Raw genomic sequence first — 57,671 nt, forward strand, 5'->3', positions numbered from 1 at the left:
CTTGATAAGCTTGCAACGAAAAGGAACAACCAATGACCGAGGCTGGGAATTAGCATTCACCCTTCTTGATAAGCTTGTTTACGTACCGCGCATCACAAACCCCTCGCTGGGAATTAGCATTCACCCTTCTTGATAAGCTTGGATGACACCCGTTGCCATTCGTGACGCTGCTGGGAATTAGCATTCACCCTTCTTGATAAGCTTGTTGCGCGAACGCCACCAATCTACAAGCGAGCTGGGAATTAGCATTCACCCTTCTTGATAAGCTTGACTGCATAAGCACGTGTGCAATGGAGGTGCTGGGAATTAGCATTCACCCTTCTTGATAAGCTTGATACGCACCCCATATGGCAGCGACACTGGCTGGGAATTAGCATTCACCCTTCTTGATAAGCTTGGGAGCGAAAAGCCGCGCAAGCCTCATTGGCTGGGAATTAGCATTCACCCTTCTTGATAAGCTTGTTGCGCGAACGCCACCAATCTACAAGCGAGCTGGGAATTAGCATTCACCCTTCTTGATAAGCTTGACTGCATAAGCACGTGTGCAATGGAGGTGCTGGGAATTAGCATTCACCCTTCTTGATAAGCTTGATACGCACCCCATATGGCAGCGACACTGGCTGGGAATTAGCATTCACCCTTCTTGATAAGCTTGGGAGCGAAAAGCCGCGCAAGCCTCATTGGCTGGGAATTAGCATTCACCCTTCTTGATAAGCTTGGGTTTGAATGCAGCAGCAGCCGGACGGCGCTGGGAATTAGCATTCACCCTTCTTGATAAGCTTGTGGCAAGTGCCAGCGTGTCGTCATTTGCGCTGGGAATTAGCATTCACCCTTCTTGATAAGCTTGTAAACGTGGCTGAGCAGGTATTGCCTGAGCTGGGAATTAGCATTCACCCTTCTTGATAAGCTTGCCTCGACGACTACCAGTTCGAACGGGTGGCTGGGAATTAGCATTCACCCTTCTTGATAAGCTTGATATATTATCAAGAAGGGCTATTTTTCAACGTTTTCTTGGTTTTCTACAATCAAAAAAGCGTTAGGAAATCCGGCGTTTCCTCGCTTGTTTCGCGTTTTCCAGAAGAAAAACGCGCTGCAGTCGACCATTGGTGATCACTAATATGCAGAATTCTTACCAATCCGTTGGCAGGTAAATTGTCTTTAATCATTTTGACCGTAGACCTATTACCTGCTTGCGTAGGCGTGTACCGCACATACACGGAATATTGCACCATGCCGTAGCCCATATCAAGCAACATATTTCTGAACACAGTCGCTGCATACCGTTGCCGTTTTGTTTTCACCGGCAGGTCAAACATCACCAAGCACCACATACCGCCACTGTCCTCATCACGCTTCATGATTCACCCACATATTCAGGCACTGGCAAACGATCTATCTTGCCCTCGCAATACAAGCCGAACTGCTGAGCAAAGTCGTTCAAAGAACTTGGTATCGTAAGACCAGAACCATTGAATTGCTGATTCACTGCATCAACCAGATACTTCTTTACCGGTTTCTCTTGCAATGAATTCTCTTCGCTCAGCAATGAGACCCTGTAATCGATTGCGGGCCGATACACTTCCAGCAAATCATCGGCAAGACAGAAGTAATTGCCCCGCCCATGATGGTTCACGCCAAGCGAAGGTATCAATCCAGCGGACACCACTGCTTTAATTGCGAATCCTCTCAGAACCATGTACGCATAATCCAACTGGGCATTTCTGCCATAGCCTTGCCCGGGAACCCTTCTGAACTCCTCGTCCGATGGAAACATGCGCTTCCAGTACTCACGTGCCGCATGCCCCTCACTATTAGAAGGATCCCCGGAACGCACCGAAGCTGCTATGCCTCGCAACAATCCCCCACCGTCAAGACCAACAGCATCAAGACAAGCTGCCTGACCGCGTATTTTCATCTGCACAATGCGCGCCCATGCGCTTTTCTTGCGAGGAAGCGACATACTCGATTGCGCCAACTGCCGAGCAGTGACCGTGGTCGGCAAATCGGTCCATGCATGCAACGCCGCATCCGGCACGCCTCGCCAATCGCATAACATGACTGATACACCATACCGAGCCATCTCATGCAACACGGCAGCTGAGCATCGCACATGTAAGCCGAGCAGTACTACCGCAATTTGTGCCAGCGGCACATTTACACACTCTCCTGTATCGCTCTTGACGACTCTCATTCTCCCACGCTCGTAGGAAACGGAGCCGTCAAGATCGGTGCAGTCGATTACGCGCCACTGGTTCTGCATGATTACTCATGCTTCCATCGCCACGAGCAAGGCATGTGGCTCTTCGCGGAGAATCTAAGCTCGCCGAAAGCATTTCGTCGTACAGTGCGAATTGCAGTTTCAGCAACAACATTCACTGAAGGAAGCCATCCCTGTCCAGCCACGATTTTTTGTACACCATCTGGAACTGACAAATCAGCAAAAGATTTGCTCATTCCTTCAGATGCTATATACCGTGGATGCAGTCTTAATCTGGAATTAGAGAAGAATCCATCTACCACCCAATGAGTTCCGGCAATATCCCCACCATTTAATTGTGAGAAGAACTGAAGATACTCGCCGATTTGACCGCCGGCATCTGATTCAGAAAAATCCATCTCAATCTCATCGCCAACAACCAGAGAACCCAAGTACTGTGCGTTGCCGCTTTGCACCGCTTGCACAACCCTAGCCTCACCATAGCGCATCGAAATGGACTGCGGCAGCAACGGAACAGTAAACAAATCCTCGGTCCGGGCATGGAGTAAATCAGCCTGGAATACACGAATCATGCCGTAGAAGTACTTGCGCACACCCTTGGCACCGGTCTTCCAGCATCGGTACACCCGTGCGTGATGAATCGCAGAACCAATTTCAGCGGACCCTTGCTGCACAGCGATTTGCGCTGCAGTCGAGGCAAAGAACCCAACCTCATCATCTGCGCCATAGTGGAGACCATTCACACAAATACTACGGTTCGCATCTTCTGGAAGCCCTGTCTTTTCATCAAAACCAGGCAGCCTTGTCAACGCACACCATAGTGCAGGTATCGAAGCACGCTTGATAAGCTCTACCTCCATAGCCGAGCCCAATGTCACCTTTTCCAGTGGATGGATGGTCGCATCATGAGCAATAGAATTGCCTAATGTATAACGCTGCGGTTGCATCACGACAATGCGATCACCGTCCAGCGCATCATTCAACAAATCCAATAGTCCATTCATGCCATCCAGCCATCGATGGAACGAACCATATCGTGTAGTTCCCTCGTACGGATATTCCTTCCACGAGCGTTCTCCCGGCATCAGACGGCCCACTAAACGTTGTGATTCCCGCAAAGATTCACGTTCCATCAACGTTTGAGCAGCTCCAACATTCATCAGCGCAATCACCGAAGCATCAACCGCATGGTGTCTGCGATCCAAACGAGTCTTCGCCTGTTGACCGATGAAGTGAATCTTTCCTTCAATACCGGCTGCACGCCTAGCCGCAGCAGTGACGCGTCCTTGGAATACCGATACCGCGGTTTCGCCCTTGTTGCCGTCCAAATCATCAGCCGCCGAAACTGAATTCAAGTACTTCCGAGAGTTGAAATACCAATCAATACGACGATGCAGCTCATCAGCCATCCACGCCACAGATTCAATAGAACGATTATCGATTGCAGCATCGTCCTCGGTTTGCGTGAGGCGTGCGATTACCGCCTGTTTGAACGCTTTCACCTCCCGAGGAGCATACGACTTGGGATTAAACGTAAACATCACCACACGTTTTTTGGCCTCGGCAAGGCTTACGCCACGCTGCCGGGCATCCTCGGTACGAGCCCAGACTGCGAATGGAATATTCGTTTTCATACGGTTGCATTCAGCGCACACCGCCGCCAAGTTCGTTCTCGTATTGGTGGAGCCAACGCCTTTCCTTGGCACGATATGATCCATTTCACAAGTGCTGAAAGTGATAGTCCTTCCGCAATACAGGCACTGCCCATTTTGCCGTTGGATGGCTTCCAACCTGCGCAAATCCGACTCACGGACTGTTTCTCTTTTTTCATCCGTACGAAGCTGCTCCGCCAGTGAGTCACGGAACACGGATCTACGCTCATTGTTCTTCTCATACTCGCGCTTATCCTTACGGGCAAAAGCAACTGATGAGAATGACGAACGAACATGCTCAATATTCACTGAGACAGGATTGCCCCAACGGCGTTGACAATTGACAAGGTACCGATTCACTATTTTCAGCACACGATCAACCGCTGGGTTACCTAGAGGTTCTCCAATCGGGGCTGCCGGTGGACGCCATGTATCTGTAACATGGAACAGCGTCTTGCGCGCCTCATGCAAATCATCACCAGTCGTCAACATCTGATGGGTCAACTTCTGCAAAGTGTCCACGCTATATGCCGCTCGTCCAGAGGGAAGATCAATGGAATCGAGCTTGGTCAACGCCTCATCGTCAAGGCCGTTGATAAAGTCAATTGCCGCTGCATATGCTACGTCTTCACGAACGTTATCAATGTCTACCGTGTTAGACAACAGTCTAATCATCGCCTCTTGTTCGTCTTCCGAAGCGTTTTTCCACCAAGCAACCAACGGCTTGCGGATCTTTTTATCAGCACTGTAGATCCGTTGCGGAGAAGTCATTCGCGGAGGCCGGCTGGAGATACGTTCGTCTCCATCCTCAGTAAGCGTCCCCACACCCTTAAGCTGGCTACGCTTTATCTCCATAAAATCGCATAAATCCGACCAAGTTATATCCTCCGAAGACAGCGAAATCAGCTGGTCAAAAATGCTTTGTTTTTCTTCAACAGTCAGCTTACGTGGGTCAGCGGAACCATCCTTGATTCTCAAGTTAGTAATAACGTTGGCAATACGGTATTGCTGGAATGCCAATGAAGCTTTCAACGCTCGCGGCTGGCTCGGAGCCAAAGGATCCTTACCGACCCGTTGTTCCGCTGAACCCTTGGGCGATACCGCATAAAACACGCTGCGGAATAAAGGAACCCATTCATCTCGCGGAATCCTCTGTACTGTAAAAATCTGTTTCAGCTCATTGGCATTATCTTCCTGCATCAATCGCACCGGCAGATAGCCCTCTGCATCAGGCTTCTTCGAGCCGGTCCGCCAGCGTAGTCGAGGTGCTTCAGCATACCCAGCATCCAACATGGCAACTACGAGTTGCGCGGGAGTCAGGCTGCCGCCATCTACCGCACCGACATAGAGCTGAGCTTTCTCCCTCAACTCTGCATACTGCTTTGAATACGGATTATCATTCAGCAGGGAATCCACCTGGCGGTAAGGATTACGCCAGCCACGATGACGTGCAATATGCCTCACAGCAATGGAAATGTTTTCACGTCGCAGCGCATCATCTTCGATATACCGTGAAGCCAGTTCAGATCTCACATGCCATTCCTCAAACGGCTTATCCAAAGTATCCGGTTCGATAATGGGATACTTCAGCTTGTTCAGCAACATATCAAGCCGATGAAGGCGTTCACGCCTCCTGCGACGCATACGCCTAGTACGCCGAGCGACACCTGAAATACTCTTGCGAGTAATTGCTTCTTTGTTTTTCTGCGGATCAACACCTCCGTCATGAATAACGCTCTGCGCATTCAGTACACGCATCGGCATATCCTCATCGGATACTTCTATAGCGGCAAGGCCCACCGAATTCAGGCCCACATCCATTCCAATCCTGTACCGTTTATGCGACACCTAGAACCCTTTCGCACCATAGCTACTTGCACAACATCGTTGTATGCATTGTAACTATATGAAACAGGGCGAGCTTATTAAGCTCGCCCCTAGCAGTTACCTGCTGAGCATTCAAGGTGGCTATCGAGTCCACCCTTACTGAGAATTAGCGTCATTAGTATACCTCGAATATCCGTATTCTCATAATGCACGCGTTAATCAGAACAACGCCTCTTGAGCAAAATCATCGTCGGTATTGTCCAGTGCGGTGGCGGACGGCTTGAAGGCGGCAGCACCGTCAGCGCTAAGTTGATCGCTGGCGGCGTCTGATGCTTCACGCAGGTCACCGTCGAGCATCACCGCATCCGGCGAGACCAAGAACATGCGCTCGTTGCCACCGGCCAGGTATAGTCCGTCCAACGATTCCACGCGGGACAACGCCACGTACCCCATGCCAGGCGCGAAGGTCCGACACAGATCCATGACCGCACGGTCAAGCGTCATGCCCTGCGACTTGTGAATGGTGATGGCCCACGCGCATCGAAGCGGCACCTGAGAGACGGAGGCAAGCACCGTATCGCCGTCCATCATCTCCCATGTGGCTGGTTTCATCGTAACGATATTGCCGTTCTCGAACTCCACGATCGGCCAGCCGCCTTTGGCTTCCGGAGCAAAACCACGCACAGTGCCAAGCGAACCGTTGACGAACTGATGGTCCGAATCGTTGCGAAGCGCCATCACTGCCGCTCCAGTTTTCAGCACTAACCGTTGCGGAGCGAGCATGTTTTTCTTCAGCCGATCCACCAGATCGACCGGCCCCGCGGTTTCAGCGTGGAACTCATGCTCTTCAAGGGCAATCTGGCTCAGACGCAAATCGTTAAGGCCATCAGCCTGCCGATTCACGGGGAACAGATGTACGGCGACCTGATCAACTGCAGGAGTCTTGCCCAAACGAGTCAGTAGTACTTCGCGGTCACGCTGGGTCACGCCACCGGCTCGAATATCGGTAAGCACAGTCAGCAGATCACCAGTATCCTGACGGTGCTGTTCAGTCAGGTAGCACACGGCGGGATTGAGCTCGTCCCACACCAACGATTCAGTGACAAATCCTTCGGGATTGCGTCCTGCCTTGGCGTAGCGTTCACGGGCGACAACAAATTCCGGAGTCGGTGCGATCAGATCATTGTTGCGTCCTGACACGGAGACGGGAGGCAGCTGGAAGAAATCGCCGGAGAGCACCACTTGGATTCCCCCGAACGGGCGAGGATCATGACGCACTAGGCGGCAGACCTGATCCACCATATCGAACAGCCAAGCGTGCAACATGGAGACCTCGTCGATCACCAGTATGTCAGTAGCTTGAATCTTGCGCCGACGGCGAGTTTTGATGAGCTTCAACAGATTGGCGGTCAAACTGGTGGCGACTCCCACACCACTCCATGAATGTATGGTTTGGCCGTTGATATGCGTGGAAGCGATGCCCGTAGACGCGGTGACAGCCACCTCGGCACCGTCGGCGCGAGCTTGATGAATGAACTCGTTGAGCGTATATGTCTTGCCCGCGCCGGGAGCACCGGTCAGGAAGACGTTGGCTCCGGCGTTCAAAATAGCTAGGGCTTCGCTTTGACGCATAATTGTCAAGTCTTTCTACCGCAGCGAATGATTCTCATTAAGAGAAGCGTGCATGGGATTCACGCAATGACGATCCCAATGTTCGTTTTCTACACAGCATTCCTCGCACACTTCTCAGTAAGACTCAATAAGTCTTAGTAAGTCTTATTGAGAATGACTCGCTGCGGAGCATTTACTTATTCAGCAAACTGCTGGCCACGATTTGCGCGGAGATGGCTTTGGCTTCAGCCTCGCTCGGACCAGGCACCGGTGCCATGAACGCCTTGCGATAATACCGCAGCTCATCCAGCGACTCGATGATGTCCGCGAGCGCACGATGGCCGCCGTTCTTAGGCGGACGGTTCTCGTACACGGCCGGATACCAGCGGCGGGCAAGTTCCTTGAACGTACTGACATCCACGCTGCGGTAGTGCAAATGGCTCATCAGATTCGGCATGTAGTGGTCGAGGAACTTCTTGTCAGAGCCGATGGTATTACCGGCAAGCAACGGCTTGACGCCTTCCGGAGTGAAGCGAAGCACATATTCGGTGACCTTCTGTTCAGCTTCCTCAAGGCTCAGGCCGTGCTCCCATTCGTTGATCAGGCCGGAGCGGGTGTGCATGTTGCGCACGAAGTCGTTCATGTGATCCACGGCCTTCTGGCTCGGCTTGATGATGAAGTCCACGCCCTCATCCAGCACGTTCAGGTCAAAGTCGGTGGGAACCACGGACACCTCGACCAGCTCGTCGCCGCCGAAGATATCCAGTCCAGTCATTTCACAGTCGATCCAGATCAGCCGTGAATCCTTGGCGCTGTAGGTTTCTGCATCATGGCTATCTACCATGCCCATGCCTCTTTTCGTATTTCTCCCATGAGATAAGAACAGTTCAGACTATACCGCGGCACATACATACTGCTTTTACTGCTTTCCCGGTCTTCCGTCCGCACACTTTTCGCGCGAAAAGTCTCGAAAAGCCCCCTTCAAGCCCCAATTTGCGCACTATTCGCGCGAAAAGTGCTAGAGAGGCTCTATACACGCAAAAAAGGGCCCGCATAAGCGGATCCTCTCGAAGGTAATCGAGGCGAATCAGCCCTGACACGTTCCGCAAAAAACAATTGGCGAACTTGTTGTGGCCTATTTCGCGCGATGCCGGATTGGCATGACTTGATTGCGACGGCGGACGATAGCAGTGCCGATGATTGCGGTGCTGCATGCACCCGTAAGACTCCAAAGCATGATGGTGCGTGGATCATGTTGACCGTGCGCGGGTTCCGGAATCTGTCCGGGAATGGCAGCGCGAATACCGGAGACAAGGAGCCGATGCGTGTTAACGCCATAGGGTGTGCAAGTCATAAGGGTTACACGGTCTTCACCAGGTTTGATCGTGAATTGGCTCAGATCATTGGGTTCGATGACGCTGATCCGGTCGATTTTGTAGCCGAGTTGTTCACCCATGACTTTGATGTAGAACGTATCGCCGATCTTGAGCTCGTCAAGTCGGGTGAACATCATGGCCTGCACCAGTCCACGGTGCCCGGTGAGCACACTGTGGGTGGACGGTCCGCCAACAGGAAGGCTTGTTCCGTATAAGTGCCCCGACCCGGCCGCAAGGGCAGCGTCGCTGGTGCCGTGATAAATAGGGAGGTTGACGCTGATTTTGGGAATGAGGATGGATCCCATGATGTTGTCGCCGGCATCGAGCAGGCTCATGTATTCATCATCACGAGCGGAGGCGTTGTTGCCGTTGTTCGTTGAAGTGATACCGGGTGCGCTGGAGAACGGGTCAGTCGCTTCCCCAAGGGTACGATTATGGTCGCCGGCAAGTCGCTGATTGTAGAGCTGTGCGGCTTTGATCTCGTCTTCGGCTTGAGGATAGGGCCAGTCGTTAACGGTACGTTCAGTACGGGCGACGACCTGATCGTCGCGAACGCTGGATTGAACCCGCAAAATGATTGGATATCCGATTGCTCCTAAACCTGCGAGGATAACGGTCAACCCGAACGCCAATAGGAGTGTCGACCGACGGCGTGCGTTTCGATACGCGGTCTTGAGCCGCATGGTTTCATTGTCCAGCCCGAGGATGAGCTCGTGGAACGTGGGCATTGAGCCCGTTGCAACGATGGCGGTCGTCATGATGATCCTTGAAACAGTATGTGGCGGAACGAAATGGATATGGGGATTCCGGTGGACAGGCTTATCACCAATCCACCGGAATCCCTCACGCAATGAAGAAGTCCTCATCCTTTCGGACTCCTCATCGGGGTAATATCAGGCGATGCGAGCGATGCTCTTGCGCGACTTGATCACGATGGCCGTACCACCGCCGATCAGGAGCGCACCGAGAGCAATGAACATTGCGATGCCAGCAGCACCGGTGTTAGGCAGCTGATCCTTGCGCTGAATGTTGGTAACCGTCCAGGTGCCGTTGTTGTCCTTGGCCAGACCGTAGTCGGCGAGGTCGTTGTCCTTGGCGAACTGGGCGGTAAAGATCACGTTGGCGTTCTTGTCTGCCTGGGTGGCGGTGAGGGTCACCTTGAAACCGGGCTGGTAGGCAGCAAGATAACCGTTGGGGGTACCGGTTTCCTTGACATAGTAGGTACCGGCAGCAAGGCCATCGAACTTCACAGTGCCCTGATCATTCGAAGTGGCGGCGGCGATAACGTTCTGGCCCTTGCCATTGTTGGCGTTCGCGTCGGCGGCGGAGGCATACAGGCTGAAGGTCGCGCCGATGAGTCCGTTCTTATCGGCTTCGGCGATGCCGACCTTCTTGAAGGTGAAAGCTCCTTCCTGAACCTTGACGGTGTCGCCTTCGGAGGTAGCACCGTTATCGGTGACGGTGACGGTGTTGCTGATCGGGTCGGTAACGACTGTGTCGTTCACCTTAGCGGTGTAGGACAGGACGATCACGTGGTTGGCCTTGATCTTCTTGAGACCGTCGGCGGTGAAGTTGACGGTCAGCTGGTCGGTGCCATTACCGGTGAGCGGCAGGGCACCGGCCTTGCCGTTAACGACCGTGGCGACGGTGTAGTCGGTGGTGTCGGTGAAGACAACCTTGTTGTCAGTCTGGTCGGTCACGGTGAGCGTGGTGTCAGCCGGAACGGTCAGACCGGCACTCGGGGTATCGGCGAAGGCGAAGCTGTTCGGAGCGTCCTTGGTGGCCGTGTAGGTGACCTGGTAGGTCAGCGTGGCGCCTTTGGCGACCGAGCCATCGGTAGCGCCGGCGCTGATGGTCTTGGCCGGCTTGTTGGCGGCGGAGTTCTTGATGGCGATGGTGCCGGCTCCGAACTGGTCATTGGCGGTCTTGGTGCCCACCAGGATGGCACTCGACGTAGTGGCATGCGCACCGGCGGTGGCGGTCACGTCCTTGAACAGGTAGAGACCGGGATCCTCAGGCGTGTATGTGTAGGCACCGGCCTGAGCGGAGGCAGCGTCGATGGTAAACGTCGGATCGTCCGTGCTGACCTTGGTCAGTGCCGGGTTGGCATCGGCAGCGGTGGCTGCGGCGAGCTTGTCGGCGAGGGTACGAGCGGCAGCGGAATCGGCCGGAAGCTTGCCTTGGTTGATCGCATAGTCGAGTACATCGGCATTGCCGATGCCGTCGAAGAAGCCGTTGTCGGTGACGGTGGCCTTGACGGCGGCATCTACGGCGGCTTTGTTGGTGGCGTCGGTGGTCACGCCGGTGATGGTCGTGCCGTCCAGCTTGTAGTCGGCGATCTTGTAGACGTCGAACTGTCGGCCGGCAAGCTGTGCCTCGGAACCGGTCAGCTTGATGCTGCCCTCTGCCTGCTCGACCGGTGCGGCGTTGGCCATGCCAGTCCCGAACGCCAGTCCGGCAAGTGTGGCGATGGCGGCCACACCGGCGGCAAGTGTCTTAGTGAAGGTTCCCTTCATGTTTTCTCTCCTTAGTGGGAGTGGTTGATGTTCCTCCGAAGAGGGCCTGATTATTCCGACTGCACGGACATCCCCCATCCGCGTTATGCAGACCGTTGATGTTCGGTTCCGGGTTCAGGTCCCCGGAAGAATTGGGTAGGCTCACGCTAGGGTCGGGTCGGAACAGCCGACCCATCACGTGGGATAGTGAAAAGAAGAACCGAAGAACGGAAGATTCAGATACCGAGCGGTTGATGACGTTTACGTCCCAGATCGGAGCGGCCTATGGCCAGACCTCCGGCGAAGAACGCGCAGCCGGCAAGCAATCCAGCGAGCATGTTCGTGCCCGCCGCACCGGTAAATGGCAATTTGTCGATCGGCTTGACGTATTCGTTCGTGAACACCATCGCCTTGCCAGTGATGCCGTTTGCCGCCGTGTTGCCGGTGTCGCCGGTCACACGGTCGATGGTGGTCGCTGCCTTCAACGTGTTCGTCACCGCATCATCGCTCACTGCGATGGTCACGTGGTACACTGCCGGCGAGTAACTGAACGTGTCGATGTCACTTCTCGCGTTTTCGCTTACCGTGTAGTACCAGATCCCGGTCTTGTCGAAGTTGATCGTACCGAGCGGTGCTGTCTTGCCTTTATAGTCGGTGGTCGGCGAGGAATCTGCGTTCACGCTCACCGTGCAAGCCGTAGCCTTGCCGCTAATAGGCGTGCAGTGCGCGCTATCGGGCAGCTTGGCGTCAGCATCCTTAGCATCGGCGGTGAAGTCCTTGTCAGTCTGTTGCACGGTGAAGGTAAAGCCGTTGCCGATTGCCTTCGCGCCCATCGTGTCGCCGCTCCATGCAGGTGCTTGGAATTGCGGGATGATCTTCGTGACCGCGAGATTGGCCTCCTGACCGCCCGCAGGCGGGATCGAAGCCTGATACACGTTGGTGAACGTTGGGCCAGACGCAGTGAGTGCATCATCTATCGTCGTGCTGCAGCCTGAAGTCTTGTCATAGACTGCGAGGCCGGAGGCCGTGAGCTTGTTCGCTGTGGAATCAAGTACCACCACCACGCACACGTCTTTGGGCGTGTTGTCGTATGCCCATCCTTTGGCGGTGGTGGTCGATGTCTCAGAAGCGGTCAGATGATAAACGCCGGATTCCTTGAATGTGACGGCGGCGAACTTCGCGGTATGCGAAGCCTGTTTTGTGCCGGCATCCATCGTGAACTTGTCAGTTATCGTGCCGTTGACCTGGGTTGCAACGGCGGTGCTGCCAAATTGGACATCCTTGGTTTCATCCGTCGCCTTGGTCAGACTGAAATTGAAAGGCCCAGCGGTATCGAGGCCCTTGACGGTTTTGGTGAAGGGCACCTCATACGAGGCTGCGGTCGGCGATGGTTTGGTCGGCGTCTGATCCGACTCGTTCGTGATTTCGATAGCGCCGGGTGCACCGTTCACACTCTTGATGACGAACGTGGCAGGATTATTGTCATTGTCGTCATCCTGTGTCTGCCCCGCACGTGCCGTGGTCTCGATTGTCGTCGTCCAATTGATTGTGTCGCCATTTGGTTTGGTTACCGTTTCGGTGATCTTGTACTCGTGGCCTACTTCGACATTCGAGAACTGTCCCTTCCAATCATCGCTCGTGTCAGACTGCGTCGCGGATCCGTCGGTAAGGGTGAGTTTGCCTACGGTTCGGCCATCATTGCCTGAGCTCGGATCTTGGGCGAGAGTCACACTAACCGTGGTGCCCTTGACTGGCGTAGTGACCGAACCGTCTTTAGCTTTCCATGTTTTGGTGACAGGGATGTCCACAATGCTGGTCGGCGTATCCGGGTTCGGCACCGGCACCTCGATGTAGCCACGGTACAGGGAGTGACCAGCCTGCGCATTCGCGCTAGTGACCACACCTTGCTCAGAGCCAACGCCATCATCCGTCCAGTAGACGGGCTTGTACCATTTGTCCGGATCCACATCGGAAGCGCTCTTATAAGGTTCACGCTGCTTGAGGTCGGAGCCTTTGATCTTCTCCGCGTCAGACGACATGGCAAATCCTTCAGCGTTCATCGGCTGAATGTTGTACGTACCATTCAAACCTTCAGGAGTCTTATACACGTCAGTGACGGTGAACGCACCGTTCTGGATGGTCATGTAGGCCACCTTGCTCATACCTCCGGCCTGATAATCCTTGCCATCAGCGGTGAGGCCCACACCGCCGCACGTGTTGTCACAAGAGAACACGACCCGGTCGTGCGCGGAATCATAGAAGAGGTCGGCCACTGTCATCGCCTTGCCGTAGGTCTTGCCGTCAGCTGCGATCTGCAACGCCTCACGAGCGGACTGCGGCAGTTTGATCTCCTGCACAATGTTGCCGGTGCCGTTCTCGTCCAACTCCATCAGATACATGTTCCCGTTCTGTTCGAGACCAGCAAGGAACAGACCACCGTAGTGAGCGGTGCCGCTCGGCGTGTACGCGCTGCCATCAATCTGGTATTGGTGAGCGACAAGATACGAGTCCGGCAGGAACGTGACACCTTCGAAACCAAGGTTTGCGTTCTTGTCCTTGACCGACAGTTCATCGCCGAAACGCACATCCACCCCATACTTGCTGCTGAGCTGATCGTTGAACTGGTATTCGTGAACGGCGGTCAGGTCATCGGCCACATCGGTCTTCGCGCCGGTAGCGTTATCGCCCGCTTGATCACGAAGATTCGTCTTCGCGCGCTCCGCGTTATCGAGATCGTAGACGAGGATCGAATAGCGGGGCACGTTCTTCGGCTTCTGATCGCTATTGCCGCTGTAGGAGACCTTCTCTTCGCCGTTATCACGTTCAGCTGCGGCGAACGCATACTTATGGCCGTCCGTGGCATTACGCACCAACGTGATGCCTTCGGTATCCGGACCAGACTGGCGAGTAGGGGACGACGAGTCCAAATCACTGCTCTTGGTGACGCCTGGGTAGCGCAATTGCTTGCCGCCATGAGTTTCTCCACCGACCTGGAACGTCCAATTATTGTTGGGGTCCTGCTGCCACGCGGGATTGGTCGCACTGTAATCATCCCTTGGCACCCATTTGCTGATGGCACCCGGCCCCTTGAATTCGGTGCTATCCATCGTGGGGTTCAAATCATTGTCGATAGCCCACAAAGTGCCTGGCCCGCCATCCATACTCGGTTCATAAGCCAAACCGGACAGATTGCCATCCTGATGATCGCCTTTGGTTGAACCGCCACCCTGACCATACTCGTCCACTGCATCAAGGGCCTCGGTCTCCTTCGGACCAGGCCAATCCTGCAGCTGAGCCGCAGTCGACGGGATGCCGGTATTACCACCTTCACTGCCACCACCTTGCTGATTACCATTATCTGTCGGCGAAGGTGAACTCTTCTTCCATGACCCGGTGCCCTTGTCACGTTGCCAGGTTTCGTCGGCACCAGCTTTCTTCGTCCATTGGTATGAATCACCACTGCCGCTCAGAGTCACCGAATCGCCTTTGTCTCCAAGCCCATCCGCATCGAACGTGCGATACGTGCCGGGTGCGATGTAGCCGCTCAGCGTGGCGGCGGTGTTACCCTTATCATCGGTGACCGTCCAACCGGTCAGGTCAATGGTCTGCGAGCCTTTGTTATAAATCTCAACCCAGTCAGTCGAATAGCCATTCGCACCGCACCCGTTATCCGCGCATACCTCACTGAACACGACATCACTGTCTGCCGCCTGCGCGACTGGATTCACAACACCAAAGGCCAGCGTAGTCAGCGTTCCCGCCGCAATACTTGCGGCAAGAAGCTTGATTCCCCAATTCATTTCAGCAATACGGCTCATAACCGTTTTCCTCCCATCCCCAAACTCACAACCGTTTACAAGGCTATGGAGGCCAACATGTACAAACACCCGACAAAAAGTGAACTCGCTTGAACAGCCGAAACCAGCGACGTTGCCGTCAATGTGAGCAACCGCACATCGAACCGGATCGATACTTTCGGGCAAACATCACATACCCCCGACAATTCCCCGTATTGCACCACAATCAGTGCATATTCACCTCAAAGACACTTCAAGAACCATTCCCGCAGAACGACTACATTCCCCGATATGTGGCGCAGCGCACACTGTAAGTGCGCTGCATTCCCCTGGAATGCAGCACAGTGCAACCAATGTTAGGATTCTGCACATCCGCGCCCGCATATACAAAGGGGCTCCATGCATGAAAAAAGGGTCCGCATATGCGGACCCTCTCGAAAGTGACCAGTCCCTGACCTGTTCAGCAATCAGACAGGTCAGGAATCAGATCAGTTGTTGTGGAAACCGGAGTAGTTCGGTGCCTCGGCGGTCATCACGATGTCGTGCGGATGAGATTCACGCAGACCGGCATCGGTGATACGAATGAAGCGGCCCTTCTCGGCCATCTCGCCGATGTTGTGGGCACCGATGTAGAACATGGACTGGTGCAGACCGCCGAGCATCTGATAGAGCACGGCGTTCAGCGGTCCACGATACGGCACCTCGCCTTCCACGCCTTCCGGCACGACCTTCTCATTGGAAGTCACGTCAGCCTGGAAGTAACGGTCCTTGGAGTAGGACTTCTTGCCACGCGGAGCCATGGCACCCAAGGAGCCCATGCCACGGTAGAGCTTGTACTGCTTGCCGTGCAGGAGCACCTTTTCACCCGGAGCTTCCTCGCAACCAGCGAGCGTACCGCCGAGCATCACGGAGGAGGCACCGGCGACCAGCGCCTTGGCGATATCGCCGGAGTAGTGGATACCACCATCGGCGATGCACGGAACGCCAGCAGCGCGGCAGGCCTGAGCGGCCTCATACACAGCGGTGAGCTGCGGCACGCCAACACCGGCAACCACACGAGTGGTGCAGATGGAGCCGGGTCCAATGCCGACCTTCACCGCGTCGGCGCCAGCATCGATCATGGCCTGAGCGCCGGAACGGGTGCCCACGTTGCCGCCGATGATCTGCACGCCGTCGAAAGCGGAATCATGCTTCAGGCGGGAGATCATGTCGAGAGCCAGACGGGCCTCACCGTTGGCGGTGTCGACCACGAGCACGTCCACACCGGCCTCCATCAGCGCGGAGGCACGCTGCCAAGCGTCACCGAGGAAGCCAACGCCGGCGGCAACGCGCAGACGCCCCTGCTCATCCTTGGTGGCATCCGGGTACTGCTCGGTCTTGACGAAGTCCTTCACGGTGATCAAACCGGTCAGGTGGCCTTCGGCATCGACCAGCGGCAGCTTCTCGACCTTGTGCTGGGCGAGCAGACGGTGGGCGTCATCCTTGGAGATGTTGGACGGGCCGGTGACCAGGTTCTCCTTGGTCATCACGTCCTTGACCTTGAGGGTGTCGTAATCCTCGGAGGCGATGAAGCGCATGTCGCGGTTGGTGATAATGCCGACGAGCTTGTTTTCCTTGTCCACAACCGGCAGGCCGGAGATATGGAACTTGCCGCACAGCTTGTCGAGATCGGCCAGCGTGACCTCAGGGTTCACGGTCAGCGGATCGGTGATCATACCGGATTCGGAGCGCTTAACCACATCGACCTGAGCGGCCTGATCATCGATGGACAGATTGCGGTGCAGCACGCCGATACCACCGTTGCGGGCCATGGCGATGGCCATCTCGGACTCGGTCACCGTATCCATAGCGGCGGAGAGCACCGGGGCCTTCATCGTAATCTTACGAGTCAGATGAGTGGTGGTGTCCACTTCGGAGGGGATGACATCCGTCTCGTTCGGCAGCAGCAGCACATCGTCATAGGCAAGGCCGAGCTTGGCGAAAATCGGGGGAAGGGGGGCGTACGCCGACTGGGCGTTCAATTCATCAAGGTTTGTAGCCATGTAAACACTATATGAATATGCGCTGACCTTCACGACACCTGTGTTTGATGCTTTTCGTCCGAAACCTTTTCCCGAGCCCCTTCCGCAGGCTGTTTCGGAGTCTCTCGCGTATCTTCGCCCATGGCCGCTTCCAAAGCCTCGCCCGAAACATGCTTCGCTTGCTGCCGAGCCGCCTCGCTAATCAGGTTCTCCGCACGGATCTCCGGAATACGGTGGCGCAGATACGGGTACATGGTAGCGGCCGTCAACAGCACGACAGCGATGAGCATGCCCAACGCCACATACCGTGCCCTGAAGAACAGAATCGTCAGCGATCCAAAAGCGATCAGGGCCGCCCAGCCCCAGAGAATCAGCACGGCACCACGTACTGAGTGCCCGATTTTCAGCATGCGGTGATGCAAGTGCATGCGGTCCGGGTGCATAGGCGACTGGCCTTTGGCCAAACGCCGAACAATCGCCAAGCACATATCCAGCACCGGCAGGAACAATACGAGAATCGGCAGGAGAATCGGCATGAACACCGGCAGATAGATGCTGGTGTGAATTGAAGCCGGGTCAAGTCGCCCGGTCATCACGATCGAGGCGCAGGTAATGAGATAGCCGAGCAGCATGGAGCCGGAGTCGCCCATGAACAGTTTCGCCGGATGCCAGTTATGCAGGATGAAGCCCACGCACACGCCCACCATCATCACCTCGATCATCGTGGCCAGGGAAGCGTAACTCGGCGAGGATCGGGCGATCATATATGAATATGCGGCGAATGCGATGCCGCCGATCGCCACGATTCCGGAAGCCAGACCGTCAAGACCGTCCACGAAATTCACTGCGTTGATCGATGCCACGATCAGGAAAGCGGTGATGGCCATGGACAGGCTCGGGCTGGCTGTGACCAGCGAATCACCGAGAGGCAACGAGATGATCTGTAATCCGCCCCACGCCACGAACACTGAGATCAGGAGCTGTCCGGCGAGTTTGAGCATCCAGTCCAGATCCCATAGATCGTCCGCCATGCCCAACAGGCTGATCATGATGCCACCGGCGAGAATCACCCACATCTGGTAGTTGTCTTCAAATAGGCCCGCGAGGAACGGCAACCGGCTTGCGATAATCGTAGCTACGGTAAAACCGATCAGCATGCCAAGTCCGCCCATACGCGGGGTCGGAATCGTATGCACGTCTCGTGCACGGACCTCGCCTACAGCGCCGATCTCAATGGCGACGTGGCGAATCAGCGGGGTCACCAGCCAGGTGACGCCTCCTGCAATGGCTGCAATCAGTAGGTAGATTCTCATGCGCCCAGTCCTCCGCCATTAAGGTGAAGGGCTTTGCGAATCGTGGTTTGTGAGATGATTCCCTCACGTAGGATTTCAATGCCGTCACGGCCATATGGATCGGCTTTGACGACGGTGCTGGACACATGTCCTTGCGTGGCCCCGCCATCCAAGTACAGATCCACGTCCGTACCGAACGCCTGAAACGCCTCTTCGACGGTCTGAGCGCTTTCTTCTCCGGAACGGTTGGCGCTGGAAGCCGCCAGAGGACCGGTTGCCTTGAGAATCGCAAGCGTCAGTGCCGAGTTGGGGATTCGCACGCCTTGTGTCCCCGGTCGTCCATCGCCGGCATCAGCGACGGTGGCCAACGTACAATCGGCCCCGGCCACGGCAATCGGCGAAAAAGCGCCCGGCAGGAACGCCGCCGCCAAACGATTCAACGGCGAAGGAAGTTCAAGGCCAAGCTCGTCAAGTTGTTCGACCGAAGCCAGCAGCACCTGCAACGCCTTATACCGCGGACGTCGTTTGAGCTGGTAGATGCGCGCTATCGCCTCCCGATTACGCGGATCGCAGGCGATGCCGTATACCGTATCCGTAGGAATAACCACTAGACCGCCCTCATGAATGATGCGCGCAGCCTCGGTCAGCGATGCGTCCGTGACTTTCAGCACTGATCCACGTTCTATGCCCATGTCATCTCCGTTCGCTTGTTCCATCACAATCTATCATTGCACCATTGCGCCCGGACGGTGGAAGGCAGCGACACAATTCACATCATGAGTTGGCCAACCGCATCGCCAACGGCAAAACCAATGGCAGGTTGACGATGGACTCGCCTGCGTATCACGCTACCGGTTACTACAATGAAGCCTGTTTGTTCCGTTAGATCATGGAGGATCCATCATGAGCGACGTCACCGACGCCACCATCAGCCCAACCGACTCTCACAATGTCGCAAGCTCCACAAACCTTGCGACATCGGTGAACCCGACCGTCCGTATCACCGAGCTTCCACCTGTCGAACTGCGCCGTCCACGGACCAGCGAGCGCGAAGAGATGCTCGCCGGACGTCTTTACAATCCCGCTGATCCGGAGCTCACTGCTTTGCGAGATAAGTCCGCCGATCTGTGCACCCGATTCAACGCCACCTCACGTGCCGATCATGACACCCGTACCGCCATTCTCGACGAACTGCTGCCCGGGCACGGCAAGAACCTTGATATTCTCGGTCCGGTTTTCTTCGATTACGGATGCCACACCACCATCGGTGACCGCGTGTTCGCCAATTTCAATTTCACCGTGCTTGACTGCGCCCCGGTCACCATCGGCGACGACGTGCTGTTCGGCCCGAACGTCTCTCTGCTGCCGCCAATGCATCCGCTGCGTTGGCAGGATCGTAACGTACGTCAAGCCCCGGATGGTTCGATGTACGACTACGAATACGGCAAGCCGATTGTGATCGGCTCGAACTGCTGGTTTGGCGGCAATGTGACGGTAATCGGAGGCGTGACCATCGGCGAAGGTTGCGTGATCGGTGCCGGGTCGGTAGTGACTCGCGACATCCCGCCTCACACCGTCGCCGTAGGCAATCCTGCACGTCCGATTCGCGAAATCACTGATAAGGATGCATCAGCTTTGCAGTATTACGCGCAGTGACCGTTCGCGCTAAAGAATAATTGTGGGATGCAATTGCAGTCCAGGCGATAATGCGATTGCATCCCACAAATCATATGGAAGCGACTATCTTTCCGCGAAGAGATACCGGTCTCGGCCGGTCCAATCCTTACCGGTTGCAGCGTTGACGAATCCGGTGGCCCGTGCATAGGCCACCAGTCGATCGCCTTGTGTGATGTCATGCTCCATGACGAGCGCGCCGCCGGACCTCAACAGTCGATAGGCACGCTCGATAATGCGCTCGGGAATCAACGTGCCGTCCGCCGAGCCGCCGTACAAGGCAAGCTCAGGATCCCAGTCACGCACTTCCGGCTGTTCGGGAACATCGGTTTCAGGTACATACGGCGGATTGGTAATCACCATGTCCACCGTACCGTCAAGCTGGGCCAGCGTGACCAGCGATGTGGCATCGCCTATTTCCAGCTGATAATTTGAAGCGATGGAAGGATATTGCTTGGCCGTATGCGCCAAGTTCCTTTGCGTCCATTCCGCTGTACGAGGGGACAATTCCACAGCCCATACCTGACTCCCCGGCACTTCGGTGACCACGGCAAGTCCAATCGCGCCTGAACCGGCACACAGATCGACTACACGTGGATGCATAAGCCCATGCTGGGTTATCCAATCCAATCCTGCCTGAACCACGGTTTCGGTTTCAGGGCGCGGAATAAACACGCCAGAGCCGACTTGCAAATCCAAATATCTGAACGGCGCATGTCCCACGATATATTGCAACGGTTCACGCTTAACACGACGATTCACCATGCCTTGGAATCGCGTCTCGTCATACTCAAGCGCGCTACCCATGAGTATGGCCTTATCCACATCGCGCAGTTCCGCCCCGGCCGCTTCGGCCAGCAGCAGTTTCGCATCATGTTCAGGAGTTTCGATACCAGCCTCGCGCAATCGCGCCGATGCCAAGCGAATCGCATCAATTACGGTCATCATTTTCCTCATTCGGCCGCAACGTAACATATCGACGTAAAGAGGGGTTGGCTGGGACATGTGATGTTCGACCGTAAGCTTGGCCGAACGGCCTTGAGTGTGTCGAGCATTACATGTCCCAGCCAGCCCCGGCCGAACAGTTACGGTACCGTTTTACTGCTGGTTTGCCAGACGCTCGGCCTCATCGGCCTGGATATCCGAATCGATGACGGCCTGCAGATCGCCATCAAGTACGGCATCCAAGTTGTACGCCTTGTAATTCGTACGGTGATCGACGATACGATTCTCCGGGAAGTTATAGGTACGGATTCGTTCAGAACGATCCAGCGATCGCACCTGCGAGTGACGCATATCAGCGGCTTCTGCGGCTTCCTGCTCATGTTTCATGGCAAGCAGACGGCTCTTCAGCACGCGCAGAGCGGCGGCACGATTCTGAATCTGCGATTTCTCATCCTGCATGCTCACCACAATGCCAGTGGGGATATGGGTCATACGCACGGCGGAATACGTGGTGTTCACCGACTGGCCGCCAGGACCGGAACTCATGAAGATATCGATCTTCAGATCCTTTGGATCGATCTCGATCTCATCGTCGTCTTCGTCGGCTTCCGGGAAGACGATCACACCGGCGGCGGAGGTCTGGATACGTCCCTGCGATTCGGTGACCGGCACGCGCTGCACGCGGTGCACGCCACCCTCATACTTCATCGACGCCCACACGCCATCTTCCGGGGCGGGTGTGCCCTTGGCGCGAATGGCGATCTGCACATCCTTCACGCCGCCAAGTTCGGTGGTGTTCTCGGATTGGACGACGACGTTCCAGCCTCGCTTCTCTGCATAACGCGTATACATGCGCAGCAGGTCGCCGGCGAACAGCGCGGCCTCCTCGCCACCGGTTCCGGCCTTGATCTCCATGATGGTGTCGCGCGCGTCATCCGGATCACGCGGAATCAGTGCAGTGCGCAGCTTGTCTTCCACCGTCGGCAGCTCAGCTTCAAGACGTTTGGCCTCTTCGGCGAAGTCTTCGTCTTCAGCGGCCATTTCGCGTGCCGCTTCCAGATCATCCTTGACTTGCAGATAGTCCTTATATGCGCTGACAATGGAGCCAAGTTCGGCATGGCGACGACCCAGCTTACGCAGTTTGTCCGGATTGGACACGATTTCAGGGCTGGCCATCTGCTGCTCGATCGATTCGTATTCCTCAAGCGCGGTAGCCGCCGCGGGGAACTGTTCGTCTGCCATGACGATTCCTTCCATGGTTGACATTGAAAAAAACGAAAGAAATTGAGGGGAAATGAATACAAAAACGCCAGTCCCACCGGTATTGGGCGCGCGAAAACGCGCCGAGCCGGACTGGACTGGCGTGAAGTATGCTACTTGCTCTTCTTGCCGTAGCGACGCTCGAAGCGAGCAACACGGCCACCGGTGTCGAGAATCTTCTGCTTGCCGGTGTAGAACGGGTGGCACTGGGAGCACACGTCAACGAACATGTGATCTTCCTTGCCAGCAGTGCGGGTCACGAAGGTGTTGCCGCACGAGCACGTCACCTCAACGGGGTGGTAATCAGGATGAATACCCTGCTTCATTATTGTCTCCTATGGATTCGGGGGACCCGGGTCGTCATGCCCCTATGGCAGACGTGAACCGGAACTTTTGGAAGTGTACTCTCGCGTCTGGACTGCCAAAGCCATCATTCCCGGCGAGAGTCCATACGAATGGCATCGCCTGATTCGCCGAGGACTCCGCAGACAATAATCGACCGGACAAACACGCAGCCGTCTCAGGTTTCAGATACGCCGGCAAGAAAAGTGGGGCCGCAGGGGCTTGAACCCTGGACCGGGCGATTATGAGTCGCATGCTCTAACCGACTGAGCTACGGCCCCACGTTCGCTGCGAAACAGCCAACTTGCCAAAGTGTAGCACGACCCCATGCTCACCCGCCGAGACAAGCCACGCTACTGCCTTCCCAAGCACTCCATGAACGCTACTCCATGAACGTCAGAGGACTGTCGATAAACCGCCGCAATCCCATCTCAGCCGCGCCATAGAGCGAGGGATGCGAAGCCACCGGCGGTACGAACACGCGAATCTTGGCATTGGGATAGCCCAGAATTTCGGAGCGCAGACGACCGGACAGCACGTTGGCCAGCTCATCGCCGAAATGCTCCCATAGACCACCGAGCAGCACGGTGTCCACATCCACCAGATTCACTGCGGACGCAATGGCGGACACCAATGCGTCCGCAGCCTGATCGACCACGTGGGCCACGACCGGATCCCCGGCATTCCACCGTTTGAGGAATGTATTGATGGCTTCGCTGCTGGTCGCGTCTGCCCCCTCGGTGATTTCGGCCGCTTCGACCAACGCACGACGCCCGGCGAACGCCTCAAGGCATCCATGGCGTCCGCAACTGCACAGCGGCCCATCCATAGCCACCGACAGATGACCGATTTCTCCGGCGAATCCGTGCGATCCCATCACCACTTCGCCGTCGCGCACCACTGCACCGCCGATGCCGATATCCGTGGAAAGATAGATGAAGGAATCCATGCGGTCCACCACGTTCAGGAAATTGGCCCGTTGCGTGGCATAACCCGGAATCTGGGCGATGGCCGCCATCTTCGCCTCATTGCCGGCCACCACGTCCAAGCGTCGCACCACGTTGAAACGGGTCAGATTCACGTTCTCCCAGCCGAGATTTCTGGCTACCAACAACCACATATCGTCGGTCACGATGCCCGGCAACGCCAATCCCGAGCCAACAACCCGACAACCGCGACGCTTCAATCGGCTTTCCAACGGGAAGGTCATGGCATCAAGTTTAGCGAAGATCTCATAAGGATCCGTGCCGGTCATGTCCTCGCTGATCCATTCGCGCCCCAACGTGTCGCCGTTCAGGTCAAGGGCCAAGCACCCGTAGCCATCCGTATTGATCTGCAATCCGATGCCCGCAATATTGCCACCCTGTATCTGCAGCGGAGTGCTGGGGCGTCCATAGGTTGTGGAGACTACCGGGTCTCCCTCGCATACCACGCCACTGTCAATCAGCATTGAGGCAAGCAGGGAAAGCGTAGCCTTGGTCAGTCCGGTTTCCTTGGCCAGATCGGCACGGCTCATAGGCTTCTGTGATCGCAACAGGGTGTCGAGCGTTACCGAAAGATTATGGTTACGCAGATCCTCCTGATTGATTCTGCGCAGATTTGGCATCCTCCCCAACCTCCTCACCTTCCCTTGAGTCGTAGACAGTATAAGCGACCGAGAGCGCTCTCAAAGCATTCCGCCTAGGAATAACGAGCGCCCGCGAGCTGCACCCGAATGCGCATCTTCGCGTGTTTCCGTTTGCAATCGCACGTTGCAATACAGTATAGTTTAATCGTCTAACTTATTGGTTATGGCGCGCCGTGATTATTGAGCGCGACCCTCATCGAGGAGGAATGCATGACAAGAGTACTGGTTGCCGGTGTCGATACGTCAACCCAATCCACCAAGGTCCGCATCACCGACGCCGCCACGGGCGAACAAGTCCGTTTCGGTCAGGCCAAGCACCCCGACGGCACATCCGTCAATCCGGAATTCTGGTGGGAAGCGTTCCAGAAGGCAGCCGAACAGGCCGGCGGCCTGGATGATGTGGCCGCGCTTGCCGTCGGCGGCCAGCAGCACGGCATGGTGATTCTGGACAAGCAAGGCAACGTGATCCGCGACGCCATGCTCTGGAACGACATTAGCTCCGCTCCGCAGGCCGCCGCCTTGATCGACAAGCTGGGAGCAGCGCCGGCTGAGGGTGACGAACCCGAGGATGTGACCGCCCGCGGCAAGCAGCGCTGGGTCAAGGCCGTCGGCTCCTCCCCCGTGGCCTCCTACACGCTGACCAAGGTGGCTTGGGTGGCGGAAAACGAGCCTGAAAACGCCAAGAAGATCGCCGCCATCTGCCTGCCCCACGATTGGTTGAGCTGGCGCATCGCCGGCTATGGTCCGGTGGCCGAAGGCGAGGACGCCCATCTTGATGCCCTGTTCACCGACCGTTCCGACGCTTCCGGCACCATCTACTACGACGCCGCTCACGATGAGTACCGCCGCGATCTCATCGCCATGGTTCTGACCCCGGCAGAGGGCGAGGAAGCCGCCAAGGCTCATGCGGACTCCATCATCCTGCCCACCGTGCTTGGTCCCACCGAGTCCGCAGCGGTAAAGGCCTGCCCCGCCGTGGCCGGCAAGGATGTCGAAGGCGGCTGCATCTTGGGCCCGGGCGGCGGTGACAACGCCATGGCCTCACTGGGCCTTGGCATGGCTGTGGGCGATGTTTCCATTTCACTGGGTACTTCCGGCGTGGCCGCCGCCATCGCCGAAAATCCGGTGTACGACCTCACGGGTGCCGTCTCCGGCTTCGCCGACTGCACGGGTCATTACCTGCCGCTGGCCTGCACGATCAACGGTTCGCGCATCTTGGACGCCGGCCGCGCGGCTCTCGGCGTGGATTATGACGAGCTGGCCGAGCTGGCCTTCAAGTCCGAGCCCGGTGCAGGCGGCATCACGCTGGTGCCGTACTTCGACGGCGAGCGCACGCCGAACCGTCCGGATGCCACCGCTTCCTTGACCGGTCTGACGCTGCACAACACCACCAAGGAAAACCTTGCGCGCGCGTTCGTGGAGGGTCTGTTGTGCTCTCAGCGCGACTGCTTGGAACTCATCCGCTCTCTCGGCGCTCAGATCAGCCGCATTCTGCTGATCGGCGGCGGCGCCAAATCCGTGGCCATCCGCACGCTGGCTCCTTCGATTCTGGGCATGGACGTAACTCGTCCAGCCACTGACGAGTATGTGGCCATCGGTGCTGCCCGTCAGGCCGCTTGGGTACTTTCCGGCGAAGCAGAACCGCCCGCATGGGAGCTCAACATCGAGGGCGTGGAGACCGGTGAGCCGACCGAGGCGGTCTATGCCGCCTACGCCAAGGCCCGCGGCTGAACTTCAGCACTGCGTATCATCACCCGGATTGCAACTTCAGGCCGTCGGCCAAGGATCAGCGCTCATGCAATACGCATGCGTCGTTCTGGCCGCCGGCCTTTTTGTTGCCAGAGAATCACATCGTTACGATACGGAATCTGCAGTAAGCTCGGCCGGCAATCCTGACATAGCGGATGCTCGTTACGCCATACCATGTTGCGTTATAACAGCCTCGCTATAATCAAATAGTTTGCACTATTTTGGAGAAATCACATGAATGATCGCTCACGCATGATGCTGTACGCCCTGACCGCCTTGGCCTGCGTGGTCTGGATCTGGCAGTCTGTCCAGGAATCAATGGCGGACGGCACTATGATCAGCACGTCAAACATCATCTTTTTGGTGTGCATCGGCATCGCCGCCATCTATTGTGCGGCCAATGCTCTGATGTTGTGGTGGCACCAGCCCGGTAATGACGACAAGGACGACGTACAGACCGACGATCATGACACCGACGCTAACGCCGACACTGACGAGTCCACGGAAGATGACGATTCCGAATCGCACAGCAACTGATCTTTCGTCCACCGCCGGCAAACCAACCCCAAACACAACACATCGATAACTATTTCAAGCGGCAACGGCACAATCTGGCGGTTGCCGCTTTACTATTAGTCTGGGTTAAGTAAAGAAACGTGGGTCTTATATTGCCGTCTTATTGCAATTCACCGCTGGCCGAGCAGCGGAATCCGCGTAATCAGAACGGCACTGCACACAGACACATGAGCACACATTATTAAAAGGAGCATCATGGATCCAACCACCATGGAAATCGCCATCAGCGCAGCGCTAGGCGTCGTTTGCGTCCCCTGCGGCACATTCCTAGGTCTTATTCCGATGAAGGCAGATCAGGTGACCACCAAGCAGTCGCGCGCCTCGCAGATGATGTGCTTCGTCATCGCGCTGGTGTTCATCGGCCTGCTTATCGCCGAACGAGACATGGAGACTTGGGCCATTGTGGCCGGTCTGCTCATCGGTTTCGGCATCGGCAAGATCCCTCCCCTTCACCAGTGGGCACTCGCCAAGTGGCCGTTCCTTGAACCCAAGAAGCCTGCCGCCAAGCCGAAGCGCGTCAAGAAGGCCAAGAAGAAGTAATTACCTGCACTTCACATCGCAACAACCGGCGTTATGTATGCGGCCCAACGAAGGCCCCGCATACATAACGCCGGTTTTGATGTCTTAGCCCTCACTATGTACGCGAGGGGATAGTTCCGATACATAGTGAGGGATTGGCGGCACACCAGACCCGCACACGCCGCGCACAAGTACCGCTACACACGAAAAAGGGACGCCGCATCAGCGACGTCCCTTTCGGAGGAGGAAGGGAACTACGGGTTCCTATCCTTGTGAGGTTCGATTCGTTGGAAGATTCGGACCGAACCCCACGGTTGTTATTCGATCAGCCCTTCTTCTTCTTGGAGAGCAGATCGTAAGCCACAGCGGCGATGACCACGAGGCCCTTGATGGTCTTAACCCAAGCGGCGTCCACACCCATGATGGACAGACCCTGATTCAGCACGCCCATGATCAGTGCGCCAACCATAGCGCCCGGAATGGTACCAATACCACCGGTGACGGCCGTGCCACCGATGAAGCAGGCGGCGATGGCGTCCATCTCGAATTCCATACCAGTCTGTGCGGAAGCGGAGGCCAGACGGGAGAGGGTGATGATGGAGGCGATGGAGACCAGGAAGCCCATGTTCAGGAAGATCTCGAAATCGACCTTCTTGGTGTCGATGCCGGAGAGGATGGCGGCCTTGCGGTTGCCGCCAACGGCATAGACGTTACGTCCGAAGACCATGCGGTTGAGGACGAAGTAGTACACGCACACCAGCACGCCGATGATCACGAGAACGATCGGGATGCCGCCCTGAGTGGCGTTGCCGGACATGGCCAGCAGGTAGGTGACGTAGCCGATGGCAAGGGCGGCGACCACGCACTTCAGCACCACGAAGCTCATCGGCTGGGCCGGCAGACCGTTCTTGACAGCCTTGGCACGCTTGGTCAGCTGGCTCCAGATCACCAGCACGATGGCGGCGATGCCCACGATCAATGCGGTCAGCGCATAGGGACCCACGAAGATGGTCGGCACATAGTCCTTGGAGATGGCACGGAAGGCGGCGTTGGAAACCGGGATGGACTCGCCGGCCACGACGGTGGCGAGACCACGGAAGATGAGCATGCCGCCCAGCGTGGTCACGAAGCCGGGGACGCCAACGTAGGCGACCCAGAAGCCATGCCATGCGCCGATGACCAAGCCGATCGCGATCATGAGCAGAATCGCGGCCCACCACGGTATGCCATGTTTCATGGCCAGTGCGCCGACACCGCCGATGAAGGCGACCACAGAACCCACGGACAGATCAATGTGGGTGGCGATGATGATCATCAACATACCGATGGCGGCGATCAGCACGTAGGCGTTCTGCTGGAAGAGGGCCACCACATTGTTCGGGTTCAGCAAACGACCCGAGGTCAGAATCTGGAAGACGACAATGACCAGTACGAGGGCCAGATAGATGCCGTAGGAGCGCATGTTGCCCAGCAGCAGGGACTTGAGGCTCTGCTCCTCGCCCTTCTTCGCGGCGGGGGAAACGGTTGCGGTAGACATTTGGAAATTATCCTTTCGAAGCTTCTTTGCTATAGGCGCTTGGCGCGCCGGATTCGCGAAGGCCTGCCGGGCTCATGCGCAATCGCTGCGCCGGGCTCGACAAACCGGGACGACGTCAGGCGAAGACCTGATCCTTGGGCAAGGCCGTCGGAGAAGTCATGTACTTCATCAGCTCCTCCTGATTGGTGGTCTTGGCGTTGAACACACCGGTGATCTGGCCCGCACTCATGGTGTAGATGCGATCACAGATACCTAGCAGCTCAGGCAGTTCGGAGCTGATCACCACGACGGCGGAACCGGAGTCGGCCAACTGGTCGATGATCTCGTAGATGTCGTACTTGGCACCCACATCGATGCCTCGTGTCGGTTCGTCCAGAATCAGAACCTTGGGGTCCGTGGCCATCCACTTGGCGAGCACGACCTTTTGCTGGTTGCCACCGGAAAGGTTGCCGGCCGGCATTTCGATGGTCGGCGCCTTGGTGCGGAACTCCTTGCGGTACTTCTCAGCCGTTTGCTTCTCACGGGTTTCGTCCACCACACCCAGCTTGTTGGACAGTTCCTTGAGGCTGGCCAGAGACGTGTTCTCGCGAATGGTCTTCATAAGGTTCAGGCCATAGACCTTACGATCCTCGGTGGCGTAGGCCACGCCATGATCGATGGCGGAACGCACGGTCGGGAACTTAACTTCCTTGCCTTCCACGAAGATCTTGCCGGAGGCGTTGGTGCCGTACTGACGGCCGAACACGCTCATGGCGGTCTCGGTACGGCCTGCACCGATCAGTCCGGCCATGCCGACGATCTCACCGGCACGCACGTTGAAGCTCACGTTCTTGGCGACCAGTCGGTTTTCGTCGAGCGGATGATGCATCTTCCAATCCTCGACACGGAACATTTCCTTGCCGATATGCGGCTCATGCACCGGATAACGGTTGGTCAGCGGGCGACCCACCATGTCGCGGATCAGCACATCCTGATCCAGCGGGTGCTCGGCGTCAATGTCAATGTGGCTGATGGTATGGCCATCTCGAATCACCTGCACGGCATCTGCGGAGTAGGCGATCTCGTTGAGCTTGTGAGAGATGATGATGGCAGTGATGCCCTGTTCGCGGCGCAGGCCGTCAATCAGGTCAAGTAGGTTCTTGGAATCCTCATCGTTCAGGGCGGCGGTCGGCTCGTCCAGAATAAGGAGCTTCACGTTCTTGGTCAGGGCCTTGGCGATTTCGACCAACTGCTGCTTGCCGACGCCGATGTTGGAGATCAGGGTGTCCGGATTCTCGTCCAGACCGACCTTCTTCATCACATCGTAGGCGATCTTGCGCTGCTGGTCGGCATCGATGGCGATGCCCTTCTTCTTTTGGTTGCCCAGGAAGATGTTCTCCTGGATTGACATGTACGGTACCAGTGCAAGCTCCTGGTGAATGATCACGATGCCCTTCTCCTCGGAATCGCGAATCGTCTTGAACTTGCAGGTTTCGCCGTTGTATACGATGTCGCCCTCGTAGGTGCCGTACGGGTATACGCCCGAAAGCACGTTCATCAGGGTCGACTTGCCGGCGCCGTTCTCACCGCAGATCGAGAATATCTGGCCCCTCTTGACCGTGATATTCACGTCGTTCAATGCGGTGACCGGGCCGAAGCGCTTTACGATATGACGCATCTCAAGAATCACGTCACCGTTTGTAGCCACAGTTACCTCCTCCGATAGTAATGTCCCTGTGCATGGTGAAGGCGCCGTACCGCAACGATGCAGTGCGGCGCCTCCTGTTCTGTGAGCTAGCTGCGAACCGTCATAGTCCGCGTACTTCTCTGAGTTCGTTATGCCTTACGGCTGGTGATCGGCTTCCTCCGTACGATCACAGGCCGGCATCGGCGGCGGAGATGTAGCCGCCGTCAACGAGGACTTCCTTGAGGTTGTCCTTGTCCACGGTGACCGGGGTCAGCAGCTGGGACGGGACATCCTTGGTGCCGTTGTTGAAGGTATCCGGAGCGGACGGCTCCTTGCCGTCGACGAGGGCCTTGATCATCTCAGCGGTGGCCTTGGCCAGCTCGCGGGTGTCCTTGTAGACGGTCATCGACTGCTTGCCCTGAACAATGGCCTGAACATTGGCCTTCTCGGCGTCCTGTCCGGTGATGATCGGGTAGTAGTCCCAGCCGGCGGCTTCAACGGTGTTGTAGGTACCGGTTGCCTCGGCGTCGTTCTGAGCGAGCACGGCGTCAAGCTTGGTGCCATCGTTGTAGAAGGAGTTGATGCGGTTCTCCATCTCGTTCTGAGCCTTCTGACGGTCCCAGTTGTCGATGCCGATGGACTGCCAATCGTCAGCGGAGGACGGAACCTTGCCGGACTTGGACTGCAGCACGCCGGACTTGAAGTACGGTCCGAGCACATCCCACGCGCCCTTGAAGTAGTATCCAGCATTGTTATCGGTCGGGGAACCGGCCATGAGCTCGACGTTGAACGGGCCCTTCTGACCATCCTTCAGACCAAGCTTCTGCTCGATGTACTCGCCTTGCATGCGACCGACATCCTCCAGAGAGAAGGTCGCGTAGTAGTCGACGGCGTCGGTGTTCATGATAAGACGGTCGTAGGCGATGACCTTGCCACCGTTGGCGGCCACCTGCTCTGCGGCAGCACCGGTTGCAGTGCCATCGATGGATGCGATGACCACATAGTTCATGCCGTTGTTGGCCATGTTCTGAATCTGGGAGGTCTGCAGATCGGTCTTGCCATCTGCATACTGCAGGGTGACGTCGTAACCGTAGCCTTCAAGTTGCTTCTTCAGGTTCTCGCCATCGATCTTCCAACGCTCAAGCATCTGCTCAGGCATTGAAATGCCGACCTTGACGCCATCGGAGCCGCTGCCGCCACCGGCGGTGGTGCCACGGGTTCCGCCGCCGCAGGCAGCCAGCGGGACGAGCATAGCAGTCGCGGCAAGCACGCCGAGAGCCTTGGTCCACTTATTCATGGGGATTCCTTTCGTCATTGATAGGAACTTTGTTTCCTCTTCCTTGCGGTCCAGCAGCCTTTGCTGAACCTGTAAAAAATATACCACATAGTTTTTTGGTTTAACAATTACCAATTGGCAACTTTCGCTGGAATTGAGCCATTTTTGACGTATTTGATTCGCCCGTCTAACTAATTGTGAGCGGTAACAATGACAGTTTTTCAACATTCCACTGAACTATGATGCACACGATCTCATCGTTGAGAAAAACGCGACACGCCGAAAGTCTTCCACCTCATCTACACACTTTTTCTCACATAATTCAATCAAAATCACACATTGTCAACCGCGATAAGAACATAGCACATAAAAAACGCACAGCCACCCCTCTCAAAAAACAACGTACCCCAAAAGCCCCGGGCTCGTCCGACAGACAACCGTTCGCCCCCCCCACTCAGCTCACAGTCGTTCCGAAAAACAGAAAAGCCGCCCCACGTCAAGTGAAGCGGCATACAAATACGACTCGCTGCTACAGGACCCAAACTCCCGCAAGAGCATGCAGGCACACAGCCGGTCCCGTCAGCGATTCAAAGCATTCACGAAATTCAGCAGACGGCCTCCCCCGTCTCAAACAAGGCGAGGAATTTCGGACGCCAAGCATAGCGGGTAGAGACCAACACCAATCCGGCGGCGGTCAGCAATGCTCCGATCGGCGCGGCCACAGGAGCCACGAACAACAGCACGGCATACACCGCGGCCAGCAGAATCAGCGAAAACAACAGCATTCGATGTGCGCGCATAGCAGTATCTCCATTGACGTTGCGTAGGTACGCAGAACGGGTACGGTCATTTAGTTTAATGATTTAACCATATACCTGTTTTGTTACGAACGCAAATCCGCGTCGTCTACCGAGCCGCCTGGTTTGATCCGACGCAAGTAAAGAACCTGAGATGTTTATATGACATGCGCACAGCTCCGATGCAAATCGCGCCCATGCCCCCCCCTCAGACGGACTCGATCACAGTCCTCAAACATAAAATGCTTGCCACACAAATGCAATACCGGTCAATTTGCGCTGACGTACCATTCGGGCGTGCCACGACAGCGCATTCCAAGGCTTTATACACTGTCGTACCGCAGAAATCCCTACGATCTCGGTTGGATTGCCGATAACGCCGTGCCACATCACCGCAATAACGGCAATAATGCACTATCGTGGCACACATTCCGCCCACGGCATTCGGGAGAATGAGCATAAAGCCGATCCCCATAGCAAAAATCGCAAATGCAAATAATAACGGCCGGATGCCCAACAATTGTCGCAAGGCATCCGACCGTTTCTTGACCGCGATCATCAACAAGACACGGCACTACTCCAAATGAGCACTTCACCTCTCGGATATACGGCAAGAGGGCCGCGAGCGGATTCCTCGCCGCGTACATCACCCACCATATCGCGATTCACCATAATCGACGAACCGTCCGGCTGCTCGAAATACTCCTCCACAATGCGAGGCTGTCCCAAATCAGCGGTAGACACCACCGAGCCAGTCGCCCCACGCGCCTCATCAGGCAACGCAAGCGCAATCCACAACTCATCATCGGTCTCGCGCAAGCTCAAGGTACCAGCCTCGGCACATGTCACGGCATCCGTTTCCCATGATGCAGCTTTCGCTCCATTCAGATACGTATTGGACGTCAGCATCATGGGCTGCAGGATGCTGCGATACAGCTCTTCATCGCCCAATCCCGCCTCTTCAATGCGTTGTTCGTATTCCGCGAGCGAGCGCGGATAATCCTCGAAGCAAGAGGTGCCCGCATCGGTCACGCTGACGGATCCGACGGCGTTCTGCGTCCGCTCAGGCGGCACCTCGCCTTCAACCGCCATGAAGAGGTTATTAATGAATCGGTCGTCACCGCCATAGACGAATGCTTCACCGGCAGGGGCGGTGGAATGCGGGAAGTGATACGGCGTGGACCGGTCCAGCACCTGAGTGTGACGCAGACGCCCGGCAAACAGGTTGTTCACAAACGCAGCGCCTTGCGCATAGTCGTCGAAGCTGAATTCTGAGGCAAACACGTTGTTCACGAAGGTGAGAGGGCCATGGGTCACCTCGGTCATCACGTCACGCGTGTTGCGGTAGAACACATTTGCGTCCACGATGGTGCCCTGCGCCTGCCAGTCCAGCCACATGCCCAGCACCGAATCATGTACACGATTGCCGCGTACCACGGTATCGACTGCGGCATGCATTTTGATCGCGGCGACCTCCCAGCCGAAGAACTCGCGCTTGGTACCGATTCGGTAGATGTGGTTGCCTTCAATGAGGCTGAACGCACAGCCCATATGTCCCACCACGCCGTTCTGGCCGCAGTCGAAAATCACGTTGTCGCGTACCACATGGCCACCGACCACGCCTTTCTCCCAACCCGCATGCAGAGCCTTGTACACTGCTTCCTTCTGATATTGGTAGCCGGATTTGCGGTGTGTACGCGTCGAATCGTTATCTCCGGTGGAAATCTCCTTACCGAGACTGATGGCCGAGCATTTCGCGTCATGGATCACGTTGTCCTCGATCACCCAGCCGCGCGACCAGTGCGGGCCGATCAAGCCCACCTGATCAGCGGTCGGCGGAGTATACGGGCAGGCCGCACGGCACAGTTCGAACCCGCGCACGGTGATGTAATTGACGAACGGTCGCGATGGGTAGAAGCAGGTTTCACGCACGTTGATTTCAGTGATTTCCGCATTCGGGTCGGCATCATGGAAGTTCGCCCAAATCGTAGTGCTTTCGGCATTCGTCTCGCAGTACCATACGTTCACTGTTGCGTCCGGGTCGAGCAGCGGCACGACCGCTTCGGTCGCGGCATCCCTGCCGGTATCCCAACGTTCAGGAGCACGTACCTTGTCCAACGAAGACACTTCGTAGAACGACTTGCCGTTGAGATATACATCACCCAAGTGACGGACCTCGACTTTGGGATCCGGGTAGACGGTCCAGTCACCGAACACAGTCTCGACGTACGGGTTGTACTCGCCGAAAAAGGCATTCGGGATCGCGGCACGCCATACGCCATCGCCTTCAGGCACCCATGTATCGATGCGTTCGGCACCGGTGATGACCGGGCGCGACTCGCCCTCGGCCGCACGGTAGACGATGCGGTTCGTTTCGTTTTCGCCGCCAAAGCGCGGGTCCACGGACTCCCGGTATGTGCCGGCGTGCACGATCACCTCGTCGCCGGCGCGCGCGATGGCGGCCGCCTGGCCGATGGTCAGGAACGGGTCGGTTGCGCTGCCACTGCCCGACAGGGAACCGGCCGAAGCCGAAACATGGTATTGCGTCATCGCATTGCTCCTTTGCGTATTGCTTGCACATCCTTACGGATTTTCGATAATTCCTTGAATATGGGTTTCCTGTTATCTTTCTTGCCGTTCCAGGCCGAGAAGTCACCGAGGCTCAGTTCAGAGAGTCAAAAAGGGTGATCAACGGTCCACGCTCGTCGCCGATCACCCTCTACGATCACTTTCCTTCCACCTCGGCACGTTCTTCAGGCGTCCAATCCTCAGGCACCCGGCCGATCACATGGCAGGGATTGCCCACGGCGATGGAGTCGGCGGGAATGTCATGCGTAACCACGGCACCTGCGCCGATGATGGTGTTGTCTCCGATGGTCACTCCGGGGCATATCACCACATTGCCGCCAAGCCATACGTTATTGCCGATGGTTACGTCGGCGTTATGCTGCCATCCTTCCAGACGCGGTTTCTTGGCAATGGCATGGTTCGGCGTGTAAATACTTACGCGCGGGCCGATCAAGCAGTCGGAGCCGATGGAAATCGGGCCGCCGCCCACAATGAGGAAATCCATGTTGATGAACGTGCGGTCCCCGATCTTAAGTCCCAGTCCATAATCCAAGCGGATTGGCGGACGGAAGTCCACGCCTTCGCCGGCCTCCGGCACCAGTTCGCGGAACAGTCGCTCAGCTTCCGCCGTGTCTTCGAAATAGATGCGATTGATGCGGTCGCTCATCTCCTGCGATTCGCGCGTAAGCTCGGGCAGAATCGTTGACTTGCGGTACTGCAGCCAATCGTCGGCGAACAGAGCCCTTACATCCGGATAATCACGCTTGAGCTGTTCGAGATCATGAGTCATTGACATAGCCTCCTTGCATTTGTTCAATGGTTTGACGATGTACGCTCGACGATATTGTACGGCACGCCACCGGCTCAGATACCGGCACACCTCATGTTTTCACACTTCAACAAAAAGGCACCCGAAGATTGGAAACCGCCCGAAGGTTCAACGCACCGGCCGAAGCCTTGCAGTCCATGATGCCTTTTTGCCATATTCAAATCACGATTTGTCAAATCGTGATTTGAATACGTTAGGCAAACGAGAAACCCTACGGATAGCAACGGGCCGCAAACCGGAAAAAGCCGTGCGAAACGACGTTGTTTCGCACGGCTTTTTCCGATGGAAGGAAGGAGAAAGGAGAAAAAGGAATGGAAGATAAAAGAGCTATTGCCTATGCTCATCGATGACGCGCTTTGGCACGATGCGCCTGACGTCAATCGAATCTCATAGATATAACAGACAAGTTTTGTTGTTGGGCATGCGGCCGAAACCGCACACCCAACAATGCAAACTATCTAGTCAGTCGTCGATCAGACTCACTCAACCTCAGCCAGAGCGTCAACGATGTAGTTGTTGATGGTGGCCTTGACGGACTCAAGGTGATCGGACTTGGTGGCGGCGATGAGCTCGGACTGCGGCTTGTCGAGGCTGTAGGCTTCGAGGTCGGCCAGAGTGACGTTGCCCTCGTCGATGTCCTTGCCGATGCCGGAATCGTAGGAGCTGTAACGCTCGGCCATGAGATCCTGAATGAAGCCATCCTGGTTCATCTTGTCGGCGACCAGCAGGCCTGCGGCGTAGGAATCCATACCAGCAACGTGAGAACGGAACAGATCCTCAGCGTAGAATGAGGTACGACGCGGCTTGGCATCGAAGTTCAGACCACCACGCGGACCGATGGAGCCAGCCTGCAGGACTTCCCACATCACGGCGACGGTCTCGTAGAGATCGGTCGGGAACTCATCCATATCCCAGCCGATGAGCTTGTCGCCCTGGTTGGCGTCGAGAGAGCCCAGGAAGCCGGACTCGCGAGCGACGCGAATCTCGTGCTGGTAGGTGTGGCCGGCCAGGTTGGCGTGGTTGCCTTCGAGGTTCAGCTTGAACACGTCGGTCAGATCGTGCTCACGCAGGAAGTTGATGGCGGTGGCTGCATCGAAGTCGTACTGGTGCAGCGTCGGCTCCTTCGGCTTCGGCTCGATCAGGAACTGGGCGTCAAAGCCGATTTCCTTGGCGTAGTCGGCGCACATGTGGAAGAACTTGGCGATGTGGTCGGTCTCGCGCTTCATCTCGGTGTTCCACAGGTTCTCGTAGCCTTCACGACCACCCCAGAACACGTAGTTCTCAGCACCGAGGCGCTTGCCGATTTCGAGGCTCTTCTTCAGCTGGCCGCCGGCGTAGGCGTAGATGTCAGCAAACGGAGAGGTTGCAGCGCCGGACACGAAGCGCGGGTTGGTGAACAGGGAGGAGGTGTTCCACAGCAGCTTGACGCCGGTGGCCTTCATGTTCTCTTCGATCTTGTCGACGACCTTGTCCAGGTTGGCGTCGGTCTCGCGCAGGGTGTCACCCTCGGGAGCGATGTCACGATCGTGGAAGCAGAAGTACTCAACGCCCAGCTTGGTGAACAGCTCGAAAGCGTAGTCGACCTTGGCCAGAGCCTGATCCATCGGATCGGTGTACTTGTAGTACGGACGGTGAGCGGTGCCGGTACCGAACGGATCAACCAGCTCCTGGTTCATGGTGTGCCACCAAGCAACACCGAAACGCAGCCAATCCTTCATCTTCTTGCCGGCAACGACCTTGTCGGCATCGTAGTAGTGGAAGGCCAGACCCTCCTTCGGTCCCTTGGCGCGACCGACGTACTCGACCTTGTCAACATCCCACAGACCCATTTGGGCGCTCCTTTGCAGTAAGTGGTTCAACGGATTACGGGATTAATAATAAAACCATTGAACTATGTTTGTCAAATGATTGAATTAATACGAAGCCGTTCAGCGTGTTGCCAATAAAATCAAGGGCTTTCAGCGCACCAACCAGCGCGTACGCCATCGTCTTTTGCGAAAACACCAGCATGTTCCGCATCTTGTATCCGCATCTTGTATTTGTATGTTCGCGCGACGAACGGCCACTGCGCGAACATACAAATGATTTCACCGCCAAAAACGTTTGTATGTTCGCGCAGCCCCCTTGCAGTGCGCGAACATACAAACATCTATCACGCTCCGTCCGCACCTCCCCCAATCTCATTCACCCCGGCACCCCCTATCTCTCACAAGCCTTGCGAATCAGGCCGTCCAACGTCCCCTCCCGTAGCGCCCGGTCCGTCTGCTCCCAATCAAGACCCGTGTCTTTCGCGCGACCATAGAAGAACCTCACCAAGCCAGGAAAATCAGGCCGGTATCCACAATTGCGAAAATCGCGAATGAGCTTGCCGCCGACTTCCGGATCATCAGGCCGACGTGCCTCATATACCGGAATCGCACAGGTCCGCCAAGCCCCACGCGCGTAGGCGATGCGATTGACGATCATGCCGCCGCGTGCGCCGTCGTATTTGCCAGCGGCAGCATGATCCATGACGTCGTACGTTCCTCCTTGCACGATATCTTCAAGACGAAGGCATCCGGACGCCGCATTCGCATCACGAATCCAAAACATCGAGGCGAAATTGGTCTCATCAATATCACGCAGATCACAGATACCGCGATTGTCGATTTTGTCCGTGTGCTCATACAACAATTCACCCATGGCGATGAACGGCGAAATGCCCATACCAGGTCTATGCTCCAGTTCGAGCTCTAGATCCTCCGATTCATCCAAACTCAAACCGTGCCCGCTGATGGCGCAGTCATAGGAGAACCAGTCCCAGAACATCCATTCCACGAATCGCAACGTGCTTTCCGCATGGGGTCTGAATGGATTCAAGTTCACTTCGTGGTAAAACTCACGCCTCGCTTCGGCATAGATGGCGAGGTTGTACCGCTTAAAAGCATCGACAACATCTTTGCTGTCCAGCATTACCGGCAATCCGGAATCCTCGGTAGTTGCAGTGACGGTCATGGCAAATCCCCTTACATGAAGATGCAACAATCTCGCGGTGGGCTTCGTTGCCCGCCGTGAGGCACACTGTATGGCGATATTCGATTCGCATGCAAGGAAGTACCGCGAACTTGTGGATAAGTGGATAATCAGACAAGTGAACAACACGCAAATGTGTACAACCATTTGCGACTACGGTGCATAACGCATTCATAGAACCAGTTATCCACCGCGCCGCACATCAGTTGTGCACCGTAGCCATCATCATCGAGATCGGTTCGGGCGCGTCGCAACGTCGCCGCAACATCCACGACGATATCGAAACCTCAACCGTCATCTCACGCTCGGTCAACGAGCCCGACAACAACCGGCAACGCCCAGCGCAACAAGCCAAAGCGACAAAACCGGTATGCAGGACCCCGCATTCAGACAAAGACTCGAAAGCAATATCGCAACAATCAAACAAGAATCAAATGATGATGCCGTTGCAATGGTCGACTTCATGCTGAATGATCTCAGCGGAGAAACCAGTGAATACGGCACGACGGGCGCGGAAACGCCGATCCTCATAACTCACTTCAATGCGGCGATAACGCAGCGTGCGACGTTCGCCTTGCAAAGACAAACAACCTTCTTCGGTATCGTACGCACCGTCCATAGACGTAATCACCGGATTGTACATCACCGTGATACGATCGCCAAAATCCTGATCCACAAATGCGATGATGCGTTTGCTCACACCGATCATATTGGCCGCCATGCCAACGCAACGCGAGCGATTGGCTTCCAAGGTGTCTACGAGATCCTGAGCCACAGACTCATCTTCCGGTCCCGCCGTTTCGGACGGCATACGAAGAAAAGAACGCGAGGTCATAATCGGTCTCTGCATGGCTGTCAGCCCCTTCCGTGACTTTGCGCAAGCTGTCGCGCAAGCTCCCGCACACTTCATGTTCGCCGATTCCGCCCGGAACAGGAAGCAGACCCAAACCAAGGCAGAAAAAGCAAAAAGGCTTCCGAATCATCGGAAGCCTTGGTGGCGACCCCGGCCGGACTTGAACCGGTGACCTCCGCCGTGACAGGGCGGCGCTCTAACCAACTGAGCTACGGGGCCGTATGTTTCTCACTTGCGTGAGGCACGAGTGGATACATTACCTGAACCTCATCCACATACGCAACCTCGGCGTGTCGCAACAGGTTGCTGCGTGTCGCACCATAGCGCAACAGCGCCTTACCCCAACAAATCGGCATCAATGCAACCGTTTGCTTCCCAATTGGTAATTAAGCGCTCCAAACTCGGCCCTGATGTGAACGCTCTCATATATTCACCAACCGGACAATCGATGCTGCAATTGCCGCAAATCATGCAAGCAATGCCATACAACGTCTCGCACAAACGTTATGATTCCAGTGTTTGTCGAGTAAGGAAATGATCAAAGGAGAAGCAATGACTACGCTCGCTGTTGACATCGGAGGCACCAAGATCGCTGCTGCCGTATGCGATGAAAACGATACCATTGTGCAGCGCTGGCGCGTTCCCACCCCGATGGACGCCGACGCCATCAACCAGAACATCGCCAAGGTCTACAACGAGGCCATTGCCGCCGGCCACACCGACATCCAAGCCATCGGCATCTCCGCAGCCGGCAATGTCGGCGCAGACCGCAAGACCATGACCTTCGCCGCAAACATTCCCGCTTGGATCAACTATAACCTGTCCGAGAACGTAGGTGCCCTCATCAACCACGCAGTGCCGGTCGTCGTTGAGAACGACGCGAACTGCGCCGGCTGGGGCGAATACGTGCACGGTGCCGGTCAGGGCAGCCGCAACATGGTGGCCCTCACCGTGGGCACCGGCCTTGGCGGTGCCATCGTGATCAACGGCGAACTGTACCGCGGTTCCTTCGGCATGGCCGCCGAGCTCGGCCATCTGCCCATGGTCCCGGATGGCGATCACTGCGGCTGCGGCCTGCGCGGCTGCGCTGAGCGTTATACTTCCGGCACCTCGCTGGAAAACTTCGCCAAGTCGGCCATCCGTCGTCGTCCGCAAGATGCCAAGCGTCTGCTTGAGCTGTGCGGTGGCGACATCACCAAGCTCGAAGGCCCGATGGTCTCTCAGGCCGCCCAGGAGGGCGACGTGCTCGGCTTGTACGCCTTCAACAAGATCGGCGAATGGCTCGGCCGCACGATGGCTGCAACCGCAGCAGTGCTCGATCCGGATATCTTCGTGATCGGCGGCGGTGTGGTGGCCGTCGGCGACATCCTGCTGGAACCGGCACGCTACAACTACACCCGCTTCCTGGAAGGCAGCGCTTACCGTGGTCACGCCAAGATCGTGGCCGCCACCGCCGGTCAGGACGCCGGATTGATCGGTGCCGCCAATCTGGCGCTGCGCTGAGTACACAGGTCGCTGCATAAGCTGCATAGATAACCGCATAGACCCATAAGGGTGGTTGCGCTCCCATACATACAGGGAGCACAACCACCCTTACTGTTATTTGACGTAATTACATTGGCGCTCGCCTCGGCGCTGCGACGTATCGCTATCATGGAATCGATCGCGCACAACGAATCGCTTACGACGGACCAAGGAAGGCAACGGACATGGCAGTCATCACCAATCAATCATCAGACGAGGAAAGCAACGCGGCCGTCCTCCCGGATCTGGCCGAACCGCAGATCGACCCACAGTTGGCCGAACGGTTCTCCTACTGGACCGAAATCGATGGCGACCTCGACGCGCTGCCCGCCGACCGAGCGCAGACGTTCCGTATGAACCGGTATCAGACCGCATTGTTTGATCTATCAAGATCCGAATACTGGCATGATCCCGACACCGTGGACGCCATATGCGACATCGCATACCTGCCGGATGGAGGCACCGACCAAGCAGCCGGCCAGTGCCGCGGCCATCTGCTCGACATCTATCTGCCTCATGAGGCCGCAGTGCGCGGAGGACACACCACACCGGTGTATATCGACATTCACGGCGGCGGATTTACCTACGGATACAAGGAGCTCAACCGCAATTTCAACACACATCTGGCATCGCGCGGATTCGCTGTGGTTTCGCTCAACTATCGACCGGCTCCACAAACCGATCTCAAAGGGCAACTGGCCGACGTGCAAGCTGCACTGCGTTGGTTGAGGGCACATTTGGGTGAGTACCCGGTCAATGCGGACGCACTGTTCATTACCGGCGATTCAGCCGGCGGCGCTCTGGCACTACTCACACTGGCCATCGAAAACAGTACGGACGCCGCTCGGGCGTTCGGTATCGAACAGGCTTCCGGTTTGCGGTTTGCCGGCGGCGCTCTGGTGTGCGGCGTGTATTCAATGGCGTCCGAGGCTGCAGCCAAGCGAGACGGCAAGCTCGGCATCGGCTACGACCCGTCCAAACGAGCGATGCTGGAACATATGCTCGGCGCAGAGTTCTTCGCCGGACTCGATGCCGCCGACCCTATGTATTTGACGGCTGAAGGCATCGTGAACAACATCAATCTGCCGCCACTGTTCATCCTCACATCAAGCGATGATTTCCTTGAGGCCGACGCGCTTGCTTTGGCGACCGCACTATCACGCAAGGGCGCTGATTTCGAACTGTCAGATCGCAAAACAGGCCGGCACGAAACGCTTGGCCACGTCTACCCCATCGGCATGACATGGCTGGACGAAAGTCAGCAAGCGCTCGATGAGATCGCCCGATTCTCATTCGACCGCTGCTGATAAGCGATCCGCAAAACAATCTGGACACTTTGAACACACTGTTCAGCTGGGACGACAGACGAGCAGAGGCACGTTTTCGTCCCAGCCTACGACCGGCGGCATTCCAGGCACACCGCCGGCTCGCGCCTATGCCCATCCCCTATCGGTGCGCGACATCGGTCACCACCAATTGCGGCGGACGACGAGTGGAGAAACGGAACATGAGTGCGGCGAGCGCCACACCAAGCAATGCCATACCGGCAAGCACCCACATGCTGGCGGGGAACGCCGAGAGATATGCCTGTGACTGACTGGCACCATCCGCAAGCTCCATCGCAGCGAATTCGGTGATCAACGCGCTGGCCACCGCGGTACCGATCGCTCCTGCCATTTGTTGCACGGTGTTCATTACCGCAGAACCATCCGCATTGAGTTGGCTCGGCAGCTGGTTCAACGCATGCGTCTGATCGGGAACCAGCACGAATCCGGAAAACGCCATAAATACCGCGTACGCTACGGCGATCACCCAAACGTTCCCCGTGACGGCGATGAATATCGCATCCATTATCGCGACTACGACGAAGCCAATCACGATAAATTTCGGCGGGAAATGGTTTTTCAGGGAACTGCCGATCAATGGCGCGGAAATGGCACCCACTACCGCGCCGGGCAGCAACGTCAAAGCCGCCGAAAGACTGCTCATGCCGAATCCGCGTTGCAGCAAAATCGGCAACAGGAAGTTCAGCCCCAGAACGCTGCCGGAAGCCATCAGCAAAATCATCATGCCCAGCGAGAATCCCGGATAGGCGAATACACGGACTTCAATCAGCGGCTTGCTCATCTTGAGCTGCACCAGCGCGAATATTGTCAGCACAGCCATGCTCAGGGCCAATACCAGCCAGAATCGCCAATCGCCATTCCAACTGGCGAAGAAGCTCACGGCCACGATCAGCCCTGACAATCCAGCGGCGACCAGCAGCAACGACGGCATGCTGATGCTTGCCTGTTCTTTATCGCCGGGATGACGAATCTCCGGTACCGTAGCCATGCCCAGCAGGAATGAAATCACCAGAAATGGCAGCATGGTGTAGAAAATCCAATGCCAGTTCAGGTATTCCATGACGATACCGCCGAATACCGGGCCAATGGCCGGCGCGGCACAGGTTACCAGGCTCACGATGCCAAGCATGGCTCCACGCTGTTCGAGCGGCGCTTTTTCCAAAATGATGTTGGTGATCAACGGCAATGAGATGCCGGTGCCCAGAGCCATTACCAATCGCGCGGCGAGCAGCAATGGGAAGTTGGTCGCGAACGCGCCCAGTATAGTGCCGACAGTGAAAACCGAAACCGCGGCAATGAACAACGCTTTGGTGGCGAAACGACGCACCATGAACGGCGAGGCCGGAATCGCCACGGAAAGCAGTAGCAGGTAACCGGTGGTGAGCCACTGCACCACAGATGCATCGATCGCAAATTCTTGCATCAGCGTGGAATACGCGATATTCAGCGACGTTTCCGACAGGATTCCCAAAAACGTCAAAATAGCCAAGGACACTACCGCGATGACCAATGTTGACTGCATCGGCCGCTTGCCGCCATTGGGCAATCGATCAGTCGGCTGGGTAGACGCACTGCGTTCGTTCATAGGACTCCGTTCGCCTGAAGATTGTTGCATATCAAACAAAATGGTTATCCTACAGACAAATGTTTCGTGAAACTTCACAAGTGCGGCGGTTCGTCGTTCGCCATCGATCCGGCGGACCGCCGTTCACCACACATCACACCAACGGCTCACGGGCATGCAGTTCGCAGATAACGCCGGTTTCCTGACGAATCCACTCCGCGGCCTGCAATGCCGCGATATTCCACAACGCATGCGGAATGCCACCGAAATCCGGCTGGGCGGACCAGAATGTCAGGTCATCGGGAAACGCGGTCAACACTGCGCCTTCTTTGGCAGGCATGGCAGCGCGGTACAAGCGCTTCGCCAAGGTCGCTACGAATTCATTGGCTGCCGCGAACGCGTCATTGAGATGTTGCTCGGCCACCACCGGCGGTCCAACGATCTCCCATGATTCCACATCCGAGGCATCCCAATGCGCGGATTCGCCGTCCACTTTACGTTCCAAAGTCACGAACAGTTTGGCGAACTCCGCTGAAGTCAGACCAGTAACCCGTCTGCGCGTTGCCAATTCAACCGGCGTCATTTTCACTCCCCTGCGTTGGCCTCTGTCTTATGTATCTCTATAACGGCAATTGTATTGTCTCAGGGCATACTTGACGCATGTCCCGAGACAATACAAGACAAGAAAACGTGCCACTATTTGCTGTAATCGGCTCTTTTTGAAAATGGTGGCAAGATGCCGTGTCTCCATTTGAGCGTCCAACGATTGACATGTCTGTGGGGACAAATCACCATTTCTCCAAATCCTTGAAATAAAGCCATTTGTGAATTCCAAGCCCAAAGTCACGAAAGCAAGGCCTTGTCCCAATTTCACGATAATGCCGAATTCCTGAAATGGTGGCAAACATACGAGCCCAGCAAAGCAATACACCCCCATTCCGCGCTCTGTGCGCATATGGCTGATGCAATATGGATGGTGCGAAGCCGTATTGAGGCCATATTGAGGCCATATTGAGGCCGTATTGAGGCCATAAAACACGAAGACAAGAACCTCAAGTCCATCAAAGCCCCGGACACCACATGCAACTTGCCGCCCCACCCGTGCTGCGTCCGCCACGCAACCCGTAACGAGCCCCTGCCATTCCAGCCCTTCCGATACCATGGTGGGCGGTAGTTTGACGGGGATTCGATCGTAATGTGGACAGGTATCACAACATCTGGGCCAATACATCGAACATCGTGGGAACCATACGGCCAACACGGCACCGTACCGCACACACCGCACCCGCACAAACAACACAGACAAGACTAGAAACGGCGAAATTCCAACCTTTCTAAGGAGCAACTGCAAGTGGCAGAATTCGTATTCCAGATGATCAAGGCACGCAAGTCCTACGGCGACCGCGTGATTCTTGACGATGTGACCCTGAGCTTCCTGCCGGGCGCGAAGATCGGCGTGGTGGGCCCCAACGGTATGGGTAAGTCCACGCTCTTGAAGATCATGGCCGGCATCGAAACCGTCTCCAACGGCGAAGCCACGCTGACTCCGGGCTTCACGGTGGGCATTCTGCAGCAGGAGCCGCCGCTGGACGACACCAAAACCGTGGGCGAGAACATCAAGATGGCCTTCGGACCGATCGCCGAGAAAGTGGCCCGCTTCAACCAAATCGGCGAGGAGATGGCCAACCCGGACGCTGACTTCGACGCGCTGATGGAGGAGATGGGCCAGCTCCAGACCGAGATCGACGCCGCCGACGGCTGGGATCTCGACTCCCAGCTCGAACAGGCTATGGATGCACTGCAGTGCCCTGACCCGGACACCCCGGTGAACGTGTGCTCTGGAGGCGAGCGCCGTCGTGTGGCTCTGTGCAAGCTGCTGCTCGAAGCCCCGGATCTGCTGCTGCTCGACGAGCCCACCAACCACTTGGATGCCGAATCCATCCTGTGGCTGGAGCAATTCCTGCACCAGTACAAGGGCGCCGTCATCGCCGTCACCCACGATCGTTACTTCATGGACAACGTGGCCGAGTGGATCTGCGAGGTGGACCGTGGTCACCTGTACCCGTACAAGGGCAACTACTCCACCTACTTGGAAACCAAGGCCAAGCGTATGGAGATCCAGGGTGCCAAGGACGCCAAGCTGGCCAAGCGCCTCAAGGACGAACTCGACTGGGTGCGTTCCTCCCCCAAGGCCCGTCAGGCCAAGAACAAGGCCCGTCTGGAGCGTTACGACCAGATGGAGCAGGAGGCACGCAACAACAAGAAGCTGGACTTCTCCGAGATTCAGATTCCGGCCGGCCCGCGTCTGGGTTCCACGGTGCTGGAAGCCAAGCACATCCACAAGGCCTTCGGCGACCGTGTGCTCATCGACGACCTCTCCTTCACCCTGCCGCGCAACGGCATCGTCGGCGTGATCGGTCCGAACGGCGTGGGTAAGTCCACCCTGTTCAAGACCATCGTCGGCTTGGAGCCGCTCACCAGCGGTGAGCTGAAGATCGGCGACACCGTCAAGATCAGCTATGTCGATCAGAACCGCGCAGGTCTGGATCCGAACAAGAACCTGTGGGAGGCGGTCTCCGGCGGCCTTGACTTCATCGAAGTGGCCGGCGTCGAAGTGCCGACCCGCGCCTATGTGGCCAGCTTCGGCTTCAAGGGCTCCGACCAGCAGAAGCTCACCGGCGTGCTTTCCGGTGGTGAACGCAACCGTCTGAACCTTGCTTTGACCCTGAAGCAGGGCGGCAATCTGCTGCTCCTCGACGAGCCCACCAACGACTTGGATGTGGAGACTCTGGAGAGCCTCGAAAACGCACTGCTCGGCTTCCCGGGCTGCGCCGTGGTGATCTCCCACGACCGTTGGTTCCTTGATCGCGTGGCCACCCACATCCTCGCTTGGGAAGGCGACGATGAGAACCCGGCCAAGTGGTACTGGTTCGAAGGCAACTTCCAGTCCTATCAGGAGAACCGCGTAGCTCGTCTTGGCGAGGATGCGGCCCGTCCGCACCGTCTGCACAAGAAGCTCGTGCGCGGCTGATTGATACAGTAGCGCTCAATTATTGAGCGCTTATTGAGCGAGTATCGAGCGCTCCAGCGTTTACCGGAGGTCGTCACCAATATGGTGGCGGCCTCCTTTGTTATGACGCTGGTCTCGTCCGCCACTCCTCATTCTCGGTCACTGTTCACAGTCACGCCCGCATGCCGGACATATTTCACACCTAACCGACCGTTTACCTTTCTCACAGGTTCGTTACATCCATCTGCCGGCACTCTTAACTCCGTCTGCGTAAACTGCGAAGCAGCACAGAAAATGTACGACCCACACGAATCGAGGAATCATGGCTCAGGCTGCCACCGTCACGCCGTTGGATCATTTGGTGAAGGTGCTTACCTTGGGTGAACCTTCCAGCTACCGGGAACACACCTATATCAACGGAGAAAGTCTGTACTTCCCCACCGGCCGTGTCTATGGCGGGCAGGTGATCGCCCAATCAGTAGTCGCAGCCTCTAAAACCGTTCCCGCCTCACGTCTGCCGCACTCGGTACATGGATATTTCATCGCCGCCGGAGACATTCGCCAGGATCTGCTGTTCGACGTGGAAACGTTGCGCGACGGGCGTTCGTTCTCCGCACGCCGAGTCAACGTCACTCAATCCGAGGGGTCGATTCTCACTGCGATAGCCTCTTTCCAGGAAACCGGTCAGGAAGGTGTGGAATTCGCCGATCCGATGCCGGAAAACCTTCCGGAGCCCGAAAATCTCACTTCAGCCAAAGAACTGATGCAACCGTTCGCCGAAAAGTCACCGTTCGCAAACTACTACGCCGAGAAATCGCCGTTCGATATTCGTCATGTGACGCCCACGGTGATGCTTCAGGCTGATAAGCAGTCCGCGAAACATGATTCCGGCAAACAGATGGTGTGGATGAAGGCGGACGGTCACGTTGATGTACCGCAGGTGATGCATCGTGCGATGCTTGCGCTCGGCTGCGATCAGGTGATGATGGAGCCAGTGTTGCGCCGCGCCGGACTGTCGATCTCCACGCCCGGTATTTCGTACGCTTCCATCGATCATTCAATGTGGTGGTATCGCGATATCGACATCAACGAATGGCACTTGTACGTGCAGGATACGCCGATCGCCGCGCATGGACGCGGTCTCGGCATCGCCAAGGTCTACTCGCGCGACGGCCAGCTGGTAGCCGCCATCGCTCAAGAGGCCATGGTACGCGTGCCGACGCGCTAACCTGACGCGCCAGACACAGCTGTTCAGATCCTCATCAGCATCGACTGATGCTACTGCTTATACGCTTGCGCCGTGTTCCGGGTTCGGGACACGGCTTTCATTTTCGGATTCTCCGGTCCCTCATTGGGCGGCAACTGGCACAACCACTCACCGATGATCCCGATAATCATGTCGGCCACGCAGATCACAGCCGAAACGGCGCATTCGATAATCGCGTCATGGTAGAACGGTGCCTCGAAATGGCTGATACTCATGAGAATCTGCCCGCCATACCAGCCGGCGAGCGCGGCACCAGCCAATCCAAGCGCTTTAGCTAGCACCAACGTGTACACCGCCACCGTGGGGTTCACGAAGCTGTGCGGACGCTTCTTGGGATCCGTGTTCGCATACTTGTGCACCTGAAGGGCGAGCGCCAGCACGATCACACCCAATACCGCCAGCAGACCGGCCACCACCCATGGGGCCCCGATCAGAGACAAGCCGGAGCGTTCGCCATAAACCGCCAGACCGATGCCGGCCAGCAGCCCGAGCGCGGCGGCTATGCCATACTGCCACCAAGGAGTTCGACGTGCCTTCATGTGTGTCCTTTCCGTCTGCGCCTCACAGCCGAGGCACGCACGGCGATGTCTCGCGAATCGATCCGACGCCGTTACATCAGTGTTCGTGTACTGGGGAGTTCTTTGCTCTAGTCACCCAAGTTGCCCGATAGAATCCAGTTATCCGTGAGCAATCCCACCTGCCCGGCATCCGGTGCCATCGCAAGCAGGAAGGAAACCGGATCACCACCCAGTGTGGCGTTCGGATCCATATCCATCCACGGGGCGAGTACCGAGGCATGTTCACGAGCGGACGGCCACGGCACACGGCAATGCGGTTCGTCTGCAACAACGCCTTCCATATCCACCAGATCAAGGTCGACAATGTTGTCATGCGCGGATTCCACGCTGCCAAGAGCCGCGATCAAATCAGCGGCCGACAACTTCGTCTCCACTTGTATGACGGCGCTCATGGCATCCGGTCCGTCAAAATGCGCCACATGGTACAGCGGAGAAATACCTTGCACCTGATTGCCGGGCATGCCGTCGATGGAAACGATCACCTCCCGGAACAGTCGCTCAGCATCAGCGGATGTGGAATCCATGGAAATCACCGCGCGGCGTGACACCGGTTCGGATTCCGGCTCGCACGTATAGTTGTGCTCGCCGAGCATCCAATCCTCGGAATCAAGCTTCACTGCGTCGCGATCTGGAGCAGCTGCCATAAGATCAGCTACCAATCCTCCGTGTGCACCCGCAAGTCGAGCCCCGGGATTGAGCGCATGCCACGGCACGAGCACGAAGGCGCGCTGCCATGCACGCGGGTGAGGCAATGCCAAGTCTTCGTCGGCATTGGTCTGACCATCGAAGTCGATGATGTCTAAATCAAGCGGACGGGAATCCCAATGATGTTCGCGTGTGCGTCCATGGTCGGCTTCGATCTGTTGCAAAGCGGCGAGCAGCTCATGAGCTCCCATAGTGGTTTCCAGTTCGACCACCGCGTTGAGAAAATCGGGGGCGCCGTCGGCCATACCCCACGCGGCAGTGCGGAACAGCGGTGAGATGCCAGTCACCTGAGTGCCGGGTAATCCATCCATTTCACGTACGGCGGCGCGCAAGGTGGAGCGTACTTCGCCAATGTTGCCACCCAGAGCCACCACTGCGGTATGCATATGCGTTCCCGCTTCCGAAGGCACCGCATGCTCACCGCCCGAGACTGTCGCAGACCGTGCGGCTACACCGCCCTGCGCTTCACGAGCACGGGTAATGGATACCGCAACATCATCGAAGGGCACGGTGATGGGCGCATGCGGCTTATGCACCGTCACGTCCACCTTGACGATCGGATCGATGGCGAGCAGCCGATCGGCGATGATTCCAGCCAGCCGCTCGATAAGGTCCACATGCACGCCTTCGATCACGGCCACGATCTCCTTGGCGGCGCGACCGTAATCCACGGTGTCGGTCAAGGCGTCGGAACTGCTGGCGGCTGTCAGGTCGAGGTACAGTGTGGCGTCCACCACGAACGGCTGCGCACGTTCATGCTCAAAGTCGAGCACACCGTGGGTGCCGTTGGCTCGTACGCCGGTCAGTCGAATCGTATCCATGATTGAAGCTCCTCTTGGTTGCGCTATTGCCGAGCGCTATTGCTGGACGCCGTTACCACAGCTAGGCATTGAATAGTCGACGCTATGCCTGCTGGTACCGACGCCATGCATTGCCGGCGATGACGGCGGCACGGCTCTTGGCCACGTCATGCACGCGTACGGCCCACGCACCGTGTTCGGCGCACAAGGCAGACAAGCCGGCGGTCACATTGTCGCGGTCCGCCATATCCGCATCCGCAACGCCTCCTGCGGTCAGCATCGCCGAGATGAAGCGCTTGCGAGACTGGCCGATAAGCACCGGATAACCGGTGGCGCGGAAGGTCTCCAGACCAGCCAGCAGCGGCAGATTATGCTCGATCCCCGGCTTCGAGAAGCCCAAGCCCGGATCGATGATGATGCGTTCAGGCTTGACGCCGGCAGCCAACACACCGTCCACCTGATGCATCAGCTCGTCACGCACGTCGGCAAGCACGCCATGCTCATATACGGACGTATCCTGATCCGGCGTGGCACCCTTGGAGCCGGCGAGCCATCCGCGCCAATGTTGCACGATGTATAGGCAATCGTAATCGGCCACCACATGCGGCAATTCCGCATCCAACGTGCCGCCGGAAACATCGTTGATGATCTGTGCGCCACGCTCAAGGGCAGCAGCAGCCACCGATGCGCGCGTCGTATCGATGGACAACGTCGCGCCGGCCGGCAGCAACGTCTCAACGGCACCGGTGATACGGGTGAGTTCATCGGTTTCAGACACACGCTTGGCTCCCGGACGAGTCGATTCGGCACCGATATCGATGATGTCGGCTCCGGCGGCCATCATGTCACGACCATGCTGGGCGGCCTTGGCCGGGTCCAGCCAGAGCCCTCCGTCCGAGAAGGAATCCGCGGTGATGTTGAGCACGCCCATCACCATCGTATTCGGCGCATCATGCAACGTCTGCAGATCAGTCATTGATACTCTTTCCACTATTGTCAGTCGTACTCTCGGTCTCGCATCACCTATATTGCGGCGTCCCCGGCACAGAAGCACAAGAGGCCGAAAACGCGCGGCCGATTACTTATCCAAAATCAAGCTCATGGCCTCGGCGCGAGTGGCGGGATTGCGCAACAATCCGCGCACCGCGGAAGTGACTGTACGAGCGGAGGACTTCTTGATACCGCGCATCGACATGCACAGGTGCTCACACTCGGTCACCACAATCACTCCACGAGCCCCGGCGTAGTCCACTAATGCGTCGGCGATCTGCTGGGTCAAGCGCTCCTGCACCTGTGGACGACGGGCATACACCTCCACCAGACGAGCCAGTTTGCTCAGGCCCATCACGCCGTCTTTGGCGGGAATATAACCCACATGGGCCACGCCATGGAACGGCAGCAAATGATGTTCGCACACCGAATACAGCTCGATATCCTTGACCAACACCAGTTCATCGGTGTCCACGTCGAAATGCTTCTCCAACACATCCGCCGGCGACGAATGCAGCCCGGCGAACAGTTCCTTGCATGCGCGGGCGATACGGTCCGGCGTCTCCACCAGTCCCTCACGCTCCGGGTCTTCGCCGATGGACTTCAGGAACAGGCGCACCGCTTCGCGCACGCCTTCCTCGTCGTAAGTACGGGTTGGTTCGATGTCAACAGTTTCCGTCATCTTCTCTCCTTGTGTCCTACTCTCCTACCGATCTTCTCACCGCTCATTGATTATGAGTCAGAGATTATGAGTAAGCGATTATAAGTAAGCCCGTAGCTGGTTGGGGCTACGGGCTTACTTGCATCTGTTCTGCCCCTTACGTCTCAATCGTCGAGATTGACGGACGAGGATTTCCGAAGGGGAATCACTCTCCGACCTGCATGCCGACCGAACGCTTGAGGGACTCGGGGATCTCGACCGGAGGTTTGTCCGAATCAGGACGGCGATCGTTGGATAGCCATACCGGGCGCACCGGCGCCTTCTTGATCGGAGCGAAGATCTCGGCGAGTTCCTTCTCGTTCAGCGTCTCCTTGACCAGGAGCTGACGAACCAGTTCGTCGAGAATATCGCGGTTCTCGTTGATGATGGTCCACGCCTCGGTGTGCGCGGTTTCCACGAGCTTCAACACTTCTTCATCGATGATTTCGGCGGTCCGATCGGAGTACTTGCGCGGGGCAAGACCATCCATCACCGTGGTCTGATCGTCGTCATCGGCCCACTTGATGGCACCGAGCTTATCGGAGAAGCCATATTCGACCACCATCGTGCGAGCGATCTTCGTGGCCTTCTCGATATCGTTCGAAGCACCGGTGGTGGGATCGTGGAACACGATTTCCTCAGCGGTACGGCCGCCCATTGCGTAAGCCATCTGATCGAGCAGCTGGTTGCGCGACTGGGAATAGCGATCGGAAGTGGGCATCACAGCCGTGTAGCCCAGGGCACGGCCACGCGGCAGAATCGTCACCTTCGTCACCGGATCAGTATCGTTCAAGGCTGCAGCCACCAGTGCATGACCACCTTCATGATAGGCGGTGTTGCGCAGCTCCTCCAGAGCCATGCCCTTCGACTTGCGCTTCGGGCCGGCCTGTACACGATCAATGGCCTCGTCGATGGCGCGATTGTCGATGAGCTGAGCACCGGCGCGAGCGCACAGCAGTGCGGCTTCGTTGAGCACGTTGGCCAGATCGGCACCGGTAAAGCCAGGCGTGCGCACGGCCACCATATGCAGGTCCACATCCGGCACGAACGGCTTGCCCTTGGCATGCACCTTGAGGATTGCCTCGCGGCCTTCCAGATCCGGCGCGGCCACACCTACCTGACGGTCGAATCGACCCGGGCGCAACAAAGCCGGGTCCAGTACGTCAGGACGGTTCGTTGCAGCGATGATGATGAGGTTCGTATCGTTATCGAAGCCGTCCATCTCCACCAGCAGCTGGTTCAGCGTCTGTTCGCGTTCGTCATGGCCGCCGCCCATGCCGGAGCCACGCTTGCGACCCACGGCATCGATCTCGTCGATGAAGATGATGGCAGGAGCGTTCTTCTTGGCCTCGTCGAACAGGTCACGCACACGGGAGGCACCAAGGCCGACGAACATCTCTACGAAGTCGGAGCCGGCCATCGAGTAGAACGGCACGCCCGCTTCGCCGGCGATGGCACGGGCCAGCAACGTCTTACCGGTACCGGGAGGACCATACAGCAGCACGCCACGTGGGATACGCGCGCCGAGCGCCTTGTACTTGGACGGATCCTTGAGGAAGTCCTTGATCTCCTCGACCTCGGCCACGGCCTCATCCTCACCGGCCACGTCGGAGAACTTGGTGGTGGGGGTCTGGCCTTCCAACAGCTTGCCGTTGTTCTTCTTGCCCATGCCCATCATGCCGCTGGCACCGCCCATACGGCTCATCAGGAACCAGAACAGCGCGAAGAAGATCAGGAACGGCAGAATCGAGGTGATGAGGTAGCTCATCATGCTGGTCTGCTCGATATTCGAGGTCCAGCCCTTGGACAGGTCTCCGTTCTCTACGGCCTTCGCCACCTGAGCGCCTTGCGCAAAGGTGTAGTAGAACTGCACGTTCTTGCCGTAGTTCGTGGTCTTGCCGGTGTCGGCATCCTTCTTGGTGAAGTCGTTCTTCAGCTCAAGACGAACCACCTGCTTGTTGTCCGTGATCTCGGCGTACGTGGCCTTGCCCTGGTTCAGCAGCGCGAAGCCGTCCTTGGTGTCGATGGTCTTGGTGCCGCTGCCGGTAAACATCTGGAACATCAGCACGCACATCACGACCAGCACCGCACCCCACAGCCACGGCGACTGCCACACCGGCCGGTTCTCGTTGCCGTTGGCCTTACGCCCGTTGTTGCCGTTGCCGCGATTGAACGGATTGGTGAACGGATTGCCGTTATTACGGTTATTGGGGTTCGGATTGTTGCCGTTGCCCTGCCCAGGCCCCTGGGGGAAGCTCATACGTTATTCTCCTTGGTAGACGGATGGCTTGAGGACCGCGATCGAATCGAGATTGCGGTAACGTTCGTCATAGTCCAGACCGAAGCCGACCACGAATTCATCAGGAATCTCGTATCCTGCATATTTCACGTCCACGTCCACCTCACGGCGGGAAGGCTTGCTCAGCAGTGCAAACACCTCGACAGAGGCGGCACCGCGGCGCTTGAGCTCTTCCACCAGCCAGGCAAGCGTGCGTCCTGAATCGATAATATCTTCCACGATCAGAATGTGCCGACCGCGAACATCTGTCGACAGGTCCTGACGAACCGTCACCGTTCCGCTCGACACCGTGCCCGCACCGTAGCTGGACAACGACATGAAGTCGATCTGCGCAGGAATGCTCAAAGCCTCGGAGAAAGCGACCAGCGTGTTCACGGCTCCTTTGAGCACCGCGACCAGCAGCGGGTTCTTGTCTCGGTAGTCTTCGCTCACCTGCGCGGCGACCTCATGGATCTTGGCGTCAATCTGTTCCTTGCTGACCAGCTCGTGGTCAATATCTTGCTCAACATCAGCGATTCGCATGCGCTCCATCTTGGCACACGCGAATGACGTGTTTCTTGCGATTCGCTGAATATCCACTGGAAAGATGCACAGGCCCTTGGCCATGCCAGTCGACGATCAATCGATCGATGGCCATCGTCTGCACGGCGTTCGTCTCAATGCCCATCCGATTCAGCGCATGGGCGATAACACGCTGACGAATTGCCGGATGCTCGCCGGCAAGCTTGCGCGCGTCGACAGTTAGCATCACCCGGTTCAGTGGCGCCGGCGAATCCGATTGGCCCGGCTGGTCTGACGACTTCAGAGTACCGGCCCGATCGGCGAACACCACACTTTCCGCCAACGCACGATCCGCACACTGATCCAGAAAATCCTTGTCACGACGGGCAAGTTCCGCACTTTGCGCAAGACGACGAGTGATGTCAGCACCGGCAAACCGGCAGACGGCGGGCAGCAGATCGTGGCGGACTCGGGAACGCAGCGGATAGTCGCGGGGCAACTCACCTTCCAGCGATTCGCCGTTGGTCGGATCATCCCAGTAGTCAAGCGCAAGATCTTCGCAGATACCGGTGGTTTCCTCCCGGGAGAGATGCAGCAACGGACGCACAAACATCACGCCATCGCGTCGGAACGAAGACGGCATGCCGGCAATGGCATCGATGCCACGACTGCGCAATAAGCCCATAGCCACAGTTTCCGCCTGATCGTCCATCGTGTGAGCCAGCAGTACAGCAGTTGCCTGCATGTCTCGCGCAACATCAGTCAGCGCATGGTATCTGGCCTCGCGGGCGGCGGCTTCCAAGCCCTCACCGCGCTCGTTCACGTCCACACGGCGAATTACGACCGGATTCAAGCCAAGCGACCTGCAACGTGAGGCTGCGGCTTGTGCCACTTCAGCAGAACCTGACTGCAGATCATGGTCTACGATAACCGCCCCGGCGCGCAGACCCAGCATGCCGCAAACCGTGCGCGTCACCGCGGCAAGCGCCGTCGAATCACGCCCGCCCGAACAGGCGACAAGCACCAATGGCGCGTCCTGTGCGGGCTCATGGCTACCGTGACGAGCGAACGCCGTCGATTGACGCTCCAGTCCGGTTTGTTCCAAGGCCGCACGTACCTCGCCCACCGCTTTGCGCAGTCGTGGAGTATATGGCATCACAACCCCGCAAGTTTGGTGATGAACGAGTCGATGGCGGTGCGTGCGGCGGCCATATCGTCCGGATTGTTGACGATTACGGCGAAAGCGAGCACTCCACCGTCTGTACGTGATACGTTGCCGGCCATCGAGGTTACGGTGCCCAGACTGCCTGTTTTCACGCGCAGCAGTCCGGCCACCGACTCATCCGTATAGCGGTTCTGCGCGGTACCGATCAGACCTGCGATCGAAAGACCCTCAGCTGCCGCGGTCCCCGAGCCGGCCGTCAGATTCCGCTGCTGCACAGCCACCAGAGTACGTACGGAAAGCAGGGAACCGGGAGAAAGACCCGAACAGTCGGCCATGATCAGACCATCCGTCGGGATACCGAGGCTGTCCAGCACGGATTTGACGGCCGTGGTGGCACCTTCCGGATTGTTGCCCGTATCCTGATGCAAGGCGAGCAGACGGCCGAATTCCTCGGCAAGCGTGTTATCCGAATGTCGCAACGTATAGGCCATGATCTCCGCCAACGTCGCAGAGCTTACGGAGGCGACCGGCGTCGCTTGGTCGGGTGCCTCGCCCGCTGTCGCCTGACCGTTGACGGCGATACCGTTGTCGGCCAGCAATGAAGCGAACATGTCAGCCGTATCAGAAGCGGTCGTCTGCGACAATTCAGGGTATCCAGCGGAATCGTCCGGGTCGGAGGGAGCCGGCATGTCATCCGAATACTGACGCCCTTCGTCTACCGCCATGGACGAAACGGGCGTGGCGTACATCGTATAGTCGTCCATCACCACGTCCCCGTTGCCGCGCAAGCCGGACGGCACCCGCGTATCGCCGAACAACGTGTCATCATAGGCGAGGCTCACCGTGGTAATGCCACGTTGCGCCAACGCCGCGACCGTCGCCTGGGCGAGTGTGGCAAGGCCGGCACGCCCGTTGACGTGGTTCGGATCGGACTGTCCGGCCGACAGCAGCATATCGCCATTGCCTTTGATGGTCAGCGTATTCGCGCCATCATCCGTTTGGGTCAGGAACACTTGCGTATCCAGCGTGGATGCCATGTTGAGCGTGGACGCGGCGGCAAACGCGGTAAGCGTTTTCATGGTAGACGCGGGCTCTCGTGTGGCGTCGGCCTTATGTTCGGCGGCGACCTTGCCCTGCCCATCCTCGATGACTACGGATACGTCAATGCCGATGCCTTCCGTGGCAAGCAGTTCGTCTACCAACGACGACGCAGCCGAGGTGTCAATGGCACGGGTCAGGTCCACGTCACCGACGATGCTGCCACCGGTTTTGGCTGTGACGGGACCCGCAAACGTCGGCTCGTTCACCGGCGAAAGCGTCAACGGTCCGGGAATCATATCGGTGATATCCCCGACGCAATAGCAGACGAACAACGCGATGGTAACCAGCGACGACAGTGCGACAGTCAGCGAACGTCCACGTGGCTGACGTACGTTCTGCTGATCCTCACGCCGACGCCGGCGTGATGCCGCTGTGGAAACCATCGTGCTCCTTTATGGTGGTGCCCTATGAGTACTCCGGCGACGCTTCCTGCGCACGGAGTACAGGTCAGTGCTGCAACGAGGCGAACGAGTCGAGCGTGTTAACGATCGAAAGCGCTCGCGCATCCAACAGCTTACCGCCGAGCCATGTCCCAAGTACCAACATGCCTACGCCGTTGGCGAGCGCGACCGGAATCAACACCCAATACAGTGAAGTGATCA

43 protein-coding genes, 2 tRNA genes and 1 CRISPR repeat array (1 of these 46 running past the window's edge) are annotated in these 57,671 nt (G+C 57.1%); of the genes, 8 read left to right on the forward strand and 37 right to left on the reverse strand.

The features are described from left to right. Positions 1-41 precede the first annotated feature (41 nt). Positions 42-975: direct repeats of the CRISPR family, unit length 36 nt; unit sequence GCTGGGAATTAGCATTCACCCTTCTTGATAAGCTTG. A 50-nt stretch (positions 976-1,025) separates the two neighbouring features. The 11 genes from cas2 to CUU80_RS04855 form a co-directional block, all read right to left on the reverse strand. Further along, complete coding sequence (cas2, locus tag CUU80_RS04805) at positions 1,026-1,358, reverse strand: CRISPR-associated endonuclease Cas2 (RefSeq protein WP_100496211.1); 333 nt, start codon at positions 1,356-1,358, stop codon at positions 1,026-1,028. After that, positions 1,355-2,260 (reverse strand): type II CRISPR-associated endonuclease Cas1, encoded by a 906-nt coding sequence (cas1, locus tag CUU80_RS04810; protein ID WP_100496212.1) that lies wholly within the window; start codon positions 2,258-2,260, stop codon positions 1,355-1,357. Before cas1 ends, cas2 begins: the two co-directional genes overlap by 4 nt. A gap of 2 nt (positions 2,261-2,262) precedes the next feature. After that, on the reverse strand, positions 2,263-5,691 hold the full coding sequence (gene cas9, locus CUU80_RS04815) for a type II CRISPR RNA-guided endonuclease Cas9 (RefSeq protein WP_243388644.1): 3,429 nt from the start codon (positions 5,689-5,691) through the stop codon (positions 2,263-2,265). A 225-nt stretch (positions 5,692-5,916) separates the two neighbouring features. After that, on the reverse strand, positions 5,917-7,329 hold the full coding sequence (locus tag CUU80_RS04820; protein WP_100496213.1) for a DEAD/DEAH box helicase: 1,413 nt from the start codon (positions 7,327-7,329) through the stop codon (positions 5,917-5,919). A gap of 172 nt (positions 7,330-7,501) precedes the next feature. After that, positions 7,502-8,152: an oligoribonuclease gene (gene orn, locus CUU80_RS04825; RefSeq protein WP_100496405.1), complete on the reverse strand. Its 651-nt coding sequence runs from the start codon at positions 8,150-8,152 to the stop codon at positions 7,502-7,504. Positions 8,153-8,443: 291 nt separating this feature from the next. Then, positions 8,444-9,442: a class C sortase gene (locus CUU80_RS04830; RefSeq protein WP_207760082.1), complete on the reverse strand. Its 999-nt coding sequence runs from the start codon at positions 9,440-9,442 to the stop codon at positions 8,444-8,446. Positions 9,443-9,577: 135 nt separating this feature from the next. Beyond that, positions 9,578-11,200, reverse strand: a complete 1,623-nt coding sequence (locus CUU80_RS04835; RefSeq protein ID WP_100496214.1) for a SpaH/EbpB family LPXTG-anchored major pilin — start codon at positions 11,198-11,200, stop codon at positions 9,578-9,580. Positions 11,201-11,415: 215 nt separating this feature from the next. After that, positions 11,416-14,997, reverse strand: a complete 3,582-nt coding sequence (locus tag CUU80_RS04840; protein WP_100496215.1) for a lamin tail domain-containing protein — start codon at positions 14,995-14,997, stop codon at positions 11,416-11,418. A gap of 467 nt (positions 14,998-15,464) precedes the next feature. Further along, positions 15,465-17,018: an IMP dehydrogenase gene (gene guaB, locus CUU80_RS04845; protein ID WP_100496216.1), complete on the reverse strand. Its 1,554-nt coding sequence runs from the start codon at positions 17,016-17,018 to the stop codon at positions 15,465-15,467. Between the two features lie 29 nt (positions 17,019-17,047). After that, positions 17,048-18,310, reverse strand: a complete 1,263-nt coding sequence (locus CUU80_RS04850; RefSeq protein WP_243388645.1) for an MraY family glycosyltransferase — start codon at positions 18,308-18,310, stop codon at positions 17,048-17,050. Continuing rightward, on the reverse strand, positions 18,307-19,005 hold the full coding sequence (locus tag CUU80_RS04855) for an L-threonylcarbamoyladenylate synthase (RefSeq protein ID WP_439329969.1): 699 nt from the start codon (positions 19,003-19,005) through the stop codon (positions 18,307-18,309). Before CUU80_RS04855 ends, CUU80_RS04850 begins: the two co-directional genes overlap by 4 nt. Positions 19,006-19,345: 340 nt before the next feature. Here CUU80_RS04855 and CUU80_RS04860 point away from each other — a divergent pair, with 340 nt between their 5' ends. Then, positions 19,346-19,945, forward strand: a complete 600-nt coding sequence (locus tag CUU80_RS04860) for a sugar O-acetyltransferase (RefSeq protein ID WP_207760088.1) — start codon at positions 19,346-19,348, stop codon at positions 19,943-19,945. Positions 19,946-20,029: 84 nt separating this feature from the next. On the opposite strand, the gene prmC is transcribed toward CUU80_RS04860, so the two are convergent. The 5 genes from prmC to CUU80_RS04885 all read right to left on the reverse strand — a co-directional run bounded on the left by prmC (position 20,030) and on the right by CUU80_RS04885 (position 24,116). Then, complete coding sequence (prmC, locus tag CUU80_RS04865; RefSeq protein WP_100496218.1) at positions 20,030-20,908, reverse strand: peptide chain release factor N(5)-glutamine methyltransferase; 879 nt, start codon at positions 20,906-20,908, stop codon at positions 20,030-20,032. Between the two features lie 153 nt (positions 20,909-21,061). Further along, on the reverse strand, positions 21,062-22,150 hold the full coding sequence (gene prfA, locus CUU80_RS04870) for a peptide chain release factor 1 (protein ID WP_100496219.1): 1,089 nt from the start codon (positions 22,148-22,150) through the stop codon (positions 21,062-21,064). A gap of 131 nt (positions 22,151-22,281) precedes the next feature. After that, the gene (gene rpmE / locus CUU80_RS04875; RefSeq protein ID WP_100496220.1) at positions 22,282-22,494 is read right to left on the reverse strand and encodes a 50S ribosomal protein L31; all 213 of its coding nucleotides are present in this window, start codon (positions 22,492-22,494) and stop codon (positions 22,282-22,284) included. A gap of 223 nt (positions 22,495-22,717) precedes the next feature. Then, positions 22,718-22,791 (reverse strand) — tRNA-Ile (locus tag CUU80_RS04880). Between the two features lie 101 nt (positions 22,792-22,892). Further along, on the reverse strand, positions 22,893-24,116 hold the full coding sequence (locus CUU80_RS04885) for an ROK family transcriptional regulator (RefSeq protein ID WP_100496221.1): 1,224 nt from the start codon (positions 24,114-24,116) through the stop codon (positions 22,893-22,895). 231 nt (positions 24,117-24,347) lie between these two features. Between CUU80_RS04885 and CUU80_RS04890 the strand changes: the two genes are divergently transcribed. The 3 genes from CUU80_RS04890 to CUU80_RS04900 all read left to right on the forward strand — a co-directional run bounded on the left by CUU80_RS04890 (position 24,348) and on the right by CUU80_RS04900 (position 27,002). Then, positions 24,348-25,868 (forward strand): xylulokinase, encoded by a 1,521-nt coding sequence (locus CUU80_RS04890; protein WP_100496222.1) that lies wholly within the window; start codon positions 24,348-24,350, stop codon positions 25,866-25,868. Positions 25,869-26,120: 252 nt separating this feature from the next. Beyond that, positions 26,121-26,423, forward strand: coding sequence for a hypothetical protein (locus tag CUU80_RS04895; protein WP_100496223.1), 303 nt, complete (start codon positions 26,121-26,123; stop codon positions 26,421-26,423). 234 nt (positions 26,424-26,657) lie between these two features. Further along, a complete protein-coding gene (locus CUU80_RS04900; RefSeq protein ID WP_100496224.1) occupies positions 26,658-27,002 on the forward strand; it encodes a hypothetical protein in 345 nt (114 codons plus the stop codon). A gap of 304 nt (positions 27,003-27,306) precedes the next feature. Here the strand turns inward: CUU80_RS04900 and mmsB are convergent, their stop codons facing one another. From mmsB to CUU80_RS04950, 10 genes are all read right to left on the reverse strand, one after another. After that, complete coding sequence (gene mmsB, locus CUU80_RS04905; protein ID WP_100496225.1) at positions 27,307-28,518, reverse strand: multiple monosaccharide ABC transporter permease; 1,212 nt, start codon at positions 28,516-28,518, stop codon at positions 27,307-27,309. A 115-nt stretch (positions 28,519-28,633) separates the two neighbouring features. After that, on the reverse strand, positions 28,634-30,175 hold the full coding sequence (locus CUU80_RS04910; protein WP_205832486.1) for an ATP-binding cassette domain-containing protein: 1,542 nt from the start codon (positions 30,173-30,175) through the stop codon (positions 28,634-28,636). Positions 30,176-30,371: 196 nt separating this feature from the next. Continuing rightward, positions 30,372-31,481: a substrate-binding domain-containing protein gene (locus tag CUU80_RS04915; RefSeq protein ID WP_100496227.1), complete on the reverse strand. Its 1,110-nt coding sequence runs from the start codon at positions 31,479-31,481 to the stop codon at positions 30,372-30,374. A 584-nt stretch (positions 31,482-32,065) separates the two neighbouring features. Further along, on the reverse strand, positions 32,066-32,260 hold the full coding sequence (locus CUU80_RS04920; protein ID WP_100496228.1) for a hypothetical protein: 195 nt from the start codon (positions 32,258-32,260) through the stop codon (positions 32,066-32,068). Between the two features lie 555 nt (positions 32,261-32,815). Continuing rightward, positions 32,816-34,807: a right-handed parallel beta-helix repeat-containing protein gene (locus CUU80_RS04925; protein ID WP_100496229.1), complete on the reverse strand. Its 1,992-nt coding sequence runs from the start codon at positions 34,805-34,807 to the stop codon at positions 32,816-32,818. A 175-nt stretch (positions 34,808-34,982) separates the two neighbouring features. After that, complete coding sequence (locus tag CUU80_RS04930) at positions 34,983-35,615, reverse strand: sugar O-acetyltransferase (RefSeq protein WP_100496230.1); 633 nt, start codon at positions 35,613-35,615, stop codon at positions 34,983-34,985. Between the two features lie 518 nt (positions 35,616-36,133). Beyond that, positions 36,134-37,483 carry a xylose isomerase gene (gene xylA / locus CUU80_RS04935; RefSeq protein ID WP_100496231.1) on the reverse strand — a complete coding sequence of 450 codons (1,350 nt, stop codon included), beginning with the start codon at positions 37,481-37,483 and terminating at the stop codon, positions 36,134-36,136. Between the two features lie 370 nt (positions 37,484-37,853). Then, positions 37,854-38,648, reverse strand: coding sequence for a hypothetical protein (locus CUU80_RS04940; RefSeq protein WP_100496232.1), 795 nt, complete (start codon positions 38,646-38,648; stop codon positions 37,854-37,856). Positions 38,649-39,096: 448 nt separating this feature from the next. Beyond that, positions 39,097-39,516: a peptide deformylase gene (locus tag CUU80_RS04945; RefSeq protein WP_100496233.1), complete on the reverse strand. Its 420-nt coding sequence runs from the start codon at positions 39,514-39,516 to the stop codon at positions 39,097-39,099. A gap of 145 nt (positions 39,517-39,661) precedes the next feature. Next, a tRNA-Asp gene (locus CUU80_RS04950) sits at positions 39,662-39,738 on the reverse strand. Between the two features lie 333 nt (positions 39,739-40,071). On the opposite strand from CUU80_RS04950, the gene CUU80_RS04955 reads away from it, so the two are divergent. Both CUU80_RS04955 and CUU80_RS04960 read left to right on the forward strand, forming a co-directional pair. Further along, a complete protein-coding gene (locus CUU80_RS04955) occupies positions 40,072-41,022 on the forward strand; it encodes an ROK family glucokinase (RefSeq protein ID WP_100496234.1) in 951 nt (316 codons plus the stop codon). 206 nt (positions 41,023-41,228) lie between these two features. Next, positions 41,229-42,350, forward strand: a complete 1,122-nt coding sequence (locus CUU80_RS04960; protein ID WP_207760083.1) for an alpha/beta hydrolase — start codon at positions 41,229-41,231, stop codon at positions 42,348-42,350. Between the two features lie 139 nt (positions 42,351-42,489). Here CUU80_RS04960 and CUU80_RS04965 read toward each other — a convergent pair whose 3' ends face one another. Together CUU80_RS04965 and CUU80_RS04970 are read right to left on the reverse strand one after the other, a co-directional pair. Next, positions 42,490-43,974 carry a DHA2 family efflux MFS transporter permease subunit gene (locus tag CUU80_RS04965; protein WP_100496235.1) on the reverse strand — a complete coding sequence of 495 codons (1,485 nt, stop codon included), beginning with the start codon at positions 43,972-43,974 and terminating at the stop codon, positions 42,490-42,492. Positions 43,975-44,107: 133 nt separating this feature from the next. Beyond that, positions 44,108-44,536, reverse strand: a complete 429-nt coding sequence (locus CUU80_RS04970; RefSeq protein ID WP_100496236.1) for a hypothetical protein — start codon at positions 44,534-44,536, stop codon at positions 44,108-44,110. A 768-nt stretch (positions 44,537-45,304) separates the two neighbouring features. Here CUU80_RS04970 and ettA point away from each other — a divergent pair. Next, complete coding sequence (ettA, locus tag CUU80_RS04975) at positions 45,305-46,984, forward strand: energy-dependent translational throttle protein EttA (RefSeq protein ID WP_100496237.1); 1,680 nt, start codon at positions 45,305-45,307, stop codon at positions 46,982-46,984. A gap of 301 nt (positions 46,985-47,285) precedes the next feature. Beyond that, the gene (locus tag CUU80_RS04980) at positions 47,286-48,191 is read left to right on the forward strand and encodes an acyl-CoA thioesterase (protein WP_100496238.1); all 906 of its coding nucleotides are present in this window, start codon (positions 47,286-47,288) and stop codon (positions 48,189-48,191) included. A gap of 50 nt (positions 48,192-48,241) precedes the next feature. Here the strand turns inward: CUU80_RS04980 and CUU80_RS04985 are convergent, their stop codons facing one another. The 9 genes from CUU80_RS04985 to CUU80_RS05025 form a co-directional block, all read right to left on the reverse strand. Next, the gene (locus CUU80_RS04985; protein ID WP_100496239.1) at positions 48,242-48,769 is read right to left on the reverse strand and encodes a DUF3180 domain-containing protein; all 528 of its coding nucleotides are present in this window, start codon (positions 48,767-48,769) and stop codon (positions 48,242-48,244) included. 107 nt (positions 48,770-48,876) lie between these two features. Then, on the reverse strand, positions 48,877-50,334 hold the full coding sequence (gene folK / locus CUU80_RS04990) for a 2-amino-4-hydroxy-6-hydroxymethyldihydropteridine diphosphokinase (protein ID WP_100496240.1): 1,458 nt from the start codon (positions 50,332-50,334) through the stop codon (positions 48,877-48,879). 82 nt (positions 50,335-50,416) lie between these two features. Continuing rightward, entirely contained in the window at positions 50,417-51,289 is an 873-nt protein-coding gene (gene folP, locus CUU80_RS04995; RefSeq protein WP_100496241.1) for a dihydropteroate synthase, read from the reverse strand. 102 nt (positions 51,290-51,391) lie between these two features. Beyond that, positions 51,392-51,985, reverse strand: coding sequence for a GTP cyclohydrolase I FolE (folE, locus tag CUU80_RS05000; RefSeq protein WP_100496242.1), 594 nt, complete (start codon positions 51,983-51,985; stop codon positions 51,392-51,394). A 184-nt stretch (positions 51,986-52,169) separates the two neighbouring features. Beyond that, the gene (gene ftsH / locus CUU80_RS05005; RefSeq protein WP_100496243.1) at positions 52,170-54,263 is read right to left on the reverse strand and encodes an ATP-dependent zinc metalloprotease FtsH; all 2,094 of its coding nucleotides are present in this window, start codon (positions 54,261-54,263) and stop codon (positions 52,170-52,172) included. Positions 54,264-54,266: 3 nt separating this feature from the next. Then, positions 54,267-54,824: a hypoxanthine phosphoribosyltransferase gene (hpt, locus tag CUU80_RS05010; RefSeq protein ID WP_100496244.1), complete on the reverse strand. Its 558-nt coding sequence runs from the start codon at positions 54,822-54,824 to the stop codon at positions 54,267-54,269. Beyond that, on the reverse strand, positions 54,811-55,959 hold the full coding sequence (gene tilS, locus CUU80_RS05015) for a tRNA lysidine(34) synthetase TilS (RefSeq protein ID WP_100496245.1): 1,149 nt from the start codon (positions 55,957-55,959) through the stop codon (positions 54,811-54,813). The genes hpt and tilS overlap by 14 nt, the downstream gene beginning before the upstream one ends. After that, positions 55,959-57,452 carry a D-alanyl-D-alanine carboxypeptidase/D-alanyl-D-alanine endopeptidase gene (gene dacB / locus CUU80_RS05020; protein WP_100496246.1) on the reverse strand — a complete coding sequence of 498 codons (1,494 nt, stop codon included), beginning with the start codon at positions 57,450-57,452 and terminating at the stop codon, positions 55,959-55,961. Before dacB ends, tilS begins: the two co-directional genes overlap by 1 nt. Positions 57,453-57,516: 64 nt before the next feature. After that, a protein-coding gene (locus CUU80_RS05025; RefSeq protein WP_100496247.1) for an ABC transporter permease crosses the window boundary here: on the reverse strand, positions 57,517-57,671 show its end. 1,504 nt of this gene lie beyond the right edge of the window; the window shows 155 of its 1,659 coding nt (coding positions 1,505-1,659); its start codon lies beyond the right edge, outside the window; its stop codon occupies positions 57,517-57,519.

The sequence above is a fragment of the Bifidobacterium scaligerum genome (assembly GCF_002802865.1).
GTDB lineage: Bacteria > Actinomycetota > Actinomycetes > Actinomycetales > Bifidobacteriaceae > Bifidobacterium > Bifidobacterium scaligerum.

Excerpts from the sequence above, each read along its gene's own strand:
- cas2 (WP_100496211.1), bottom strand. The coding sequence starts at position 1,358 with ATGAAGCGTGATGAGGACAGTGGCGGTATGTGGTGCTTGGTGATGTTT.
- cas1 (WP_100496212.1), bottom strand. The coding sequence starts at position 2,260 with ATGCAGAACCAGTGGCGCGTAATCGACTGCACCGATCTTGACGGCTCC.
- cas9 (WP_243388644.1), bottom strand. The coding sequence starts at position 5,691 with ATGGATGTGGGCCTGAATTCGGTGGGCCTTGCCGCTATAGAAGTATCC.
- CUU80_RS04820 (WP_100496213.1), bottom strand. The coding sequence starts at position 7,329 with ATGCGTCAAAGCGAAGCCCTAGCTATTTTGAACGCCGGAGCCAACGTC.
- orn (WP_100496405.1), bottom strand. The coding sequence starts at position 8,152 with ATGGTAGATAGCCATGATGCAGAAACCTACAGCGCCAAGGATTCACGG.
- CUU80_RS04830 (WP_207760082.1), bottom strand. The coding sequence starts at position 9,442 with ATGACGACCGCCATCGTTGCAACGGGCTCAATGCCCACGTTCCACGAG.
- CUU80_RS04835 (WP_100496214.1), bottom strand. The coding sequence starts at position 11,200 with ATGAAGGGAACCTTCACTAAGACACTTGCCGCCGGTGTGGCCGCCATC.
- CUU80_RS04840 (WP_100496215.1), bottom strand. The coding sequence starts at position 14,997 with ATGAGCCGTATTGCTGAAATGAATTGGGGAATCAAGCTTCTTGCCGCA.
- guaB (WP_100496216.1), bottom strand. The coding sequence starts at position 17,018 with ATGGCTACAAACCTTGATGAATTGAACGCCCAGTCGGCGTACGCCCCC.
- CUU80_RS04850 (WP_243388645.1), bottom strand. The coding sequence starts at position 18,310 with ATGAGAATCTACCTACTGATTGCAGCCATTGCAGGAGGCGTCACCTGG.
- CUU80_RS04855 (WP_439329969.1), bottom strand. The coding sequence starts at position 19,005 with ATGGAACAAGCGAACGGAGATGACATGGGCATAGAACGTGGATCAGTG.
- CUU80_RS04860 (WP_207760088.1), top strand. The coding sequence starts at position 19,346 with ATGCTCGCCGGACGTCTTTACAATCCCGCTGATCCGGAGCTCACTGCT.
- prmC (WP_100496218.1), bottom strand. The coding sequence starts at position 20,908 with ATGACCGTAATTGATGCGATTCGCTTGGCATCGGCGCGATTGCGCGAG.
- prfA (WP_100496219.1), bottom strand. The coding sequence starts at position 22,150 with ATGGCAGACGAACAGTTCCCCGCGGCGGCTACCGCGCTTGAGGAATAC.
- rpmE (WP_100496220.1), bottom strand. The coding sequence starts at position 22,494 with ATGAAGCAGGGTATTCATCCTGATTACCACCCCGTTGAGGTGACGTGC.
- CUU80_RS04885 (WP_100496221.1), bottom strand. The coding sequence starts at position 24,116 with ATGCCAAATCTGCGCAGAATCAATCAGGAGGATCTGCGTAACCATAAT.
- CUU80_RS04890 (WP_100496222.1), top strand. The coding sequence starts at position 24,348 with ATGACAAGAGTACTGGTTGCCGGTGTCGATACGTCAACCCAATCCACC.
- CUU80_RS04895 (WP_100496223.1), top strand. The coding sequence starts at position 26,121 with ATGAATGATCGCTCACGCATGATGCTGTACGCCCTGACCGCCTTGGCC.
- CUU80_RS04900 (WP_100496224.1), top strand. The coding sequence starts at position 26,658 with ATGGATCCAACCACCATGGAAATCGCCATCAGCGCAGCGCTAGGCGTC.
- mmsB (WP_100496225.1), bottom strand. The coding sequence starts at position 28,518 with ATGTCTACCGCAACCGTTTCCCCCGCCGCGAAGAAGGGCGAGGAGCAG.
- CUU80_RS04910 (WP_205832486.1), bottom strand. The coding sequence starts at position 30,175 with ATGCGTCATATCGTAAAGCGCTTCGGCCCGGTCACCGCATTGAACGAC.
- CUU80_RS04915 (WP_100496227.1), bottom strand. The coding sequence starts at position 31,481 with ATGAATAAGTGGACCAAGGCTCTCGGCGTGCTTGCCGCGACTGCTATG.
- CUU80_RS04920 (WP_100496228.1), bottom strand. The coding sequence starts at position 32,260 with ATGCGCGCACATCGAATGCTGTTGTTTTCGCTGATTCTGCTGGCCGCG.
- CUU80_RS04925 (WP_100496229.1), bottom strand. The coding sequence starts at position 34,807 with ATGACGCAATACCATGTTTCGGCTTCGGCCGGTTCCCTGTCGGGCAGT.
- CUU80_RS04930 (WP_100496230.1), bottom strand. The coding sequence starts at position 35,615 with ATGACTCATGATCTCGAACAGCTCAAGCGTGATTATCCGGATGTAAGG.
- xylA (WP_100496231.1), bottom strand. The coding sequence starts at position 37,483 with ATGGGTCTGTGGGATGTTGACAAGGTCGAGTACGTCGGTCGCGCCAAG.
- CUU80_RS04940 (WP_100496232.1), bottom strand. The coding sequence starts at position 38,648 with ATGACCGTCACTGCAACTACCGAGGATTCCGGATTGCCGGTAATGCTG.
- CUU80_RS04945 (WP_100496233.1), bottom strand. The coding sequence starts at position 39,516 with ATGCAGAGACCGATTATGACCTCGCGTTCTTTTCTTCGTATGCCGTCC.
- CUU80_RS04955 (WP_100496234.1), top strand. The coding sequence starts at position 40,072 with ATGACTACGCTCGCTGTTGACATCGGAGGCACCAAGATCGCTGCTGCC.
- CUU80_RS04960 (WP_207760083.1), top strand. The coding sequence starts at position 41,229 with ATGGCAGTCATCACCAATCAATCATCAGACGAGGAAAGCAACGCGGCC.
- CUU80_RS04965 (WP_100496235.1), bottom strand. The coding sequence starts at position 43,974 with ATGAACGAACGCAGTGCGTCTACCCAGCCGACTGATCGATTGCCCAAT.
- CUU80_RS04970 (WP_100496236.1), bottom strand. The coding sequence starts at position 44,536 with ATGACGCCGGTTGAATTGGCAACGCGCAGACGGGTTACTGGTCTGACT.
- CUU80_RS04980 (WP_100496238.1), top strand. The coding sequence starts at position 47,286 with ATGGCTCAGGCTGCCACCGTCACGCCGTTGGATCATTTGGTGAAGGTG.
- CUU80_RS04985 (WP_100496239.1), bottom strand. The coding sequence starts at position 48,769 with ATGAAGGCACGTCGAACTCCTTGGTGGCAGTATGGCATAGCCGCCGCG.
- folK (WP_100496240.1), bottom strand. The coding sequence starts at position 50,334 with ATGGATACGATTCGACTGACCGGCGTACGAGCCAACGGCACCCACGGT.
- folP (WP_100496241.1), bottom strand. The coding sequence starts at position 51,289 with ATGACTGATCTGCAGACGTTGCATGATGCGCCGAATACGATGGTGATG.
- folE (WP_100496242.1), bottom strand. The coding sequence starts at position 51,985 with ATGACGGAAACTGTTGACATCGAACCAACCCGTACTTACGACGAGGAA.
- ftsH (WP_100496243.1), bottom strand. The coding sequence starts at position 54,263 with ATGAGCTTCCCCCAGGGGCCTGGGCAGGGCAACGGCAACAATCCGAAC.
- hpt (WP_100496244.1), bottom strand. The coding sequence starts at position 54,824 with ATGCGAATCGCTGATGTTGAGCAAGATATTGACCACGAGCTGGTCAGC.
- tilS (WP_100496245.1), bottom strand. The coding sequence starts at position 55,959 with ATGCCATATACTCCACGACTGCGCAAAGCGGTGGGCGAGGTACGTGCG.
- dacB (WP_100496246.1), bottom strand. The coding sequence starts at position 57,452 with ATGGTTTCCACAGCGGCATCACGCCGGCGTCGGCGTGAGGATCAGCAG.